Here is a 56,599-nt window from a genome sequence, read left to right on the forward strand (position 1 = left end):
AAGATACCAATGTGATGGTTCAAAAAAGCTGATATTTCAGGTGTCAGGGTCGGATGGCGACCGTGTTTGTGCCGATTACACTGGGCTAAATGATGAGCCTGTTGTGCATTGTATGGTTTAATTCGATTTAACTCGTAGGTAATAGTTGCAGGAGAACGCTTTAAGAAACGGGCTATTTCTCGAGTTGAATGATTAAGTTTGATCATTGTTTCAATGACAGAACGTTCGTGAGCTGATAAACTAGAAGACATAAGCTGCAGATCCTTTATGGTTGATTTTAGTCAATTACCATTAAAGTCTCTGCAGTTTTTTTATGCAAGGTGTTCGGTTTAATTTTACAATCTGCCATATAAAAGAATATAATATATACTATGATAATATGATTCAAAACAATATAGGGAGTTTTACGTATGAAGGGTCAAGACGTTATTCTAGGTTTGTTGATGAAAAAAAGCTTGTCTGGTTATGAAATTAGGGATTTTATTGAAAATAGATTAAGCCATTTTTTTGATAGCAGTTTTGGCATGATTTATCCAACATTGAAAAAACTCGAACAAAATGGCTTGGTGACAAAAAAAACCATTTTACAAAATGATCGACCTAACAAAAATATTTTTTCAATCACACAAAAAGGAAAAGATAGCTTTTTAGGTTCTCTTCAAAATGAGCCTAAACCCGATCAACTAAAATCAGATTATTTAATTCATTTTTATTTTGGGGAATATCTTGATAAAGAAACACTATATGTACTTACAAAAAAGCAAATCAAACAAGTAAAGGAAAAACTGAGTTCGCTAAACTATAATCTAAAGCATTGGCAAGAAAGTGGTATGACTGAAGAACAAAAAATGACATACGACTACGGTATAAAGTTTTACACCGGCTCTTTAGAAATCTTAGAAAACGAGGCAGAAAAATTAGAAAAAAACTTGTCTTGATTTATACAAAAAACGAACAATAAAAAGTCGGTTCCCATTAAAGTAATGGGAACCGACTTTTTGTTATGAATTTGTAACTCATTTTATATTAGCGACTACTTTCAATTTATATTAATGATGTTAATATAAACATAATTAATATAAATGGAGAAGTTACTATGTTTAAAAAATGTTCCCTTTCACTAGTATTTATTTTAGGCATTTTTATCTGTATGTTAGATACTACTGTGATGAATGTCGCACTCCCTCAAATTAGTAAAACAATTCATACGGATTTAGACACTTTATCTTGGGCGTTAAATGCTTACACAATAATTTTTGCGTCTTTCACAATCCCTTTGACGAGAGTTGCTGAATTCTTTAATAAAAAATATTTTTTCTTTTTTGGGGCTTTATTATTTGGAATTGGATCATTAGTTTCCGGATTCTCAGCAACTTTTGTGATTTTGCTATTTGGTAGAATTTTGCAAAGTTTTGGTGCCGCTATACTTTTCCCACTGTCGATGTCCATGGGAATTGAATTAATACCTGGTAAAAATCGTACAAATGTTATCGCCATTTTGGGTGTGACACAAGGATTAGCCTCCGCAATGGGTCCAACCTTTGGAGGCGTAATTACTGAATACTTGAATTGGCATTGGATCTTTTTCATTAACGTTCCTTTGGCTTTGCTAATTATTTTGTTAGGTGCTCTTACTCTAAATGAGGATGACATTATCCAAGAAGATCTACAAAGCATCGATTTTCTTGGCTCATTGTTAGGTATTATTATGTTGTCTTCTTTTACCTCAGTACTAATTGAAGGTAGAACTTGGGGGTGGTCATCCATCACTACTCTTTCTGTTATCGGTTTATCAATCGTATCTTTCATCATTTTTATGATTACGGAATCTAAGTCGCGTAACCCAATTGTTCCATTATCACTATTCAAAGACCGCAATTTTTCTGGAGCATCATTAGTCATTATTTTAAGTAATCTATTTTTAGTTGCAGTAACGGTCCTCTTGCCAAATTATTTTGTTAATGTCGAAAATCTAAGCACATTAAATGCTTCGTACATGATTACTCCTATCACCTTTAGTATCTTTATTGCATCACCATTTGCTGGTCTCTTGTTAAAAAAGGTCGGTGCACGCTGGCTAATTTTTAGTGGATTTATGTTTATGGCAATCGGTTATATTTTTTATGCCGACTTCAATGCTTTAAAGAGTGTTTTATTCTCTTGCATTAGCGGTGCCTTTGTTGGTATTGGATATGGACTAATTACTGGTCCAATAACCGTTATAGCTGCCTCTGACTTTAAGGGAGCACAATTAAGTAATGCACAAAGTGTAGTTAGTGTCTTACGACAAGTTGGAATTTCAATGTCAGTAGCTATTTTTGTCAGTGGACTTTATGTCAATTTATCATCAGCAGAAAAGAACACCGTTCAATACTCTAATAAAGCCATCCTGGCGATGAAGTTACCAAATAACATTACCCAAAAAATTCAAGAACAAACGACTCAATCAATTGCTTCTCAAAACCTAAATTCGAAAAGTCCCCTTAATCTTCCTGCTAATAGCATGATTAGTACTCAAATCAACGAAAACAAGAAAAAAATAGAAAAGTATGCGAAAAACGCATACACATTTGCCTTTAGCAACTTATATCAAAAAGCAGTTCCCTTTATCTTCTTAGGAACTACTACCATTCTGTTCTTTTCAAGAAGAAAAAAGTATTGAAATGACATTTAAAAAAGCTTACGATTTTAGATTGTAAGCTTTTTCTATTGTTCTTTAATACCTAAACTAGTTATTTTTCTTTTTTTCATATTGGTAGCCATCAATAAAATCGACAACTTCTTGCATTTTCCCAACAAATATTTTATTCAAGATTCGGATAATCGGAGCATAATACCAACTTTTGATATGACCATTGTTTTTGTCTTGTTGGTATTTTTCACATCCTCGTTTGAAATCTGATATTTTCTCATCATTTTCGCTATTGTTATGACTATAAGGGCCATGATAAGTATAGTCACGACTATATTGACCATTTTCATAATTTTTTTTGATATAGTTGTGTAAATTCTTATTCTCTTGGTAGTTCATAGTCCGCCTTCTTTCAATTAATTTTTTTGATTTTTTTTAGAAAAAAAACAGTAGGAACAAAAATAGCCATATTAATTAATATAAATAGTAAGACTGTTGTTAGTGTATTCTGATTATTCTGCATTCGTTCTAGCTGTTCGGAAATGTAATAGCCAGGGAAAAATTTTTGGATAAAAAAAGTAACTTTTAAAAACCAATTATTTCCCGAAATATATCCGCTCCATGGAAACATCAATAACGAAAATCCTGTACTCAGGGGCATTGATAATGCTGATATTGTTGCACTATCTAATCTTATTCCAATCCAAAATCTAATAATAGACAAATATATTCCTAAAATTAATACTAACAATAGCAGAACTAGAAAAGTAAAAGTAAAAGGAATCGCTTGATATATTTCTCCTAGTACAATTAAAACAATACAGATAATTGTATTTAACATAATCTGAACAACAAGCTGATCAATTAACCAACGGTTAAATGAATAATGAGATGTTAGTCTTTGTAGTTGATAAAAGGAACGAGTAGTTGATATTTTTTTTGAAAAAGTAACTATAGAATTTCCAGAAATTCCAATTAAAGCTGCGGTCAAGTACAATATATAGTTGATTGATTGCCCGTGTAGTTTAAACGAATCAGAGAATCCGAGCATAAATAAGTACCAAAAGGAAGGTAAAAGAAGAGTAAATAAAATAAAGCGTTTATTTCTGAAAGTGTTTTTAATTTCTAACCATTTAATCATGTATGTGCTCCTACTTATTTTTTAATCGATACCATTTCTCAATGGTTTGATTATTTGAATGAATGTTGCTGACCTGTTCATCAGAAATAATGACACCTTCTTTTAGTAATAGAACACGATCAAAGTATCTATCTATTTGATTAAAATCATGAGTTATAGTTAAAACACTTGTATTAACAAGTTCAAGTTTTTTCCAAAAGAAATCAATTGATTCCAAATCCATTCCTACGGTAGGCTCATCTAAAATTAAAAGTTTTATGGGTTTTAATAGAGCAATTAATAAAGAAAGTCTTCGTTTTTGACCCCCGGATAATTCACTAATAATAACCTTTTTTTGTTCAGTAAGATTATATTCTGATAGTAATTCTGATAAGAAATTTTTATTATATTCTTTTTGAATACTAGCTGATAAAGCAATTTGCTCTTCCACTTGATAAGAGTTAAGTAAGATATTATCCTGTGGCATAATACTTAAATCATTTCTTGGATTAAAATGTTGAACTAGGTAGCCACTACTACTTGACGTTTCACCAACAATAATCTTAGCAAGAGTTGATTTACCAGATCCGTTGCTCCCTAATAAAGCAATTCTTTCGTGACTATGGATTGATAGATTAATATCTTTCAATATTTCTTTATCAAATTTTTTACTAAGATGATGAATTTCAAGTAATATTTCTTTTGATTGCTTTTTCCCCGTTATTAAATAATCTAATTCCACATCGAAAATGTTAGATAAAGATATTAATTTATCAATATTTGGTTCCACTTCATTATTTTCCCATTTTGATATGGATTGCCGAGATACATATAATTTTTGGGCTAAATCTTGTTGAGAAAGATTTTTCTTTTGTCGAAGACGGGTTAATTGTTCCCCAAAGATATTTTTCATATTCACACTCCATCACTAATTAAATTATCATCTGCTTTTGAGTATAATGTAAGCCTTGTTTTTTTCAATATATTACTGTCCCGTTTATTGAGCAGAGGTTGCACTAGTCGTATTTATGCCTATTTGGTCAGTTTTATTTCTAGGAATAAAGCAGTAGTCATTTTATTAAGTATAAGAGTGTATTATTCACTATTTTTGCTGTGTAAGGCTTTATACTTTGAATCAATATTCCACTACTATCCTTCTCTTTATCTTCTTAGAAACTACTACCATCTTGTTCTTTTCACAAAGAAAAAGTATTGAAACAAAATTCAACAAAAAAGCTTACGATTTAAAGTCGTAAGCTTTTTCTGTCACTTGTCAGCAATTTTCTTTCTGAAAAAAGTACCAAAAAAGCACCATTTTCGTAAATTATTCTTGATCCCTCTTGATTTCTCTTGGTACTAAAGTAGTATTTTTAGCGGTTTTTGACCGTTAATGCCTGCCTCGTGGGCTTTGATGGAGAAGATAACGTTTTATCCCTCTAAAATTTCTAATTGGAGTTCTGCAAGATTTTCAGCTTTAATCTGAATCTGTCCTCCTAGCGGAAAAGTAAAAATCGGCTGTGTGTGCCCAAAGTCCACGTCATAAATAACCGGAATAGTCTGTAAAGCTGGATACTTATTTAAAATAGCAATCAATTGTTCTTCCGACATATCATTATCAACTGGAAAACGGCCAATTACTAATCCTTGAATATCGGGATGCATTTGTAAAATTTGCGCCAGTTCTCTTGAAAATTCAAGTCCAAAATTATTCCCATCGTTTTCGGATTCCTCAATAAAAAGGATTGGATTTTTTACTTGCGGAAAATAACCCGTTCCAGCTTGAAGATAGTAAGTTTGAATATTACCACCCGTAATCGTACCGGTAGATGAACCATGATGATAAATTTTCCATTTATTTGGCATTAAATGCCGTGGTTTGCTTTTATCAAACCATGGATCGCTAGTATAAACCTCACTCGCTTTTAAGAAATACGACTTTCTTTGTACTGATTTAAGCCATTGTTTTGTCTGAAATGTTTGCAGCTCATCCATTTTAAACGACGAATAACTCGGACCGTAATAAGTTACCATGTTTGTTTTGGCACAAATAGCATTATGCAGGCTAGTCGTGTCGGAATAACCAATAAAAACTTTAGGATTGTTACGAATAATTTCCCAGTCAATAAAAGGCAATAATTCATTAGCATTCCACCCGCCAACTGTTGTTAAGACTGCTTTAACATTGGAATCCAAAAATGCATCGTGTAAATCTGCTACCCGATTCTCAATATCACTTGAAAAGAAACAATCGTTCTCATTGATATGTTCACCAAAAGTTACTTTAAAATTCAAATGTTCAAGTCGTTGTTTTGCAACTAAATTTTCATTAAAGCCACCTATCCGTTCCATTGAAAAACTTGGTGAAATCACTCGAATTTCATCACCAGCTTTTAATTTTTTAGGAATTATTTTTACCATCGTTCTTCCCCTTTTTTATCACCTCAATCTGCTAGTATTGTACATCATGCTAACTTTCAACAAATATTTCATTCAATGTTTTGTGCAATAGCATAAGCAACAGGAGAAATATTTAATCCAATCCATGTTAAAACATAAATGATTATATTTGTATTATTTGTCTCGAATAATTCAGATATTTTTTGGAATTCATAGGAGAAGTCTTCCTTTGTTAAATTCAAAGGATTCTTGGAATTTATTATTAGTTTGAATGTTGCTTGAATAAGTTTCTCCTTTGCTTGAGGATCATCAATCCCCATTTTCCAAAGGTAGAAAGATAATGAAACAGGATTATCAGTATCATCTTTTAAGTAGTTAGTAATTTCTTCTATAGAGTTTAAAACTATTTTTTCATTGTCAGTTAATTCAAAATATCTTTTCTCACTATTCATTTAAACTAAAACCTCCAGAAGTTTTTTGCATACCTCTTCATACTTTTAGTTTTTAGATTAACAGACAGATAGTGGAATTATGAATAACAGCTCAATAACAAAATATTAGTCATTACTTATCATTTGGTAACAAATATTCTGTTATGGAGATTTTTATAGCGTTTAAAAAGTAAAATTAATTGAACTCATTTTTAGCAAAAACCGTTCTAATTCTTGGGAACAGTTTCCTACTTTAACTAATGTTTTTGGCGAAAACTGAGTAAGTGAAATTATAAAAAAAGCAGATTTCAAATACGAAATCTGCCTTTTTTGACTTTCCATAATCATTCTGCTAATAACAAAGTTTTCTATAATTTATATTGATATTCTTTTATATTTGAGTTAGATTATCTTTATACTTTGGTAGGAAGGTCTTTTGATGGATAACTTGAATAAAAAATTAAAAGCAAAAATGGCATTTTTTTTGATCACCTTCTTGTTACTCAAGGGTTCACCTAATTATTGGTTCATTAAACCAGTAATCATTTTAAACATGCTTATTCTAGCGATTATATGTGTAAAGCTCTATCACTACAAAAAATATAAACTCAATAAAAATTCTTAAATTTTTGATATCTCCTGATACTAAAAATAAACTTATCAAATAACATTGTTCAGAAAGTTCAAGAAGAAAAATCATTGAGAGAATGCACAAAAAAAGCTTACGATTCTATATCGTAAGCTTTTTTGTTGAACTTTTCTAGGCAATATAGCAATTCATCATCAAGTATATCTTCACCATTTTTGAAAGAATAACCCATCTTTTGATAAAGGCCCAAGCCAGTAATTGAAGAAGAGATTTCGATACGTTTTGCCACAGCTAACGTTTGATAGAACTTTCTAAGACAATGCTCCCGATATTTGTACCAGACTTTTTTGCGATTCTGACAATAAAAGAGACAAGAATTATAGAGAATTCTATGATAACAAGTGAGTAGAAGAAAGAATCATGTGGTTTCTTTTTCAATAACAAATTCAACGAATTTTTCTACATTTCCAGAGAAATGGTGAACATTAAGCAAAAAGTAAAATGTAGAAGTTATATCAAAATTTTGGATACTGTTCTCTAAGTCTAGAATATAGATTCTTTTTTTAACCCCGATGCAATGCCAAACTCGATGTTTGCACCCTTCCCGCCAGGAAAAATAAAAATTAAGAAGTCAGCTTCTTGAACCCCCTCAAATTCTAGTTTCGCAATATTTCGTAATTCTTGTAGTGAACTTGCTTTTGTATTATTTGTCCAATCATATGTTTGGATGTACCCCTGGTTGATAAGACCGTTAGATATGGAGTTGACAAGATTTTTATTTTTAAAGGCACTAGCTATATAAAAACGTTGTTTTTTGGATCCTGATATTTTCATACTTCTCCTTTGTCAGCAATTTTCTTTTCTGAAAAAAGTACCAAAAAAGTACCATTTTCGTCAAACTGTTTTGATTTTCCATCATTAAGATCAAATGAAGTACAGTATTTTTTAGAACTTCACTCTATAAAAAAAGCAGCCCATATGGCTGCTAACATCAGTTTTCTGACAATTATTTTCTCAGTACCACAGTGATACTTTTAATTGTCGCCATCTGTACTGTAGGCTTTGATGGAGAAGAAGGGACTCCCATAAACCCCACTGTATCAAGGGTTATAGATTTATCCGCTACTTTTTCCGCTACTTTACTAACTAATACGAACAATATTGTTCAAAATGTCGCCAGTTTGTTCCCTCGCTTTGTTAGTTATTTCTGCATAAATATTCAAAGTTATTTTTGCATCAGCATGGCCCAAGTATGTCTGTACCTGCTTCACGCTTGCACCCTGTTCCAGTGCTAAGGTTGCCCAAGTATGGCGGAGGCCGTGCATTGCAACGCCCTTTGCTACCTGGTATTGATCACTAACATCATGTAACCACTTATTAGGCCTTAGAGACTGGAGAGGCTTCCCGTTGTTGGTAAAAACAAAGTCAGTCGGTTCTTTGTGCTGGCTCAAGTTATACCAGTGTGAGAGAACCTTAGCCATATCAGTAGCAATCTTAATTGTTCTGGTACTAGTCACGCTCTTAGTACCCTTAATGTAAGTGCCACCATGCAAGCCACGGCCTAACGCTTGTTCTATGTTGATATAACCGCCATCAAAGGCAACGTGTTGCCACTGCAAGGCTAGAACCTCTTCCGTTCTCATCCCCGTGAAGGCAACTAATCTTAAAAGCGTGTATGCTTGCCGATTAACTTGGCAATATTGACTATCTAGCACCCTGATAAAGTTGCGAAACTCATCCTCATCCATGGCCTTCTTTTTGGGCTGGCTCTTTCGTTCCCGTGGCATATCAACCTTAGTAAACGGGTCAACCTCTATCATATCCATCTTTACTGCTAACTTAGTAAGCTGATTGAGGTAGCCAACCACTTTTTTATATTTTAGAAGTTTGGCCTGCATTGTGTTAAGATAGCCCTGTAATTTAATTGGCTCTATCTGATTAATAAGCTCATCCCCCCAAAAAGGTAAGATGTGTAAATCAAAATAGTTCAATACTTTGGCCAAGGTGCTTTCTTCTACCGTATTCTGATAGCCATCTAGCCAAATATCATACAGCTCCCGAACGGTTAGCACGTTCTTGGGGGCTTTTTGATTGTACTGGCTTTTTCCGTTCTCAAACAATATTTTTTCATTATTGAACCAAGCCCGTGCCGTCCGTTGGCTTGCAAAGCCTCTTTTTTGTACCTTCTTCCTTTTACCATCAGGCTGTAACCCAAGATAACCAACAACCTCCCAGGCCTTTCCCTTTTTTGTTTCCACTTCTTTTAATTGCATCAAACTACCTCCATAGCGGTCTATAGCTACGTACAAAAAGGAAATTTGTAGAGGAGTTTATAAAAGGCGTGATAGTCCTTGATATCATTGACCACCACGCCCCTTATTTTGCCACCGTTTCCGATTTTGTACAATTAAATTTAAATTACTCTACTGACTCGTATAACAATCTAGACTGTTCAAGTTCTTCATCAGACTTTTTTAATTGTTCTTCTTTTTTCTTCATTTCCTCAATAATTGCCGACTTTTCGGCCTCGCTCATTGGTTTTTGGCTTAAGTCACCCAAAGCCATCCGCTCGGAATCATAACCAACCATAAGAAGGAGACTATTTTGTAACTCTGCTTCATGTTCGGCATGGTCATAACCATTTTTATATAAATCACGGTGATAACGGAAAAAATAAATAGCTTTTCTCGCTCTCCTAATTTGCCAGTCTTGATAAAGGACACTGGCCACCAAAGTTGCCAGGATAATAGTTATAAACATGTTTCTGGTTCTCCCTTTATTGAGTGTTATTTTTTAGTTGATGTGTGCTTTTTTGTGTCAAAAATAAAATCGTTGTAACCCTTGTGGCTGTGGGTTTAAAGCCTATTTTTGTCGATTTGTGCCGTGTTTTCGCCACTTCTCTCCTACATATACATACGTATTTATATCTATTTCCTTTTATTTATACTCTTTGCAACTTTTACCAAGTACATAAACACTGACACTTTTAACACAAAATATATATAAACCTTAGAGTATCAAGGATTTTCAGGTTTTCAGTTTTGGCACTCAATTAGCACCGTGATGGCTCTTGATAGTTCTTGATACTTTGTCAATGACACAAAAAACTGTAAAAAGCGGTACTAAGTATACTTTTCAAGGTCCAACCCTTGCCAACTTGCCACAGCGTTTCCTGTGTCACCGTCTGGGTGTAACCGTGTTCTGGTCTCTAAAATGCCCTTTTGTGTCAAACTTGTGCCAAAACTTTTTTTGTTCATTTTTGACTCGATATGATTATCAGAGAGCCAATCTCGAAAACGTGCAAAGGCTACTTGTTTGGATATTCCACCCGTATAACCTTCTGGCGTTTCCTTCTGGGCTTCTAACAAGAATGTGGCCACTAAGTCTTGGCCAGTCGCCCAGTCTTTTGTAACTTTCTCAATTTCATCATTAACAGTTAGATGGCCTTGGGCTTTCGCTTGCTTAAAGGTTTCAATACACTCAATAGCAAAGCCACCAAGCTCCTTAACGGCCTCACCCTCGTCCCATAGATGTGCCCTCATATTGGCTTCTTGTGGGTTATCTCGTACCTTAGGGGCAACCACAGGCACAAGGTGCATACGCTGTAACAAGGCGGAGCTAACTGCTATTTTAGGTTTGTTATTACTAGCGAAAATCAAAAGAGCGTATAGCTTCACACTGACCGAGTTTGTCCCTTTTCCCTCAACCTCCACAACATCCCCACCCGATAACGTTTTAAGCGTGTCGGGCATGTCAATCCGTGTATCAGGAATATCTAAGTGGATATTTGCTAGCTTGTTGATGAGGTCAAAAGTGCCAAAGCGGTTACTTTTACCGTTGCTACCTGTCAGGGTATCAATGTCTTTAGCTGTGATATTATTTTGGCCAATCAAGGGCCTAACAATCTTTTCAACAAAGTAGCTTTTGCCACTGCCACCCGTCTCATCTAACAGAATTGTGATGGTGTTAAAGGTGGTCTGTTCAGGAATAAAAGCATACCCTAGCACCTCTTTAACATACTGCCATGACGGTCCAAACAAGTATGAACCCCAAGCATTAATATTGGGGGATGCTTTCCCTGGCTGTGCCTCAATCTGGTGGCCGTTTATTAAATAATCTTTTGGACTGTTTGGCATCCTTTCGCCACTATCAAACATATAAGTGCCATTCTTAAAAGCCACACGGTCAGTTTTTTGGTCAGTGAAGGGATTATGATCCCGTTGCCCATTTACCAGCACTGTTTTGGCCACATCTTGCATCCTTCTGGGTCTGTAAACGTCTGCTGATTTCAAATAGTCAAAAGCATACCGCTCCGCCTGTTCCTTTGCCCTGGTTTTTGTCACTTTGTCCCAGTTCACACCGTTATAACTGTAATAGGTTAGCTCATCCCCAAAGGGAACGGCCAAAAAAGGATGTTCTTTTATAATAAGGTCTGCTAACTCTACATATTTGACCCCAACAGCTTTCCCATCTTGGTTATATTGAACCCAGTCGACCTTTTGGGCCACAGTGTCAGCAAATACCTGTTCTAGCTGTTCTTTTTCAGTCACCAATTACTCGCCCCCTATTCTTGGCCCGCTTGATTTCACGCTTTAACACGCTCATATAGACCTTTTCAAGTTCGCCATAGCTGAGAGGTTCTGGGCTTTGTTGATTGACTGCCATGGCCACATTAAAGGCAACCGCTGGGGCAACATGAGAAGAGAGAACCCAACCAATCAGACTAGTAGCCTGGTCATTGCGTTGGCCTGTGGTAAAACCATTAGCCACCATGTTCCACCGTTCGGCTATGCTGTACTTAGCTTGTCTGTTTCCAAGGTGCTTACTGGTTTGAGTTTGACCAATCTTGTCCACCCAGTTCGGCCTTTCTTGTATCGTGTTTAAGTCCGTAACCGCTTTATAATCATTTCCATCAATAACAGAGGGCGAAACAATAACACCGCCACTATTTAACACGTCTAAACCGTCCACAGCGTTTATTTGTCTTGTTTTGGACTGATTGGCTGTGTCAGTATAAAAAACGTGCCAACCACCTCCTGCAGTCTTTTCTAAGTATGTTGCCGAGATAACCTCAGGGGAAACCTGCTGACGTTTTAAATAATCTTTTAAGCTCTGTAAACCGTTGGCACTGTGTTGGTCCACATCAACAACCACAAAGGGCGAACGATCCAAATCAATGCCGATATTTCCGCCCTCATATTGGGGATGCCATACCAGCCACTCTTCTAAATCTTCCCAGTGATTGAAGCTGTTTTTATGTCCTCCCTCTTCTTTGTTGTATTTGGTATTGGGTTGGGCAATGTAGATATAAGCGCCCATTTTCATAAGCTCCTTTATTTTGGTAGCTTGGTCTTCATTCATTCAAAACGCTCCCTGTGTTGTTCCAGCCCCCTAACTCGCCTTTCATAGCTCTTAGCATTGTTGCGGAGCATGTTCAGAGTATAAAAATATTCATCCTTATTTGTAATGCGGTAAACCCCACCCCTCTGATTACGGAAACTACCAACCAAATAGCTATGGCTAGAAAGGTGGTTTAAAATATCATATACACGCCTTTCGGGTATCCCTACTACTTTGGATAAATTGCGGACCTTAATAGCTTTTTCCTTACCAAAAGGCAAAGCCATGTATACTTTTTTCTCATCTCTGGTTAGTTGGTCCTGGTGTCTTACATCAATCATTGTCATTCCCCCGCTTTTCGATTTGTGTTAAGCCTCTGTCTAGTTCGCCTAGCTCTGTCTTCAAAAACTCGACTGTATTTGTAAGCTGGTTGCCCATTCCAATCAATACGCCATTTTTAGACCATTCAGCATGCTCATTCACATCCTGGGCTAGTTTCTCAAGAAAATCAGAAAGCACACCCAAGCGCTCAACCTTAAGCCCCACTGTGTCGGAAAGCTCTCCAAACTTCTGAGCCCGTTCCTGGTCCACTTTGTCCGACCCCATATCTGTTAGAAGGTGGTCAACGTGCTTAGACAAAATTGCTAAGCGATCGTGCTCGGTTTCTGTTTCCTTGATAACGTTGATCAATTCATTTTTGAAGGTGTTCTTATCCATGTTAAAATTAAGCCAAAGGCCAATTTAAAAGGCGTTTTATTCAAGTCATTCCCGTACTGTCGCCAAACTGTGAGGGGATGTCTTTTTTTGTGCCCTTTTCATGTCCTTGGCCACTCCTTTCTATTTCCTGTCTGTTCTTCCTAAGTAGTAACCAACTTCAACGCCACCTAGACCAATAAGGGCCACTGTGGCGAGTGTTATCAAGATGTTTAATATCTGCATATTCATCCCCTTAAACCCACTCTTTAATAGCTCGGTCAATCTCTTCCCTGTCATATCTTGGGACAAAGTCCGTCAGGTAAGTCTTAACTTTCCCAGTGGCCACAAGATGCCGTTTAAATGTGTTCAATGAACCTCCAGCATACTCGGCCGCCTGCTTTTGATTAAGCCACCGTGGTACGGCTACAATCTGTGTTACTGGTGTTTGTTCCATCGCTATGCCTCCTATACATGTTCAGATAACCAATCGTTTACCTTCAATACCGTAGGTTTTCTGATACGTGTAATAACCCTTTCGTTTAAGATGTTTGCCAGTGTAATCTCACTAATTCCAATTTCTTTCGCCATACTTCTGTAAGTTAAACGTAGTTCCCCCTTTTTTCGGTTCAACATTTTTACTTGGCTTTTCGTAAATTCTGCCATTCATAATCCTCCTATGCTTTAATAAAATAAAGTATAGCATATTTTTTTAATGAGTAAAGCAACTTTACTTTATTTATTTCCCCTTTACTTGTTTAAATGAATAAAATATAATTAAAGTGAAGTTTAATTAAAGGAGTGAGTATGCTTAAATCAAAATTATCTGTTTTACTTGCAGAACGTGGCATTAGGCAAGAATATTTATCAGAAAAAACAGGAATTAGTAAAACAACAATCTCGAATATTTCCAACAACAAAACCAACGGTTTAAAATACGAAACGTTAAACGAACTTTCAAAGTTTTTACAGGTCACGCCTGGAGAAATGTTTGATTATTACAGTAAAGATATAACGCTATCAATCAGAGAATACCCATTAGATATTAGAGATTTACGAATACCATTCTTAGATGATGAGCCAACGGACGTAACTATAGAAGGGTGTTTCTTTAATATTAGTGGTGCAAAGGGACTCACTAACAAAATTGGTTTTTTTATAACAATAAAAGACGCCTTTGAATTTCAAAATGAAAACTCTAATTATGTTGATGCTTGGGGTGATAGTGATTATTTAATCGAAATCAAAACTAATAAAATGAACGATTTAGCTCCTGACAGTTTAGATCCATTTTTAGAAGATTTACCTAAAACATTCCTATCTACTTTCGAACAGTCAGTTATAGACTTTTTTACCGATACACTCTATTCAGAATTAGAAGATAAAACAATTTTAAGAAAAGGGAAGTATACAATTCACATCAACACAAGAGAGCAAGATTTGTATATTCCTTTGAAAATAAAAAAATAAAAAAGCACGATTTTAATAAATAGATTCAATCCAAAAAGGGTGCAAAACTAAAACAAGCATAAATGCTCAAATATAGCTGTTTACTACTGCACCCCGTTTTGACTTTTTGGACAGAATGCAGGAGTTTATAGAGGTAGCAACTAATGCCAAATTGACCCAACCAACACCCTAATTTAGGGATATGGTTTGTAACTTTTTTGTGACCTTTTTAATTTTTGTGTGCACAACTTTTCGCCCCATTCATTGCCCTATATACGGGTAATAACACACTGGAAAATGCTAGGAATTGCTAGGATTATTTGGGTTTAAAATGCTAACATTTGCTAACATTTTTTAGACCTCAAAACCTAACAAAACCTAACATTTTTCAGCCTTCAAATACTAGTAATTACTAGCAATCATCCCCACAATGAGGGCGCTTGAAACCAGTCTTAACCTGTAACTATGTAACTTTTTAGGTGTAACTTTTTGTAACTTTTTTTATGCAACCTTTTGCAACCATCCCCCAAAAAGGTTGCAACACTTTCTGCAACGTTGCAACGCTTTAACGGCCTTCATATACTGCAATTACATGCTAAGAAATGCTAAGGTTCTCACTGGAAAATGCTGGAATAAATGTTAAGAATTGTTAAGGTTAAATGTTGGAAAATGTTGACATTTGTTGACATTAAATACTTGCTTTTGCTTACATAAATGATAGCTTTTGATAGCATTTTTTAATAACAGGTTTTCACAGGTTTTTATGTCATGTTTTGACATGTTTATAAGCACAAAAATAGCCCTACTCGATTGAGTAAGGCTTTTTCTTTTGGGGCGTGTTTACAAGCACACCCTGCCTTCTTATGTGGGGATGATCTCACAACCGCACCCCGATGTGATGTTGTAAAGCGCGCACCTATATGTGCAAGGTTAAATGTGCAGATTGGGCAGGCACTTAAAAGGCAGGTTTTGGCAGGCTTATTTTTTCTGATGTTTCATGTTAAGTTTTGTTAAGTCCAATAACAAGTTTTAACAAGTCGTGTTTTGTAAGGTTACTAATTTTTCAGCATAGTTTTTCACATCATTTTCATCGACCAGAGCCGACACATCAACAACTAAAAATCCCTTCATTTAGCTATTTTAGTCAATTGCCCCCCACCTTAAAAGTTTTGAAAATTGGTTTTTTTCACAAGATAACGATATGTGTGCGCTCTCTCGATTTGACATTCATGGGGGGGCGTTTCCAAATTGGGCAAACCTTAACTTTTACTATTCATTGTTTCCGTAACTTCATGACCGCCACTGTGTCGGGTATGGATTAGCTAACTCACTTTCATCTCATCCCCTCAAGATAACTATATACACGATTACCAGCGGTCTTACAGGTACGGAGATCCATAAGTGCCACATAGTAAGAGAAACGAACAGGCGTGTTTGTAAGCACGGTTGCCCACTTTTGGACAACCGTCCAAACGGGTACGGTTGTTACAATCATCTATTTTAGTTTTATACCGAAACTTCGACATTGGGTTTTTGACACACCAAAATAGTGCGCCCGCTCAACAAAAAATCCCGGAGGTTGTAAAAAATTAACTTAAACAAACATTTTCTGCAAGAGACCCTTCTTCTGTTCTTGTAGAAGTTTTAATTTACGCTGATGAAGGGTGATGAGATTGTCCAGTTTATCTATCCAAACGGATAGTTTTTCTTGCTCGCTTATTTTTGTAGGAATTTTAATCTTTATATCACTCATAACATTATTCATGAGTTTAGGATTTCCTACATGCGAAACATATTTCCAAGCAGATTTATTTAGTATTTCTGCTATGGATTTGTTTATATATCCATCATTGGATAATAAAACGCCATTAACGTTAGTACTATAAAACCTACCATTACGGTACTTTACCGTTCCTGCATTGGCACCATCGGTTGTCCATGTTATTCCGCCATCAAATAAATAGTCATGATAATAACCAAGTAAACCATTGTTTTTAGTTTGAGATGAATAAACAGGATATGGGTTCACTAATGTTTTAATACTACTAACTTCAGAAACTGCTAATACTTGACCACGAGTTACTGTGAACAGCTCACCGACTTTACGCTGTTCCCAATCATCAGTAAAATTTGAAAAACGTAATTTTGGTTTTACGTCCCCCGTTTTCGGAAACATTTTTTGCAGAAGCCCTTTTTTCTGTTCTTGCAGAAGTCTTAACTTACGCTGATGAAGGGTGATGAGATTATCTAATCCTCTGAAAAGGTTCCCGATTTTTTCTTGTTCATCTTTTTTGGGAAATAATATCTCTAGATTTTTGACAATAGATCCTGATAAATTTCCTTGGCCACCTTGTAAATATTTATCAATAATTTTATCTTTATTGCTTTTTAACCATTGATGCAAAAAGAGTGAACTATAATTTCCCTTTACTCGGATTGATAGAATAGCTTGATTAATGGCACCATTAATCCTTGATATGCCAACTTCACCACTAGTTGCACCGTACATGGCATATAAAATATCACCAAATTTAACAAGCTTTGCTGAAGAATTGTCTAACCCAGATTGTGTAATAAAAAGCTGAGTGCTATCACTATTAATTTCAGCAGATCTAATAAAGGGAATATTCCCACCATAGTATTCCTTTTTACTGGCCGAAGGGGTTCCGCCCGAAAAGGAAGAACTAACTTCACCCAACTTACGCTGTTCCCAATCATCAGTAAAGCCTTTAAATCTTATTACTGGTGTTCTTTCATCCATTTTGAAAGTTCTCCTATATAGCGAGTCTTATTATATTAAAATCTATTTAACTCCTTTTAGCAACAAAAAAAACAGCCCGAAGGCTGTGGTACTGCTAGACCGCTTTAATTTTTATCCTCTACTTTTTCCGCTACTTTAGATGATATCCCTTGATATCCCTTGATATTCGTAAAAAGTAAAATCGCTTAAGACTGGGATTTGTGACCCCTCTTGACTGCTCTTGATGAGCAAAATGGAGAAGAAGGGATTCGAACCCTCGCACGCTTTAACACGTCTACACCCTTAGCAAGGGCGCCTCTTCAGCCTCTTGAGTACTTCTCCATAACAGATAATATCATAACAGATTATTACTGCTACGGCAAGAAAATTAACGTGCGCCAATCTCCATTACAGCCAAATTGAAGTGATCCCACAGACCCTGGTCATCTTGCTTGAAATCTTCTACCAAAGAAGTCCCCTTTGGCGCGATTGTTCCAGCTAATTCATGGTAGACATCATAGATTTCCAGTTCCTTCTTATCGTTCCATTTGACGTTATAAAAAGTACCATCCATCCGGTAATCCAAGATTTGTTCTAGGCCTCGAAGCAAAGTTCGTTCAATAACTTGTTCTTCGGTCACATTTGCACCACGGGCATTCAAAATGGCGACCTGGTCTTTTACTTCTTGATAGTCATCTGCGACGTCCATACTATCCATTTTTGCCGCCTCCTATTACTATTTTTGCGTGTTCTATATTATAATTGACTATAACTATTATACTAAGGTGAATTGAATGAAACAACTCGTGACCACAGAAGAAATGCAAGCGCTTGACCAATACACCATGACCGAAGTTGGCATGGGCGAAGACGTTCTCATTGAACGTGCCGCTCTGGCTGCCCTTGAATCACTTGGGGCCGGTAACTTTGACTTATCCAACGTCTTAGTCTTGGTTGGCTTAGGGAACAACGGCGCCGATGGGATTGCCCTCGCCCGTCTCTTGCACCAATTAAATATCACAGTTGCTCTTCAATTTGTCGGAAACGTTTCCAAAGCAAAGCCGGCCGTTAAGCGGCAACTGAAGATTGCCGAAGCCTGCGGTGTGGTTCGGTCCGAAAAATCTGATTTCAAACAAGCCTCACTCATCATCGATGCGATCTTTGGGACTGGCCTAAATAACGACCTGCCAGATGGACTACAAAAGATGGTCAAAGCTGCAAACCACATTGAAAGTACTGTGGTTGCCCTGGATATTCCAACTGGAATTAACGGTACAACCGGCCAGGTAATGGGAGCGGCTTTGAAGGCCAAGACAACGATTGCTTTCGGCTATGAAAAAGCCGGCCTAACCAAGGGCGCCGGCAAGAAAACTGCCGGACAAGTTGTCGTCAAAGATATTGGTATCCTGGCACCGAAAGATTTCAAATTCTCAATCAAAGCAAAATAAAAAACGTTGGCAGTCGCCAGCGTTTTTTTATTTATGATAAGCCGACCCGGCCGAAATCATCATTGCTCGGTAGACTTGTTCCACCAAGACTAAACGCATTAGTTGGTGCGGTAGGGTTAAGAGACCAAATGATAACATCAGGTTCGCCCGCTTCTTAATAGCAGGGTCCAATCCTAAAGAACCACCAATAATAAAGGTCAGGGTCCCGTGACCGCTATTTTTTGCTTGCTCTAACTTCTTGGCGAAGTCTTCTGACGGCAGCTGCTTTCCTTCAATAGCCAAAACGACCACATAGTCACGGTCACCAATCTTGCCCTGCAAACGCTCGGCTTCCTTGGCCATAATTTGCTGATTTTCAACCTCTGACGCCTTTTCAGGCGTTTTTTCGTCAGCCACCTCAATCATTGCAACCGAGGCAAAACGGTGTAGCCGTTTTACGTACTCAGCAATGCCCTTTTTTAAATAATCTTCCTTTAATTTGCCCACAGTTAATATTTTAATTTTCATTTTAATTTCATCCTTAACTTTGGTCTAAACCAAAAGTTGTCCCCCATTTATGAACTTATCAACGGTTTTTTCCACATATTCACCAGTTATTCACCGGTTTAACCCCCAATTTAGAGAGATTCCTTCAGACTTTTCCCCATTTGCACGACTTATAAACAGCCTTCGTGGATAACTTTTCCAAAACAAGAAAGGTGATAATACTGGGATTTTTACTTTTTTATCCCAACTTTTCCCCATTATTATCCCAATTTAGAAAACAGTACATTTGTTCCCCTATTTATTTGGCCGATTATTCGTCTTTTTTCTTTTTAATTTTAATTTTATCTTGGAAAGGCTGATTTTCGCACTTTTTGGCTTTCATAAACCGAACCACTGAGGAATACTTTTCCCCTAATTCAATTTTACCTTAGTTAGACCGAACATGCATTCTGAAATTGGTATAGTCGCTTTTTTTGATTACAATATTTGACAGAACTTCTTGTCTTTGTTCTGACACTTTTGCCTAATTTGTGGACGCCTTCTGCACGATTTTACTCAAAGAAAAAAGGCAAATTAGTCAGCATGATTAGCTGATTAATTTGCCTCGAATTTTAGTCTTTACCTGCGGCCTTCAACGCCTTGAGATAGGCTTCTAAGGTCAAATCATGCTTGGTCATATACTTCGCATTTTTAACGCCCACATAGCGGAAATGCCAGGACTCATAATCGATGCCTGTTTCCTTGATTGACTTAGCATCCTTTTTGTAGCGCAAAACGAAACCATAGTCCGGCGCATGCTCGATTAGCCAGCGCTGAGAAGCAAACTGGTCCATCTTTCCATCCAAGCCTGGGTACTTTGCCAACGCATCATTTCCAGCTAAATCAATAGCTAGACCAGTTTCATGTTCAGAAGACCCTGGTGTTTGTACCACAGCCGCCGTTGCCTTTTCGGCATCGGCATCTGACATCCCCTCAGCCTTATTCGTTGCTAAGACACTGGCATAAACTTCTTTTTGGTACTGAATTGATCGGTAACCAGATACCAAAGTAGTTTGATAACCGGCCGCCTTGGCTCCATTCATGAAGTCTACAACCGCTTGTTGAATCTTTGCATTCACGACCTTATCACCAACTTTAGCTTGGTCAAAGGGAACCTCTGGATCTTCGGGGTGCTGTTTATTGACTAAGACTAAGTCCCAATCAGTTGTCTTCACCCCAGCCGGTAAGTCGCTTGTCTTAACCGTCTTTGTTGCACTAGATGAAGAGTGCCGCTGGTTGTGCTGTCCGACAGCCACAGCCCCTCCAACAGCAACCAAAACGATAGCAGCAATTGCGCCACCTAACCAATAAGTCCGTTTCATGAAAAAATCCTCCTTATATGTACAAAAAAAGGCTGGAATACCCAGTCTTCTCTTTTATGATGGTCAGTCAGGGGCTCGAACCCTGGACCCACGGATTAAGAGTCCGTTGCTCTACCAACTGAGCTAACTAACCATGGATGTCTTTCACAACAAAAGATATCATAACATAGATAGAGCCCGTCAGCAAGCCTTTTTCAATAATTTTTAGAAAGAAATTCAGCCTTACTCAGCCTGAGCCAAACCTTCTTGCGCAAGGTAGAAGCAACCAAGAATTCCGGCGTTATCACCAGTTGAAACTGGCACGATGTAATCCTCTACGTCTGGAATGGCCAAGTAGTTGCGAAACTTGTCTAAGAACGCCTTGCGAACCAGTGGCAACAAGATTTCGCGGTGAGGAACCCCACCACCAAAGATAATCTTGTCTGGGCGCAAAGTCATTGTAAAATCAACTGCGGCTTGGGCTAAGTAATCAGCCTCAATCTCCCAGGCAATATGATCATCTGGCAAATCCTTAGCAGTTTTACCCCAACGCTCCGCCATCGCCGGACCGGAAGCAAGTCCTTCTAAGCAATGGTCTTGGTGAAATGGGCAGTGACCCTTATAAGTATCTTTCGGGTGCTTTTGAATCATAATGTGGCCGGCTTCGGGATGTCCATAACCAATCAGGAATTCACCATGGTGAATAATACCCGCACCAACCCCAGTTCCAATTGTAAGATAAACCAGGGAATGATTTTCTTTCACCGCACCGGTCTTATACTCGGCCCAGGCTGATCCGTTGACATCGGTTGTCCAAAAGTATGGAATGTCACGCCAAGCTTTCATGCGGCCCAAAAAGTCGTAACCTGACCATCCCCGCTTTGGGGTATCCAACACGCGACCATAGGTTTTTGACTCTGGATTCACATCAATTGGACCAAACATCGCAATCCCAATTGCTGCCAAATCATCAAACTGATCAAAATACGCAATCACTGCATCAACGGTCTTTTGACCATCTTCTGTCGGAATTGATTGCCGGTCTAAAATATTCATCTTCTCATCACAGACAGCTAAAACAAACTTCGTACCGCCGCCTTCGATTGCTCCAAGTAGTGCCATGGCGAACTCCCTTTCAATATTTGCTTTCAACCGTAGCATGATTTCTCATTAGCCGGGTTTTTTATACCTTCATTGTAAACGCTTACAGCTCAACAAACAATAGTTTTTTCATTTTTCTGACAAATTTGTAATAAAAAAAGCCATTTACTGGCTTTTAGTTTATTATTTGCGGTCGTCATAACCGTTTGGATGCTTTTCTTTCCAATTCCAAGCAGTCTTGATGATGTCTTGGACATTGTCATACTTTGGTTGCCATCCCAAAACTTCTCGAGCTTGGCTTGAATCTGCGACCAAAATATCTGGGTCACCAGGACGACGGGGTCCAATTTTGGCTTCGATATTAACCCCCGTTGCTTCCCGGGCTGCTTCAACCATCTCCTTCACGGAGAAACCAGTGGCTGATCCCAAGTTGAACTGTGCTGATTTGTTACCCTTAGCCAAATAATCCAAGGCCAAGATGTGGGCATCGGCCAAATCAACAACGTGGACGTAATCACGGACGTTAAAGCCATCAGGGGTGTTGTAGTCATCCCCAAACATTTCAATATAGTCGCGTTGGCCAGCGGCTGCCTGCAAAATGATTGGTACAAGGTGGGTTTCGGGTCCGTGGTCTTCACCAATTGAACCGTCTTCCAAGGCACCGGCGACGTTAAAGTAACGTAAAGCGACCCATTTGATGTCGTATGCTGAATCGGCCCAAGCCATCATCTTTTCCATCATCAACTTTGATTCCCCATAGGGGTTGATTGGGTTTTGTGGGTCGGTTTCCTTAATTGGAATGTTGACCGGGTTACCGTATGTTGCGGCAGTTGATGAGAAGACAATCTTCTTAACATCGTAGTCCTTCATTACTTCCAGCAGAGTAACCATGCCGGCCGTGTTGTTATCGAAGTACTTCAAAGGTTCAGCCACTGATTCTGGCACGATTGAAAAGGCCGCAAAGTGAACGACGGCACCGATATCTTCTTTTTCAAAAACAGCTGACAAAGCTTCCTTGTCACGGATATCGACTTCATAGAACTTTGCTTCGGGGGCAACCGCTGCCCGGTGTCCCTTGACCAAATTATCAACAACAACAACATCTTGGCCTTGGTCTAACAAACGGCGCACCATGTGCGAACCAATGTAACCAGCACCACCTAATACTAATACAGACATTTATTTTTCCTCATTCTTTTGCTCGGGCTTTGCTTGCCAGGTGATCACCGCTTCTGCAGCAGTCCCATCTTCTTTGACAACCCGATGCCTTGATTTATTATCAGCTAAAATTACTTGCGATTCAACCCGGTGGCCATAGTGCACCTCATTTTCATAGCGAATCGTGAGTTCACTGGCCTCATGGTCGCGCAGGTAATCCAGCGGCAAAACATCCAACATCCATTCCAGGTACTTGGAATTATTCACGTGACGGTTCCCATCAATGTCCAGGAACCGGACTTGATAAGGGCGACTCATCTGCACATCATCGTCCTTAATTTTTTCCACCTTAACCATCTTGTCCAAACGGCGAACTTCATCCCCGCCATAAGGAATAACCAGGTCGGCCGGCAGCTTTTGCATCCGCCGACTTTCCAGGTCAATCAAGGCCCACAGCGAATCAATATCGATGATCACCTCACCATTAGCGTCCTTAAAATAAAAACCACGCATGGCAAAGTAAGAGGACCATTCCCCCGCTTTGGTTTCGATTGTAATTGTTTCCCCGAGTTTTGGTCGGCGGAATATCTTCAAATCATATTGTAAAATAACCCAACCTAAACCACGCTTGTCTGTTTCTGTATAACCAACATTCAGGTGTTCACCCTGCAATCGGGAACAGAGAATTGCCAAATTCAACACCATTGGCAACGACAATTTGCGCGTTAAATCGACTTGGTAATATTCGACTGGTCGAGTGATTGAAAAAATATCAGCCATGGTCTTCCTCAATTTGATGGTAAATTTTATAAACTTCTTGCCGGTTTAAGTCTCGTTCCTTGGCAACTTGTTTGATTGCTTGGTTGGGCTTTTGGCCGGCAGCCACGAGCTGTTGGACCGCCTGGTCGACGGGCAGGTCGGCAAGGCCATCCCCGATTTCGTTTGTCGCCCCAGCCACTGGCGTGAGCGTCTTCAGATCTTCCTGAGAGGCCCCAGCAAGCATCAGAACAAATTCGCCCCGAGCCTGGTTGTTATTGGCCCAATCAACCAATTCAGCAGCAGTTCCACGCAGAAACTCTTCATAGCGCTTGGTCAATTCTCGAGCCAACACCACCCGACGGTCAGGACCGCAAACCTCTAAGATATTGGTCAGCGTCGCTTTGAGTCGATGTGGTGCCTCGTAGAAGATTAACGTTTCTGGTCGGCGGACCAAATTAGCCAAGGCTTCCTGTTGCTCACCCTTCTTGCGGGGCAAAAAGCCATGGAAGTAAAACGGTTGTGGTACCAACCCTGAGGCAATCAAGGCCGTAATGCCGGCCGAGGCTCCCGGAACTGGCACAACTGGTATGCCAGCAGCAATTGCCTGAGCCACTAGTTCCTTACCCGGATCCGATATGGAGGGCAAACCAGCATCCGAAACCTGGGCAACTGACTGGCCCGCCAACAAATCTTGCACAATCAGTGGCGCTTTTTCCTGCCAGTTGTGTTCGTGCAGAGCCGTTTTCTTGGTATGAATATCAAAGTAGTTCAACAATAATTGCGTGTGCCGTGTATCCTCAGCAGCGATCACGTCAACCGTCGATAAGACTTCAATTGCCCGATTCGACATGTCCTGCAGGTTACCAATTGGTGTGGCAACTAGGAACAGCGTTCCTGTATTTTGTTGGGAAAAACTCTTCTGTATTTGCATAAAGTCCTATCCGAGTGCAATCGCCATTTCCAATGATAACTTTTCCAAACGACTTTGCCAGGAAATGTTCACTTGACGCAACTGATCCGTTTTTAAGATTAAACTACCCACCGCCAACAGCTGGTCTGGTCGATAATGACTGGCCATTTTCTTGTAAAAACCAAGTAATTGAGGATAGTGCAGCTGATCCTCCGCCACGTAGGCGTAAACCGTTAAATCCCGCCCCAATTCCTGTAACCAGGACAAGACACGGGCCTCTTGCTCACTTTCCTTCACCAACGGCAGGAGCTGACTTTGCAGGTAGGCCATCACCGCAATATCACGGGTCATCGCCTTTTCAAACCATTTAAAGACAACGGGCTGAACCTGATTGACAAATTCTTCCGCCGCTGCCAGCTCATCGACTTGGACTTGGTCCGTTGCTTGCAGGTGCACCAGCTGCGCCCGCGAGCGAATCGTGGGCAAAACATCCGCTTGCCGGTTGGCCAACAACAAAATCAACTGTGGACCAGCCGGTTCCTCGATAAATTTCAGCAAGGAGTTCGCTGCCGCAGTCGTTAACGTATCAACCTGGTCAATCACAAAGATTTTGCGGTCACCCTCGAGGGCAGTTGTTGTCAACTCCGGCACCAAGGCCCGAATTTGAGCAATCTTAATCGCAGCACCAGTTTTTTCGGCTAAGACCGTGACAAAGTCTGGGTGATCAAAGGCGGCAATCCGCTGCTTCGTTAATTCATCTTGTCCCAACACGAGGGCTGCCAGTGCCTGCGCCAAGGCCAACTTTTCTTCTTGGCCCGGCCCCGTTAATAAATACAGGTGCGACAAGCGCTTTTCAGCAACCACCTGTTCAAACTGGCCTAAATTATCGGGGTAGGCAGCCTGAGCGGTCGCCCAAAAATCGGTATCCTTTAAGACGGCGACCGGCGTCTCTTGAGCCCCTTGGCCCTTGTTTGCTGTCTTCTTAGCCATTAGAACTGGTAGAAGTCATCGATGGTCTGAGTGAAGACCGTCGCGCCACCGACCTCGATTTCAACCGGAAAGGCGCCAGTTCGTTCACCTTCAACACCAATTGGAGGAACCATGAATTGCTTGCGCTTTTGTGACACGTCTTTGATGATTTGCAAGACTTCTTCAACGCGTTCTTCATCAATCGCGATGATAAAAGTCGTATTTCCTGACCGTAAGAAGCCACCAGAAGTTGCTAAACGGGTAGCTTGAATCTTCGCCTTAACAAAGGCGTTGGCCAATTTCGTGGCATCTTTATCTTGTACAATTGCGTTCACTAACTTCATCTCTTACCTCCAATTGGCCTTTAAGACCTCTTTCACTTGCGCAATAACTGCTGCTAAGTCTTGGTTCGCGTCGACTAATTTGATGCGGTCGGTATTATCTTCCACGAGTTGCAAATAAGTTTGCCGAACTGCTTGATGAAAGGACAAGTCTTCCTCGTCCAATCGATCAATCTTATCCTGCCGATTAGCAAAAATCCGTTTCAGGCCGATTTCAACCGGCAGGTCTAAGTAGATGGTCAAATCAGGCAACCGCCCCTGAATCGCAAAATCATTCAAAGCAGCAACCCGGTCAACACCGAGTTTTCTTGCCCCACCCTGATAGGCCAAGGAAGAATCAAGGTAACGGTCTGATAAGACCAGCTTGTTTTCCCGCAAAGCCGGCTCGACCGTTTGCACTAGGTGCTCTCGTCTTGAGGCTGCTAAAAGCAAGGCTTCCGTCCAAGGGTCCATCGCGGGGTCCGTTTTTTCTTGTAACAGCGTCCGGATTCCTTCAGCGATTTGACTACCACCAGGTTCGCGGGTGACCAAGATTTCTCGTCCCGAGAGTTCTGCCAAGAATGGCACAACGGCCTGAATCACCGTACTCTTACCAGCCCCTTCCGGACCTTCAAATGATAAAAATTGCATTTTCGTCATTTTCGCTCCTATTCTTGGCTATCGTGGTAGAGTCGGGTTTCACGAGCCACCGTATTGCGACGGCGGGCCTCATTGTACAAGTAAGAAAACTTCGCCTTTTCCAAAGCAGTTTGGGCTTGAATCATGTGCGCGTTGACCCGTGAATCAACCAAAGCGGTTTCAGATTCTTGGGCCTGATGTAAGTCTAACCGCGCTTGATTAATTTGATCTAAAAGAATCTGATCATATTCTTCTTTTAGTTGTCCTGCGACAACTTTTTTCTTTTTATTAAACATTAGAGCTCATTTCTGCCCTCAATGGACTTAATCAAGGTCAACTGATCTGCATAATCAATGTCGGCGCCAACAGCTAAACCTGTAGCTAAGCGGGTTACCTTAATGTTGGCGGGCTTTAATAGCCGAGCCAAGTACATCGCAGTTGCTTCACCATCAGTGTTGGCGTTAGTGCCAACAATCACTTCTTGGATTTCTTCATCTTTTGACAAACGCTTAATCAAAGATGGCAGGTTAATATCTTCTGGACCAGTCCCAGCACTCGGAGAAATCACCCCATTGAGAACATGGTATAGGCCATGATATTCACCCGTTTGTTCCATCGCCATCACGTCTTTTGGATTTTGTAAGACCAAAACCGTCGATTGGTCACGACTTGGGTCCGAACAAATTGCACAAGGATTTTCATCCTTTGTAGTTATATTACCGCAAATATCACAAAAAGTAATCGCTTCTTTTGCAGTTGAAAGCGCTGCGGCAAAGGCTTTGACATCGTCATCGTCCATCCCCAATGTATAAAAAGCCAAACGACTGGCCGTTTTGGCGCCAATCCCCGGTAATTTGGAGTAGGAATCGATTAATTTAGCAATGGGTTCTGGATATTGCATACGTTATTAGTCCTCGTCTTTTGTCTCCGTCACCTGAACCAGGTCGTCACCAAACAAGTTCTTGGCTTCCTGGACTAAGTCAACTTCATCTGTTGGTTGTGCCGCCACATCCTTGGCTGCTGAGCTGGCACTCTTAGTTCGGTTATCGGCTAACATGGTTGGCGTTAAGTCCGCCAACGCGATGTCAATTTTTTGGCCAGATTTTAGGGCCGTGACATAATCGGCACGGTCATTTTGCCATTCGTCCTTCGTTCGTAAAATTAAAGTTTCTGGCAAATGAAGCTGGCCGAGTGCTGCTGCTAATTTGCTGAGCAAAGTAGTATTAGTCAAAGTGGTATCTAAAATGGCTGGGAAATCAAAGGCCAAAATCATGGCATCAGCTGAAGCTGCCATTGGTTCGACCGTCTGTAGGACCGCTTGGTCCTTGACAGCAAAGTCCTTCACCAAGTCAGGCCAACCGGTCTGGGCCTGAGTGAGGCTGTCTCGCTTGGCTTGTGACAAAACGGCCTGAACAGCTTCTTTTCCTGTATAAACAGTTGGTAATTTCCCGGCTGTTTCGGCTGATGATGCCGGCGTTGTCGGCTGCGTCTCCTGTGGCTGTGGCTTTGCCGTTTCACTCGCAGCAGACTCGGCCTGCTCAGCCACCGGTTCGGTTGGTTCGGCAACGGGCGCCGGTTCTAAGTCTGGTTCGACCAGTTCGGTTGGCGCATCCATTGCTGGCTCTTGGACCACTTCTTGTGGTTTTTCAGCTACCGGTGCAGCGGTCGGTGCTTCAACTGGCGCTGCCGTCTTTTGGCTGACAGCTGGGTTGGCCGGTTGGGCAGCACTTTGCTGCTGAGCCGGTGCCGCTGATTTTGCTTCGGTAGCCGGTTCTTGGACCGGCTGACTGCCCTGAGTCCCATCAACCAAACTGAGCTTAACTGTCAAAATTTCCAGGTAAATGTCACTTTGTAACGACTGGGCTAGCTGCGTTTTGACGTCATCAATCACAACGAGCATTTGCTGAATTTGGTCTTGGCCAACTCGCTGCTTAAATTCTTTGAGCTCGTTAATCTTACTGGTAGACTTCACCAAATCTGGTGCTAAATCAACCAACATGACGTCGCGTAATGTCGCCATTAGGTCCGCTAAGAAGCGGTTGGCATCTTTACCAGCTAATAGGATAGCTGACAGTGTTTCAAGCGCCTGAGCGGTATCGTGGGCCAAAACCTGGTTCAAATAGGTTAACAGTTGATCAATTTTAACCGATCCCGTCACCGTTAAGGCATTTTCCAAAGTAATCTTATCTGGACCAAAGGCAATCACCTGGTCCAAAATTGACAAAGCGTCCCGCATTCCACCTTCAGCGGCTGTTGCCACAACATCCAGCGCGGTGTCTTCAAAGTCCTGCTTTTCTTGGTTCAAAATTTCAATCATTCGATTTTTAATCGTCTGATTGGACAAGCGTTTGAATTCAAACCGCTGTGTCCGTGACAGGATGGTTGCCGGCATCTTTTGGACTTCCGTCGTGGCCAGGATAAACTTAACCTGGGCTGGTGGTTCTTCCAGCGTTTTCAAGAGAGCATTAAAAGCCCCGGTCGATAACATATGGGCTTCATCAATGATGTAAATTTTAAAGGGAGCTTCGATTGGTGCATAGTTAGCGGAATCCCTGATTGATCGGATTTCATCGACACCGTTGTTAGACGCCGCATCAATTTCAATGATGTCCGGGTGAGACTGATTGGCCTGGTCCGGCCCAATCCCGTTCACTTCTCTGGCAAAAATTTTCGCCGCTGAAGTTTTTCCAGTCCCACGAGGTCCCGAGAACAAATAAGCATGGCCAGTCTGCTTTGCTTCGATCGCATTTTCCAGCGTCTTCGTAATCACTTCTTGACCAACCATTTGCTCAAAAGTCTTTGGCCGGTATACCCGGTAAAGTGCTTGATATGCCATGGTCCCTCCCCTTACAAAAAAAGCCGCCACTAGGCGGTTTTGCTATGTACACAAGCACAAGGTCAATCAATCTTAGAGCTGCTACATTTCTGTCCTGACTCGGTTCGAAAGGCAACCCTTGCCTGCAATTGTTATTATAGCGAAAGATGCCCTGAAAGGCAAGCGTTTTTCAGATTCACTTCATCTCGAAAAATATCAGTGTTATCAGTCGTTTTCGGCATTTTCGGCAGCCTTTTTTGCCTGTTTTTCAGCCTTTTTCTTAGCACGAATCCCTTGAAAAAAATCCTTTAACAGCTGCTTTGATTCTTCTGCCCGAACACCAACATAGGTTTTGACCTGATGGTTTAACCGGTCATCATCAAAAACCGTGTACAAAGACGATACCGCCCCGGCCTTTTGATCCTTCGCTCCATAGTACACCAATGGAATCCGGGCGTTAATAATCGCCCCCGCGCACATCAAACAGGGTTCCAACGTCACAAAGAGCGCCGTGTTTTCTAGCCGCCAAGTCCCCAACTCTTCGTTGGCATGATTAATGGCAATTAGTTCGGCATGGCTACTGGTTTCTTGGTCCGTTTCGCGCCGGTTTGACCCAGTAGCGATGATTTGACCATTTTTAACAATCACCGCTCCGATTGGCACTTCGCCAATTTCTTCGGCTCGCTTCGCTTCTGCTAAAGCGATCCCCATGAAATACGCTACTTGTTCAGCAGTTAAATCTGGAACTTCAGCCATTCGTTGCCTCCAAGACAAAGTAGCCCTTCTTCTTACCGGCAACTTGAACCTGGTCAAAGACCGCCTCGAGGTTCTTTTGAGCCGATGGTGCGCCCTGCTTTTTTTGCAAAACCGCTAAAATTTTTCCTCCTGGGAGCAAATGATCTTTAGCGCCCTGAAGCATGGCGGTGACAACTGGTTTTCCAGCTCGAATTGGGGGATTAACCAAAATTAAAGCATATTTTTCATTAATTTGCCCGTAGATGCTTGATTGAAAGACCTTTACCTGGCTGCCAACCCCGTTCCGGTCAGCATTCTTGCGGGCCAAATCAAGGGCTCGCTCGTTCACATCCACCATGTCGATGTTTTTATTGAACGCCTTGGCCACAGCGACCCCAACCGGGCCATAACCAGTACCAAGGTCTAAAACTTTTCCCTCAGGAAAGTCAGTTTCGCCCGCAACTTCGAGCATGGTGCGAGTCCCAAAGTCGACGGTTTTCTTTGAGAAAACCCCCGCATCAGTTGTAAAATGCAAGTTATGTCCTAATAACTCAAAGTCGAACTCTTGATAATCATGGTCGGCGTCCGGGTTGGCCGTGAAATATTGTTCGCCAGCTTTTTTTTCAGTCATTGATGTCTTCCTCTAATCTCTATTTTACTAAATTTTATGTACAAAAAAAGGACCCGACGGGTCCTTTTTCTCTGATTACTTCAAAGTAACTGAAGCACCAGCAGCTTCCAAAGCTTCCTTCAATTCGTTAGCTTCGGCTTCTGCAACGCCTTCCTTAATAACAGAAGGTGCGTTGTCAACCATGTCCTTAGCTTCCTTCAAGCCAAGACCAGTAGCTTCACGAACTGCCTTGATAACCTTAACCTTAGCAGTACCTGCTGAAGTCAATTCTACGTCAAAGTCTGACTTAGCAGCTGCGCCTTCGGCACCAGCAGCACCAGCAGCGGCTACAGGAGCAGCAGCTGAAACGTCAAATTCTTCTTCGATAGCTGAAACCAAGTCAGCCAAGTCCAAAATTGTTGCATCCTTCAATGATGCGATAATCGCGTCTTTATCAAAAGCCATGATTAATTCCTCCAATTAGTTTATATGATAGTTTGTAATTTAAAATTGTGCTTATTCAGCAGCTGGGGCAGCTTCTTCAGCTTCCTTCTTTTCTTGCAAAGCCTTAACAGCATATGCAAATGAACGGATAGGGAACTGGAATTCTGCCATCAACTGACCAAGCAAACCTTCGTGTGAAGGCAATGAAGCATACTTGTTGATGTCAGCAACATCAGCAATGTTTCCGTCAACGACACCACCCTTAATAACGAGCTTTTCGTTTTCGTCAGCATACTTCTTCAAGATACGTGCTGGGGCAACAGCGTCGTCGTTTGAAAAGGCAACGGCTGAAGGTCCAGCAAACAAATCGTTAAGTTCTGCAAAACCAGCTTCTTCAGCAGCACGGACCAAAACCTTGTTCTTGATAACTTCCAAAACAACGCCTTCTTCACGCAACTGTGAACGCAATTCAGTTGATTCAGCAACAGTCAATCCACGGGGGTTAACCACAACGGCTGCAGCGGCTGACTTAAATTGATCAGCAACAACCGCAACTTTCTGTGCCTTAACGGCAATAGCTTGTTCACTCATGTGTAATTCTCCTTTCAAAGATTTTTTTGCAAAAGAAACCCGCCTGCCAGAAGACAGACGGGTAAAGTTAGTAATTTAACTTCCTCGGCAGGATATTAAGGTGCAAGCACCACCTGAGTCTTAGGCAAAAATGATTTAATTCACTTATTAATCTTAGCAGTTTTGAATACAGCTGTCAATTAAAGCGTAGCCAAATCCAAAGTAACTGCAGGACTCATTGTTGATGAAAGGGCAACGTTTGAGATATAAGTTCCCTTAACAGCAGCTGGACGAGCTTTCAAGACAGTTTCAGCAATTGCCTTGATGTTTTCAGCCAACTTGCCTTCATCAAATGATACACGACCAACAGTAACGGCAACGTTTCCGTCACGGTCAGTACGATAAGTCACTTGACCACCCTTAGCATCTGAAACAGCCTTGGTAACATCCATAGTTACAGTTCCAGTCTTAGGGTTTGGCATCAAGCCCTTAGGACCCAATGCACGACCAACACGACCAACTTGGGCCATCATGTCTGGCGTTGCAACAGCAACGTCAAAGTCCAACCAACCGTCTTGAATGCGCTGAACCAAGTCAGCAGCACCAACAACGTCAGCTCCAGCGGCTTCGGCTTCCTTAGCCTTGTCACCTTGGGCGAAGACAACAACAGTCTTGTCCTTACCAGAACCGTTTGGCAAAACAACAGCACCACGGAGTTGTTGGTCAGCCTGACGAGTGTCAACGTTCAACTTGAAAGTAACTTCAACTGAAGCGTCGAACTTTGCGTATGAAACTTCCTTCAACAAAGAAATTCCGTCTGCCAATGCGTAAGCCTTTTCAGCTTCAACCTTAGCAGCAGCTTCTAAATACTTCTTACCATGCTTTTGTGTCATTATTCTGCGTCCTCCTTGATTGCTGTTCCTTCAACAGTCAAGTCCACACCGTCGACGGTAACACCCATTGAGCGGGCAGTTCCTTCGATCATCTTCATGGCTGCTGTCACGTCGTTGGCATTCAAATCTGCCATCTTGTTTTCAGCAATTGCACGAATTTGGTCCAAGGTTACGTTTCCGACCTTAGTACGGTTTGGTTCACCAGAACCCTTACCAACAATCTTACGCAATTGGTCAGCTGCTGGTGGAGTCTTAGTCACGAATTCGAATGAACGATCATCGAAAACTGAGATTTCGACAGGGATTGTTGATCCAGCTTGATCAGCAGTCCGTGCGTTAAATTCCTTAGTGAACTGTGCGATGTTAATACCGGCTTGTCCCAAGGCAGGTCCAACTGGTGGAGCTGGAGTTGCTTTGGCAGCGGCAATTTGCAGTTTCACAACATTGATAACTTTTTTAGCCACGATATATTTCCTCCTCGTGTTGTGGTAGAACGTAGCTTTAGTGCTACTTCCACGCATGTCTTTGACATACCAGAATAGTATAACAAAAAAACCGCCCCGAGTAAAGGACGATTTTCCGATAAGCCTTTTTATACCAGGCTTTCACCTGATTTTAGACTCTTATTAAATATTTGTATCGATATCATTAAAGCCTAATTCTGTTGGTGTTTCACGACCAAAGACTTCAACCGTTGCTTCAACTTCTTGCTTTTCATGGTCGATGGCACGGACAATTCCTTCCATACCATTAAATGGACCAGCGACAATCTTAATTGTTTGCCCAACTTCAAGGTCCAAATCAACCTTCGCTTGACCAGTCATACCCATTCGCTTCATCAGCAAATCAACTTCTTCAGGCAACAATGAATTTGGCTTTGAACCGGCACCGTGAGAACCCAAGAATCCGGTAACACCAGGAGTGTTTCGCACAACATACCAAGCTTCATCCGTCATGTTGCCTTCTTGTGGTGTGGCCATTTCGACCAAGACATATCCTGGGAAATCGTTTTCAATCGAAGTCTTAACTTCCCCATCTTGCACCGTTGATACTTCTTGTTCTGGCACCAAAATGCGGAAAATTTGGTTAGCCATTCCCATTGTTTGTGTTCGTGATTCCAAGTTGGCTTGGACCTTGTGCTCATATCCTGAGTATGTGTGAACAACGAACCAAGCTTTTTCAATTTCTTCTGTCATGGCTTTATCGGGCATTCGCCCGTCCTCCTTGAATTGCAAATAAAAAAGAGTCGACTGACTCTTCTAACTGCCTTAAGTATACTATATGAAGACTTACTTCGACAAGAACAAATTAACTCCCTGTTGCAAGAGCCAATCTGATGCTCCAATAATGGCAGCAAAAATAATCGAAATACTAATCACCGCGATTGTTTCACGGGTTGTTTGTTCCATTGAAAGCCATGAAACCTTCCGCATTTCTGCGGCAACGTTTTTAAAATAAGTAATCATTGTTGCAATACCTCACTTTGTTTCCCGGTGAAGGGTGTGCTTTCCACAATGGGGACAAAACTTTTTAACACCCAAGCGCTCAACCCGGCCCTTAGAAAGAGTTACTGTATAATTTCTTGATCCACAGACCTCACAGGCCAATGATGCTTTTTGACTTGGCATAAAGTTACCTCACTAACTAGCTATGATAGCACCTTTATCTCCATTTTTCAACTTAGGGCTGCCGCAGGTGCGTAACGACTCGTTTCTTAAACCGGTATTGAACCTGGTTGACCATCCGGTATTGTTCGATTGTGAGCTTCGGCACTGGCTCTTGTCCTAAAATGAAGTTAACGGCCCGGTGGTAGTTGACCCCACCCTTATTGGCCATCGTCGCAATCGCCTCTTTTAGGAAGAAAACATCCTCCGGGTTGTCACCATTGGTCTGAAATTCGATCCGAACCGGGTCCGGATCGAGAAAAGGAATCATGCTTTCATAAAATTTCGCCTTATTTGTATAACGATGACGCAAATGGTCGTTTGCCTTGTTTTTCAGGGCCGCCATGTAATAAGTCGACAACTTTGCCTTGGCGTTAGCCTGCTGATAGCGTTTGATACAAGTAATCAATAAGACCAAGGCATCGGCGAACCAATCATCCAAGCGGTAAAAGTTACTAAGCTTTTCCCGATAGACTTGAATCATCATCCCCTTGAACTCATCAAAAAGTTCTTGGTACACCAAGTTCTCTTCTTCCGGTGAACTCGCCAACCGCCGTTGCATTACTTCTTGATTCATTTGAAAGACCTCCTCATTTGGGGCCCTTCAACCAAGAAAAGCCCAGTTTATAGAGGGTGTCTTGAACTAAATCCTTGATAGATTAATAAACTAGCAGCAACACTGGCATTCAGCGATTGCACGTGACCAATCATTGGAATCGTTAACATGCCGTCAACTTGTTTTTTCAACAACGGCGAGATGCCCTTCCCTTCATTACCGATGATCAGTGCCGTTGAACCCTTGGCATCCCATGACCGGTAATCTTGGCCATCCATGTCCGTCCCAAAGACCCAAACACCACGTTCCTTCAGTGTTTTAACCGTCTGCACCAGGTTGGTCACCCGGCAAACTGGCACGTGTTCAATCGCACCAGTTGAGCTTTTAGCCACCGTTCCAGTCAATTGAACAGCGCGGCGCTTTGGAATAATCACACCGTGAACACCAGCGGCATCAGCTGTTCGCAAGATTGACCCCAAGTTATGGGGATCTTCAATTTCATCCAAGATTAAGAAGAAGGGCTCTTCGTTTTGACTTTCTGCCTTAGCAAATAAGTCATCCAAAGTGGCGTAATCATAGGCCGCTACTGAAAGAACCATTCCTTGGTGATTCCCACCATCGGCTAGTTCATCCAACTTAGCCTTAGGGGCTTGTTGAATCACGATTCCCTGCTTCTTGGCTAATTGGCTAACCTCTCGTTCCACCCGTGGCTGCAAACCTGGCTGGAGCCAAAGCTTGTTAATTGCTGTTTCTTGCTTCAGCGCTTCGACAACGGCATGGTGACCGTAGATAAATGCAGGTGCTTTTTCTTTAGGCATTTTGTGTTCTCCCACTTTCAACTTGCTCATAAATCCAGTTCATTAATTCCGTTAAGCGCTCTTCTTGCTTTGACAAGTACAGGTAGCCAAACATCGCCTCCACTCCGGTCGAAATCCGGTAAGAAACAGCATTGGTATTTTTGGCCTTGGTATATGATTTTGCATTACGACCCCGCTTAAAATAAAGCATCTCTTGCTCATTTAAAATTTGGTCGGTTTGCATTAGATCAAAGAGAGCCGCATGCGCTTTCGCCGAAACATAATGCCGTGATTTTTTTTGCAGGTCATTTACTTTCGTCAATCCGAGTGACACTAAGTGGTTTCGCACTGCTAGTTCATAAATCGCATCGCCAATATAGGCCAATGACAACCCATTCATTTGTTCATAGTCCAGTTGTTCCATGGAGCTCCTCTTTTGATTGAACCAATTGGCTATTCACACCAGCATTTTATCAATCGTTCTCTTTTTCAACAGTTTCTTCATTTGCTTTTGGCATAAAACAACTAATTTTTGCCATAAAATGCAAAGCACTCGCGGCCGCTTCCCTGAAAAAACGGAAAGTTTTTGCGAGTGGCTTTTATTTATTCTTGCGTTCAGCTAACATTCCCTGCCCCATTCGAACAGTCCACATGATAACAAAGCCACCAATAATTGCAGCAATTAAGTGAATGGCAATTTCACCTTGTTTTTGGATTGGCCAAAAAAGTAAGGAGACAATCACCAACACAGCAGAAATAATCATTGCCTGTTTCCACTGACTCCAAGTGGTTACCTGATACTGGTTATGGGGAACCGACTTTGGAAAAAGACGGAACTGAATTTGTTCGCCTGCAGGACTAAAGGCCGCTGCGTAAAAAATCGTGAAGAAGTAAATAAACCAATTGGAATTATAAGCTTCATTACCCCGACTAACACGCCAGACAAATAGGATTAACAATACAGCAATTGGTACTAACAGCGTTGCCCATAGTTGTTTCTTGGTTAATTTTTGGACCCAATCAATCCATTCGATTTTTACTTTTTTCATAATTGCCTCGTTTTCAAACCTACTCCTAGTCTACCTTAATCGGGCTTTTTGGACAATAAAAAAACCAGCTTTCGCTGGTTTTCCAACAATTTTAGTCTTGGTTGTCAATTGTTTGAGCAACTTCGTCCAAAGATTGAATGTCTTCAGTATTTTCAGGTTGTGCAACCACTTCACCAACGACTTCAGGCTTAATCTTACGATATTCAGCCATTCCAGTACCGGCAGGGATAATCTTACCAATGATAACATTTTCCTTCAAACCGACAAGTGGGTCGTTCTTTCCGCGGATAGCAGCATCAGTCAAGACACGAGTTGTTTCTTGGAATGATGCGGCTGACAAGAATGAATTCGTTTCCAAAGCGGCCTTTGTAATACCAAGCAAAACTGGACGAGCAGTTGCCGGTACCTTACCAGCAAACAAGGCTGGTTCATTAGCACGCTTAAAGTCAGCAATATCCATCAATGTTCCTGGAAGCAAGTCAGTCTGACCTGGATCCATGACACGAACCTTACGCAACATTTGACGAATCATAACTTCGATGTGCTTGTCAGAAACTTCGATTCCCTGCAAACGGTAAACCTTTTGAATTTCTGAAAGCATGTATGATTCTGTCGTCAACGTATCAGTAACTGCCAACAATTCCTTTGGATCAACTGGTCCTTCGTTGATGGCATCACCACGGTTGATGATATCGCCTTCGCCAAAGCGCATCCGCGCAGTCAATGGCAAAGTATAAGTGCGAGTATCTGTTTCTCCTTCAATCGTCACTTCCTTCGTGCGTTCGGCAGGATTTTCTTCAATCGTTGTGATCTTTCCAGTTACTTCTGAAATTTCAGCACGTCCCTTAGGAATACGTGCTTCAACAATTTCTTGCACACGAGGCAAACCTTGCGTGATATCGTTTCCACCGGCAACACCACCCGTGTGGAAGTTACGCATGGTCAACTGTGTACCAGGTTCACCGATTGACTGAGCGGCAACAGTACCAACCGCTTCACCAACTTCAACTTCTTCACCCGTTGCCAAGTTTCGTCCGTAATCCAAGACAGAAACTCCGTGTTCAGTAGTTGAAGTAAAGACAGAGCGAATTGTTACTTCTTCGATGCCAGCTGCGTCAATCTTCTTAGCAGCAATTTCATCAATCATTTCGTTACGAGCAACAATCTTTTCACCAGTTTCTGGATCAAAGACTGACTTCATGGCGTAACGACCAAGAATTCGGTCATACAATGGTTCAACCACTGAGTTACCATCAAGGATTGCCTTAACAGCGACACCACGGTCAGAACCGTTGTCGTATTCACGAACAATAACATCTTGGGCAACATCAACCAAACGACGAGTCAAGTAACCTGAGTTGGCCGTCTTCAAGGCCGTATCAGACATACCCTTACGAGCACCGTGGGTTGAAATAAACATTTCCATAACAGTCAAACCATCACGGAAGTTTGATGTAACTGGCAATTCGATAATCTTACCACCAGGTCCGGCCATCAAGCCACGCATACCGGCCAACTGAACGAAGTTCGAGATGTTACCACGAGCCCCTGAATCCTGCATCATATAAATAGGGTTACGAGGGTCGAAGGTATCAATCAATTCGTCTTGGATAACGTCCTTGGCCTTTGACCAGATATCAATAACACGTTGGTAACGTTCTGAATCTGTAATCAAACCACGACGGAACTGCTTAGTAACCTGTTCCACTTCCTTGTGGGCGTCAGCCAAAATCTTTGGCTTATCAGCCAATTCAGTTACGTCAGTCATCGCAACAGTCAAACCAGATTGCGTTGAGATATCATAACCCAAGTCCTTCATCCGGTCCAACAACAATGACGTTTCAGTAACCTTGTAACGCTTGTAGACTTCGGCAATGATATCTGACAAGAAGCCCTTCTTAAAGGACTTAACAATGTCACGGTTTGCCAAGAAGTCATGAATATCTTCACCAGCATCCATAAAGAAGTCATCTGAGACGCCTTGGAAGTTGTCATCTGATGGTTCGTTAATGTATGGGAATTCAACTGGCAAGATTTCGTTGAAAATCAACTTTCCAACTGATGTCACCATAATCTTTGAACGTTGTTCATCAGTAAATGGCTTTTCGGCTGGGAAAGAAGAAGTTTGAATACCAACACGTGTTTGGTAGTGAACCAATTTGTTAGCAAAGGCAATCCGAGCTTCATCAACAGATGAGAAGATCATTCCTTCACCTTCACGGCCGGCTTCTTCAGTCGTCAAGTAGTAGTTACCAATCACCATATCCTGTGAAGGAGCAACGATTGGCTTACCATCCTTAGGTGCCAAGATGTGGCCAGCGGCCAACATCAGCAAACGAGCTTCCGCTTGCGCTTCATCAGACAATGGCACGTGAATGGCCATCTGATCACCATCGAAATCGGCGTTATAAGCTTCACAGATCAATGGGTGCAAACGCATTGCCTTACCTGAAACCAAGACCGGTTCAAAGGCCTGAATTCCAAGACGGTGCAATGTAGGTGCTCGGTTCAAAAGAACTGGGTGTTCCTTGATAACGTCTTCCAAAACGTCCATGACGTCTTCGTCGGCCTTATCAATCTTACGCTTAGCTGACTTCACGTTGCCGGCAAGGCCACGCTTAGTCAATTCGCGCATGATAAATGGACGGAACAATTCGATTGCCATTGGTCGTGGCAATCCCATTTGGTTCATCTTCAAGAATGGACCAACATCGATAACAGAACGACCTGAGTAATCAACACGCTTACCCAACAAGTTTTGACGGAAACGTCCTTGCTTTCCCTTCAACATGTGAGACAAAGACTTCAATGGACGGTTTCCAGGCCCTGAAACGGGACGGCCACGACGACCGTTATCCATCAAGGCATCAACGGCTTCTTGCAACATTCGCTTTTCGTTTTGAACAATGATGCCTGGGGCATGCAAGTCAAACAAACGCTTCAAACGGTTGTTACGGTTGATAACACGACGGTACAAATCGTTCAAATCAGAAGTGGCAAAACGGCCACCTTCCAACTGAACCATTGGACGCAAGTCAGGTGGGATAACTGGAATAACATCCATAACCATCCATTCTGGCTTGTTGTCTGATTGCAAGAAGGCTTCAATAATGTCCAAACGGCGAACCGAACGGACACGCTTTTGACCAGTTGCTTCTTGCAATTCATGCTTCAAAGCATCGGCTTCAGCGGCCAAATCAACGTCGGCCAACAATTCCTTAACGGCTTCGGCACCCATGCCGGCCTTAAAGTTTGCACCAAATTCCTTCTTGTAATCACGGTATTCGCGTTCTGTCAGCAATTGCTTCTTTTCAACAGGAGCATCACCGGGGTCAACTACGACGTAAGAAGCAAAGTAAATAACTTCTTCCAAAGAACGTGGTGACATGTCCAAGACCAATCCCATTCGTGAAGGGATTCCCTTGAAGTACCAGATGTGAGTTACTGGGGCTGCCAATTCAATGTGACCCATGCGTTCGCGACGAACCTTGGCTGAAGTAACTTCAACACCACAGCGGTCACAGACAATGCCCTTATAACGGATGCGCTTGTACTTTCCACAGGCACATTCGTAGTCCTTAGTTGGACCAAAGATTCGTTCATCGAACAAACCATCTTTTTCTGACTTAAGAGTACGATAGTTAATCGTTTCTGGCTTCTTGACTTCTCCATGAGACCAGTCATGGATTTGATCAGGTGAGGCCAGACCGATTTTCATACTCTCGAATTTATTAACATCGATTGCCATCTATTCGGTCACCTTTCTTTTAATTATTCTTGTTCATTATTGGCGGCTTGTTGACGGTCTTCATCATCGACCTTGTCAAAGGCAACCTTGACTTCTTCGTCATCGCGGTTCAACAAATCTGGGTTGGTCCGAGCCAACTTTTCCAAAGCATCAACTGGCAAGACTGAGTCGTCTTCGTCCATTTGCTTCAATTGAACAGCTTCACCTGTGTGGTCCAAGACACGCATATCAAGACCCAAGGCCTGCAATTCCTTCACCAAGACACGGAATGATTCCGGTACACCTGGCTTAGGGATTGCTTCACCCTTGATGATTGATTCGTAAACCTTCACACGACCAGCAACGTCATCTGACTTGTAAGTCAAAATTTCTTGCAAAGTATAGGCGGCACCATAAGCTTCCAGTGCCCAAACTTCCATTTCTCCGAAACGCTGTCCACCAAATTGAGCTTTTCCACCCAAAGGCTGTTGCGTAACAAGAGAGTAAGGACCGATTGAACGAGCGTGAATCTTATCGTCGACCATGTGGGCCAACTTCATATAGTGCATCACACCAACGGCAACACGCTTATCAAAGGCTTCACCAGTTTGTCCGTCATAGACAACAGACTTACCATCTTGTGGCAAACCAGCTTCGGCCAAAGCTTCTTCGATTTCATCATCAGAAGCACCATCAAAGACAGGAGAAGCAACGTGGATACCAAGCTTCTTAGCGGCAAATCCAAGGTGCAATTCCAAAACCTGTCCGATGTTCATACGAGAAGGCACACCCATGGGTGACAACAAGATGTCAATTGGGGTTCCATCTGGCATGTATGGCATGTCTTCTTCGGGAACAACGACTGAAACAGTACCCTTGTTTCCGTGACGACCGGCCATCTTATCACCGACTTGAATCTTACGCTTCTGAGCAATGTAAACACGAACCATCATGTTCACACCAGGAGCCAATTCATCCCCATTTTCAGGAGTGTAAATACGAACGGACTGAACAACCCCACCACCACCGTGTGGTACCTTCAAAGAGGTATCGCGAACTTCGCGAGCCTTTTCTCCAAAGATGGCGTGCAACAAACGTTCTTCGGCTGACAAATCAGTCACACCCTTTGGTGTTACCTTACCAACCAGGATGTCACCATCCTTGACTTCGGCTCCGACACGGATAATTCCGTTTTCGTCCAAGTCCTTCAACTGTTCTTCCCCAGTATTAGGGATTTCACGAGTGATTTCTTCAGGGCCAAGCTTTGTATCACGAGCCTCTGAATCATATTCTTCGATGTGAATTGATGTATAGACATCTTCACGGACCAAACGTTCGTTCAAAACGATGGCATCTTCGAAGTTATAACCGTGCCAAGTCATGAAGGCAATCAATGGGTTTTGTCCAAGGGCCAATTCACCCTTTTCCATTGATGGACCATCAGCCAAAACTTGGTCGGCATCGATTTGTTCCCCAACCTTAACGATTGGCTTTTGGTTATAGTTCTTACCACCGTTTGAACGACGGAACTTCATCAATTCGTAAGTATCCAATTGACCATCATCACGACGGACACGGATTTCCTTAGCATCAACGTATTCAACTTCACCAGCAGCGGTTGAAATAATGGCAGCACCTGAATCGTGGGCAGCCTTATATTCAACACCAGTACCAACGATTGGTGCGTGTGGGTCAAGCAAAGGAACGGCCTGACGTTGCATGTTGGCACCCATCAAAGCACGGTTCGAATCATCGTTTTCCAAGAAAGGAATAACTGATGTTCCAACAGAAACAACCTGCTTTGGCGAAACGTCGACATAGTCAATCTTTTCGATTGGCGTTTCGATGTTTTCTTCACCATAACGAGCCATGGCTGTCTTGTGAACAAATGATCCGTCGTCTTCCAACTCCGTGTTGGCTTGGGCAACGATGTAGTTATCTTCTTCATCGGCCGTCAAATAATCAATCTTTTCGGTAACCTTGTGAGTACCCCAATCAACACGACGGTATGGTGTTTCAATGAAACCATACTTGTTGATACGACCATAAGTGGCCAAAGAGTTGATCAAACCGATGTTAGGACCTTCGGGCGTTTCGATTGGGTCAATTCGACCATAGTGCGTGTAGTGAACATCTCGCACTTCAACACCGGCACGGTCACGCGTCAATCCACCAGGACCAAGGGCTGACAAACGACGCTTGTGGTTCATTTCACCCAATGGGTTCGTCTGATCCATGAACTGTGACAATTGTGAAGAACCAAAGAATTCCTTCACAGCAGCAACAACAGGACGAATGTTAATCAATTGTTGCGGTGTAACAGTTGCGGCGTCTTGGATTGACATCCGTTCGCGCACAACACGTTCCATCCGAGTCAAACCGATACGGAACTGGTTTTGCAACAATTCCCCAACCGAACGGATACGACGGTTACCCAAGTGATCGATATCATCAACTTGACCAACGCCTTCTTGTAGGTTCAAGAAGTAATTCATTCCAGCCAAGATATCAGCAGGGCGAACGTTGTGTTCGTCTTCTGGCAAATGACCGTTACCGATCAAAAGCAATGTCTTTTCTGGGTTTTCAGGTGATTCAATCTTAATCTTTTGCAAGATAACTTCGTCTTCTAAGACAGCGTCACCAGATGGTGTATAAGTAACCGTCTTGAAGTCTTCGCGGTCCAAGAATGGTGCCAACTTAGCCATGACAGCCTTATCAACGATCGTTCCCTTTTCAGCGATGATTTCACCAGAATCAGGATCAGCCAACGTTTCAGCCAAAGTCTGGTTTAACAAACGAGTCTTCAAAGAAAGCTTCTTGTTGATCTTGTAACGACCAACAGGAGCCAAGTCATAACGCTTTGGATCGAAGAAACGAGCAACCAAAAGTGCACGTGATGAATCAGCAGTCTTTGGTTCACCCGGACGCAAGCGTTCGTAGATGTCCTTCAAAGATTCTTCAACACGTGAATCAGACATGTTCTTGTGAACATCCTTTTCCAAGGTCATGTTCAAAGCTTCATAGTTGTCTGAGAAGATATCAATGATATCTGAATCTGATCCGAAACCAAGGGCACGAACCAATTCCGTCATCAACAACTTACGAGTCCGGTCGATTCGAACATTTGCAATACCCTTTGCATCCGTTTCGTATTCCAACCAAGCACCACGGTTAGGGATAACCGTTGTACCAAAGTGTGGGCGACCATTCTTATCAGCTTCCTGGTTGTAATAGATACCAGGGGAGCGAACTAACTGTGAAACGATTACTCGTTCTGCACCGTTAATAATGAACGTTCCCTGCTTGGTCATCAATGGGAAGTCACCAAAGAAGACATCTTGTGACTTGATTTCACCAGTTTCGTGGTTCGTCAAACGCAAGGTGACGTGCAATGGCGCAGAGTAGTTTGCATCGTGTTCACGAGCTTCATCAATGTTGTACTTTGGTTCCATCAATTGATAGTCCACGTACTCCAAAGACAAGTTACCCTGGAAGTCTTCGATTGGCATGATGTCGTTAAACATCTCCTTGATTCCTTCATCTAAGAACCATTGGTAGGATGCCAGTTGTACCTCGATCAAATTTGGAAGATCCAACACTTCTTTAATGCTGGCATATGATCGGCGGGTACGGTATTTACCATAATTTACTAAATGTCCTGCCACAGTATCACCTCATCTGTTATTCACTGTTTGCGCAAATTAAATATTACAATTTGATTACATTTTGCTAAATCCAGCCCTTTTGCCCTCCAAGAAGACACAAAAAAAGCAAGCCACGTTGTTTTAGTCAACAGCGGACGTTGCCTGATATAAGAGCTTTGGTGGACAAGAGATCACCAACTGCCATATTTATTTACAGTGTTACTGAGTATTATTCTACAGGCTTTTAACAAAAAAAGCAAGGGTTAACCGCTCTCTCACCGATCAATCCCTTGCTTGAAAAATGTTTGTTGTGACCATTTCTACTGCAATTATTTATTATGTACTGTGCATTCATTACATTAAGCTACTTGACTAATCCACTTCCATTACAAAAGGACCAGCCGATTTGTCATCATTTGGTCCTCTTTTCTCCCACCTAAGCGGATTAAAGAAGCAATCCATCGAACATCAAAAGAACAGTATCACCCTTTTTCGCAAAGTCTCTCCTTCTTTGCTACATTAAAAAAGATGAAATTATGTCACAACTATTACATTTTAACCGGATTTGCCCTCGTAAATCAACGTTTTTTGGTTAACCGCTGTTAACCATTAACGCTAGTTAGTAATTTTATTAACAAACTTTTATTTTAATGCTATACTAGAATCAGCTTACAATTTAGAATTGAAAGGATTGCCATGGAAAATTCGAGCCCCCTGACAACTGAACGTATTTTTTACGCTTATCTTCAAGTCGCCCGCTGTGCCGAAAGCCAAAAAAGATATTTCTCTAGCAAAAATTGCTGAAAAATTAGGAGTATCCCGCCAGGCAATTTTCAAAAATCACTTTCAAAATATCCCGGAGCTGACCCAATCGCTCCATTACTACGTGGATAACAAACCCTATCAATTAATCAAAGGCTTTGTTGACCAACAAGAAGGCTTCCATTTTCATGAGTTAATGAACTTCTTTGCCAAAACGGTGATTCCCGCCCTTTATGAAAAGCACGAATTCTTAGGGATCTTTTATTCAGAAGTTTCCGACCCAAGTTGGGCCCCCTACTTGAACCAGCGTTATGTCAAACTTCTTGCGCCATACTTTGACAACGCTGCCGGTAATCAGCACGGTCTGTCATCAACCACCCTATCGACTTTGTTAATTAGCCAGGTGATGGCAACCTTGAGCATCTGGCTGACAAAAGAAAAACCCGAAGTGCCCGACGTCTTCGCCGAACGCTTCGTCTATCTTTTTTCACATTCAATGCTCGACCTTTCTGCTAGCAAATAAAAAACAGTCACACTTGTGACTGTTTTTTTATTTTATTCAATAACCTTTGAATCAAGGTCAACTTGATCCAATGGAATCAACTTTGACTTCTTAACAATCTTATAAACAATGTATGGAATAACGACGATTGGCACTGACAAATAAGTCATGGCAATCTTTTCCCAATCAAAGTGAATGAAGGAAGTTGGGTCTTGCAAAACGATAACGACAATTGACAAGACGATGGCCAAAATTGGTCCAAATGGGAACCAGCGAGCCTTGTAAACCAACTTGTTCAAATCCTTTCCCTGACGGACGTAAGCCCGACGGAAACGGAGGTGAGCAAAGGCAATTCCAAGCCAAGCAATAAATCCTGACAATCCTGAGGCGGCAACCAACCAAGTATAGGCTTCACTTCCACCCTTAATGTCTGACAAAAAGGCAAACATTCCAACAAAGACTGTCAACAAGAGTGATGCCCAAGGAACACCAAACTTTGACAACTTAGAGAATACCTTTGGTGCCTGCCCCTTCTTGGCCAAGGCGTACAAAGTACGGTTAGCGGCATAAGTAGCTGAGTTAGCCGCTGAGATGATTGAAGTCAAGATAACCGCATTCATCAATGAAGCAGCAAAGGCAATTCCAGCATTCTTGAAGACAATGGTAAATGGTGAAACCGTGATGTCGTTGTTGTTAGCAGCTGACAACAAATTTGGATCCTTGTAGTATACCAAAGCTGAGATCACAAAGATGGCACCGATATAGAACAACAGGATTCGCCAAAAGACTGAGTTAATTGCCTTTGGCACTGACTTAGATGGATCTTTAGCTTCACCAGCCGTGATTCCAACCATTTCCGTTCCTTGGAAAGAGAAACCAGCAACTAAGAACACTGACAAGACACCCTGGAAGCCACCAACATAACCATGGTTTCCAACAGACAAGTTACGAAGAACATTTTCCTGTGAATGAATCACACCGAAAATGGTCAAAACACCGATTACCAAGAAGAAGATAATCGTGACAACCTTGATGGTTGACATCCAAAATTCCGCTTCACCAAAGGTTGAAACAGAGAACAAATTAATCAAGAAGATTAATGCCAAGACAATCGCTGAAAAAATCCAGGCTGGAACGTGGGGCAACCAGAATTGCGCCACCAAACCAACTGCAGAAACTTCCGCCGCGATTGTAATCGCCCAGTTAAACCAGTAATTCCATCCAAGGGCAAAACCCATGGCCGGTTCGATAAAGCGGTTACCATATTCTGAAAACGAACCGGTGGTTGGCATGTAGGTTGCCATTTCACCAAGGGAGGTCATCAGGAAGTAAACCATCACACCCATTACCAGGTATGCCGTAATGGCCCCCATTGGTCCGGCCGTTGATACTGTTGCACCAGAAGCTAAAAATAGCCCTGTTCCAATTGAACCACCCAAGGCAATCATCGACACGTGTCGCGTCTTTAATTCTTGTTGAATGGAATTTTCATTCTGTTCAGTCATTTGCATGACTCCTTTATTGATATTTCAAACAATAAAAAACCTGTTTTTGTCACAAAACAAAAACAGGCGGTAAATTCGTTCAATAATGATAGCAATGATTAGCAAAGCGCACCGTTAAAAACGACAGTCCAGCAAGTATTCCTCACTGTCCCAAGAATGATTAGAGCCACTACTCATTCTTTCGGCAACCGCACCTTTCTCACTTACTCGACACCTTGGCTAGATTCACAAGTGTTACTGATCTTGGTTGCAACCTCTTTGTTTGTTAACGTCATCTTAGCACAGTTAAATTTTACCGTCAACAGCAAATATAACTAACCAACTTTTAGCATTGCGCAAATAAAGCGCTGCCGCAAATCGGAAGAAGACATAGCCCAAAAGGGTTGAAGCCCAGGCAGTTGTGAAAGACAGGTCAATGCCGACAATCTTATTGCCGGCCACAATGACCCAGGTAATGATGTAAAAACCAGCAATTGTTTTTTTCACCCAGTTAGCAACCCGTAACCGTTGAATGAGAATGTTTTGCACCTGAAACAGCAAAAAAACCCACAATGTTAGGGATAGCTCTGGCATCGTTTGGTTAAACACCCAGCCCTGACGCCAGTTCAAAAAGACCACAGCCGACCAAACTAGCATCCCCAAAAACAACGCTGTCGCCGTCGCAATTGACCACCAAGAACCGACTTTATAACCCATACTACGAAGAAAAAAGGCCCAAATGATAATCGCCAACCAAACAAACCGGAGATTCCCCACGATATCGGCTGGAATTGCCAAAAATAAGAGGTGTTGTGCCACTGTTTGGGTAAAAATCGCCACCACCATGTCAACTACTTCCAAAATTGAGCTATTAAAGCGCAACATGGCAGATAGAATTAAAAATGTGAGAAACATGATTGTGACCCGTAGCGGTCTTTTTTTCATCGGAGAAATTAACAAGGTGATTCCTTTCAAAAACACAACTGACTGATACTCATAAGCAGTTTAAAATAACTTCAAATAAAAAGCAAAGCTAACGAACTATTAGCCAAAGTAATTAATACCCATTGCGGCGCGAACTTCCTGCATGGTTGCTTCGGCGCGGCGGTTAGCCTTCTCTGACCCATCCTTTAACATGGCCATCACTTGATCCATGTCCTTAGCATATTCGATTCGACGTTCTCGAATCGGTGCCAACTCAGCTTCCATCACGTCTAACAAGTGTTTCTTGAGCTTCATGTCACCCAAACCACCCACTTGATATTGTTCCTTTAACGATTGAACCCGTGCCTGATTAGGGTCAAAAATGTCCAAATACGTAAAGACAACATTGCCTTCTACGTGACCTGGATCTTCTACCCGAATATGAGTTGGGTCCGTATACATTGACTTTACCTTTTTGGCCAATGTATCCGCATCGTCTGACAGGAAAATTCCATTGTTTAACGATTTTGACATCTTAGCATTGCCATCAATTCCAGGCAAGCGGCCCTGCCCCTTTGGAGGATAAACCCCTTCTGGTTCAACAAAGACGTCCTTTTGGTAGGCGTTATTAAATGACCGAACTAATTCTCGGGTCTGTTCAATCATTGGCTTTTGATCATCACCGGCTGGCACTTTCTTCGCCTTAAAAATCGTAATATCAGCGGCTTCAGAAACTGGGTAAGTTAAAAATCCTGCCGGAATTCCCTCGCCAAAGCCCTTTTGCTGGATTTCAGCCTTAACCGTTGGGTTTCGTTCCAGCCGGCCCAAAGAAACCAAGTTCATGTAATACATGGTTAACTCAGCCAAACCAGGGATCTGAGATTGAACAAAGATTGTTGACTTCTTTGGGTCTAATCCTACAGCCAAATAATCCAAGGCCACTTCAGTCAATGAACGCCGAATTTTTTCTGGATCGCGTGCATTGTCAGTGAAAGCTTGGGTATCTGCAATCATAATATAGGGGTCAAATTCACCCGAATTTTGCATCGCCACTCGGTTCTTCAATGAACCAATGTAGTGGCCAATATGTAGTTTTCCTGTTGGGCGATCGCCCGTTAAGTAAATTTCTTTTTCCATGTCTCAATCTCTTTCTAGTATTAACTTCTCTATTATAGCGAAATCAAGATTAACTTGCAGGATTCTTAAATTATTGGTATATTATGAGAAAAAGATGAGTTTATTTTCATCAAGGAGGAGAACGATATGAAATATGCTGTTGTTGGAGCCGGTGCGATGGGGTTGCGTTATGGCTTGTTGCTGCAAGAAGAAGCAGGTCTTGATGTTGACTTTGTCGAGCCAACCCAGGCTTCAGTTGATATCATTCATGCACAAAATGATGTTGTTTACCGTTCTGTTGATCATCAGGACAAAACACCAATCAAGGTTAAAGTCTTTTCACCTGAAGAATATGAGGGTGATCCCGATGTTTGGATTTTCTTTGTCAAGCAGATGCAATTGGCAGACGCCTTGACTCGTCTGGCCCCTAAGTTCAAAGACCATCAAACGGCCTTGGGTGCAATGAACGGAATGGGCCACATCGAAAAGTTGCAAGCCTACTTTGATGACGAGCATATCATCGGTGGAACGGCCATGATTGCAACCATCTTGAATAACTTTGGTGACGTTGACTTTATCGGTGAGACTAGCTCTGTTTACGCTAATTTGACCGAAAAGCCATCCGCTGTAATGGATCAAGTCCAAAAGGATTTCCAAGCAGCAGGCCTAAATCCTTCTTACTCAGAAAACTTCATGGGAACACTGTTAACGAAGGTGGCCTTTAATTCCGTTGAAAACTCAATTGCGACGATGTTCCAAGCGCGGATGGGTCATTTGATTCAATACAAAGATTTCGTCTCAAAGATTGCCGCCCCTTTGGTTGCCGAGGTTTATGCTGGCACCAAGGCTGCAGGAATCGAACTAATCGAGACGGAAAAAGAAATGCTTGAACAGGTCGACTACGTTTCTCGTGTCGGTAACCCTTTGCACTTCCCTTCAATGTACCAGGACTTCGTTAAGGGACGCCCAACTGAGGTCGACTACATCAACGGCTATTTGGCTGATTTAGCTGAAAAGAATGGTGTTCCAGCGCCTAACCAACGCTTAATCACTAGCCTCGTTCACTTGGCGGAGGCAATGCGTGAATTTAACCCACCAGTCAACAAATTAGCCCAACCAGAAGATTAAAAATGGTGAACAAGCCGGTCAAATGACCGGCTTTTTTTATTTTTGGCCAACAAAAAAGCCGCAACCGAAGTTGCGACCTTTTTAGTAGCTCGTGAGAGAATCGAACTCTCGATTCCGCCGTGAAAGGGCAGCGTCTTAGCCACTTGACCAACGAGCCATGGTCAGTTGTTGCAAGAACTCTCGCTCAAACAACTATATTAGTATAGCAAGACTGGGTGCTGCCGTCAATAGCAAAATCAAAAAAAATTTAATACCAATTGTATTGCAAGTGATGGGCCAAGGCAGCCTGGGCGGAACCGTAACGATCTTGGATGTAAGCCTTCATAGCTTGCAACTGGTCTTGGTAATCGGTTGAGTTACCACCATAACGAGCTCGCAAAGTAGGAGACAATTGACCAATTCCAAAGTAGATTCCATTACGGGCATTCACATTGCCGCCAGACTCTTTCATAATGATTGTCTGCAAAGCTTGTTGCTCTGCTTGATCATAATCAAGGTTAGTAGTCTGGACAGACTGTGATGCAGCTGTACTTTGAACCTGAGTAGCCGCCTGCGAAGCGGGAGCCTGTGAAGCTGGTGCTTGACTAGTAGCTGCCTGGCTTTGTGAAGCCGACGCTTGGCTAGTGGCAGCTTGTGAGGCAGGTGCTTGACTCTGCGTCGCTGCCTGTGAACTAGCTTGGCTTTCGGCAGGTTGGGCAGTTGTTTGGCTAGCACCAGTCAACTGTAAGGATTGCCCAACAAAAATTTGGTTGGCATCCTTAATGTTGTTTTGCTGAGCTAATTGGTCAACACTAACCCCAAATTTTTTAGATAATGACCACAAAGTGTCACCACTTTGTACACGGTAATTACCTGATTGTGTTGCAGTTTGCGTCGTCTGACCTGAGGCTTGCTGATTGTTATTGGCAACTCCGATAATCAATTCTTGACCTTGATAAATTTGATCAACGTTTTGAATTTGATTGTCCTTGGCCAGCTGAGCCACAGTCGTATTAAAACGACTGGCTAAAGCTGATAGCGTTTCACCAGCTGCAACAGTGTGCTTTTGTACCTGGTCGGCGTTTGCCGCTTGTTGCCCAGCAACAACGGATCCAGCCAAACCAGCTGCAATCAGTAACTGTTTTTTGACGTTCATGTTCTACTCCTTTCTATTTTCAGCCTCAGACCCTTTTCAATTAAAAACGCCCAAGACTGCTATTGACCCTATCTTAACCCTTTTTACACCTTAAGTTTCTTAAAATAGTGATAAGAAAAAGGAGTTAGGCTAACCTAACTCCTCTTTTTGATCTTAATGACCTGAGCGAATCGAAGCAACATGGATTCGGTTGACCGCACGCATCAAGGCGACACGGGCCATATCCATTTCATGTTGGTTCTTAACCTCTTGTGCATGAGCAAGGCGTTCTTGCGCGCGTTGCTTAGCATTTTCGGCACGATTCACATCAATGTTATCGGCAATTTCAGCACTGTCAGCAATCACTGTTAACAGATTGTTTGAAAATTCCGCTACCCCACCGTTAACGGCAAGGGACTTTTCTTCCCCGTCTTTTTTGACGAGCAATTCATCAATGGCCATGGCGGCCATAATTGGTTCGTGGCCAGCCATAATTCCAAGTTGTCCTCCCTGTGTGTTAATCACAGCGATTTCAGCTTGATTTTGGTCGTAGACTAGGCCTTCGGGTGTCACGATTTTAACCGTGATCCCACGTTGGCTTGTTTCTTCATCAGCCATGGATTACCCCCTTATTGGGCCATCGTCTTGGCCTTATCAACCACTTGTTCGATAGCACCGACGTTACGGAAGGCATCTTCTGGCAAAGTATCATACTTACCGTCCAAGATTTCCTTGAATGAGCGAACAGTTTCTGAAACAGGAACATATTCACCCTTCACACCAGTAAAGGTTTCCGCAACTGAGAATGGTTGTGACAAGAAGAATTGGATTCGACGAGCACGGTTAACAGTAACCTTCTCTTCGTCTGACAATTCATCCATACCCAAGATGGCAATGATATCTTGCAATTCGCGATAGCGTTGCAATGTCCGTTGCACTTCAGTAGCAACTTCATAGTGGTCTTGACCAACAACTTGTGGGTCCAAGGCTGAAGAAGTTGATGCCAAAGGATCAACGGCAGGATAGATACCTTGTTGCGTCAATGAACGCTCCAAGTTAGTCGTTGCATCCAAGTGGGCGAAAGTCGTTGCAGGAGCCGGATCAGTATAATCATCGGCTGGCACATAAACGGCTTGAATTGAGGTAACGGCACCCTTCTTAGTAGAAGTGATTCGTTCCTGCAAACGTCCCATTTCAGAAGCCAAAGTTGGTTGGTAACCAACGGCTGAAGGAATACGACCCAAAAGGGCTGAAACTTCAGATCCGGCTTGCGTGAAACGATAGATGTTATCGATAAAGAGCAAAACGTCCTTACCTTCGTTATCACGGAATGATTCGGCCATTGTCAAACCAGTCAAAGCAACACGCATACGTGCACCAGGAGGTTCGTTCATTTGACCATAAACCATAGCAGTTTGCTTCAAAACGCCTGATTCCTTCATTTCGTGGTACATGTCATTACCTTCACGGGTACGTTCCCCAACTCCAGTAAAGACAGAAATACCATTGTGCCCTTGGGCGATGTTGTGAATCAATTCTTGAATCAGAACTGTCTTTCCAACACCGGCTCCACCGAAGAGCCCAATCTTTCCACCACGGATATATGGTGCCAGCAAATCAATAACCTTGATTCCTGTTTCCAAAATTTCCGTTGATGTTGCAAGTTCATCAAATTCAGGGGCGGTACGGTGAATAGGGTGGCGTTCAACTGAAGCGTCGACAGCACCTGCATTATCCACTGGTTCACCCAAGACGTTGAAAACTCGACCCAAAGTAGCTTCCCCAACAGGGACTTCAATGGGCTTACCGGTATCGGTCACGGCCATGCCGCGTTGCAATCCATCGGTTGAATCCATGGCAATCGTTCGGACAACTCCGTTTCCCAATGCCAAAGAAACTTCAACCGTTAATGTTTTGTCAGATCCCAAATCAACCAACAAAGCGTTGTTGATTTCAGGAACAACTTGCCCTTCTTCAAAGGCAACATCAACAACTGGACCGATCACTTGTACGACTTTTCCAGTAGTCATCGTTGTTTCCTTTCAAATTTAAACGTTTACTAAGCAAAGTTAGTAAAGACGCTGTTCTCACTTATTCCAAAGCAACCAAACCACCGGTAATTTCGGTGATTTCTGTCGTGATTTGTGCCTGACGTGCTCGGTTATATTGCAAATCGAGGGTGGCAATCAAATCGTCGGCTGAATCGGTTGCCGATGACATCGCCGTTGATGAAGCGGCATGCTCTGCAGTTTTGGCATCCAAAACGGCTTCAAAAACCAAAGATTGGATGTATTGTGGCAAAACCACATTCAAAACAGCAGTTGAGTCAGGTTCTGAATCGTAAGCTGCTTGGATTTGGAAATCCGAAGCGACTTCTTCATGGCTGTCATCTGAGTCAGCCAATGCTTCCTTCGTCAATGGTAGCAATTGCGTGTTTCGTTGATCAGATTCCAAACGGTTCACAAAGTGGTTGTAAACCAAGTGGAGTGAGTCAAACGCTTCCGCTTCATACAATGAAATCACTGTCTTTAACAACTGGCGAATTTCATTAAAGGTTGGGACATCGGAAATACCGCGGTGTTCCAAAGCAATGGAGAAGCCGCGCTGCTTATAAAAGTCAGCACCGTTCCCACCGATTGCAAGAATCACAGTATTATCTTTGTTTAAGTTGTGCTTTTCCATCAAGGCATTGGTTTCCTTGATGATGTTGGCGTTATAAGACCCAACCAAACCACGGTCAGAAGTTACAATCAAAATCCCCGTCTTCTTGATTGGTCGCTTAGCAACCATTGGCAAGTGAGCGGAATCCACGTTATCCAGCACGTGGGCCTCGATTAGGTGGCCAACGACTGCCTTCAAACGGTTAGCATATTCATGATAACCGTTTGATGAATTTTGGATTTTGCTCAGCTTAGCAGTTGAAACCAATTGCATCGCTGAGGTAATCTGCCGTGTGTTCTTTGTTGAGCTAATCCGGCGCTTAATATCTTGTAAAGAAGCCATGTTGCCTCCTTTTATTGATCAACAGAGCCAGCAAAGCCATCCTTAAAGCTCTTCACTGCAGCATCCATCTTAGATTCATCTGGCAAAGCCTTTGTTTGCACGATTTCGTCCAACAAAGCCTTTTGGCTTGCATCCAAGTATGAAACAAATTCTTCTTGGAAACGTTGCAAATCTTCGATTGCTACATCATCTAAGAATCCGTGCGTCAAAGCGTACAGAACAAAGACTTGGTGTTGAACGGACATTGGCGCATGCAATGGCTGCTTCAAGATTTCAACAGTGCGCTTACCACGATTCAACTTAGCTTGCGTTGCCGCATCCAAATCTGAACCGAACTGAGCGAAGGATTCCAATTCACGGAAGGAAGCTAAGTCCAAACGCAAAGTACCAGAAACCTTCTTCATTGCCTTAATCTGGGCGTCCCCTCCAACACGAGAAACAGAAGTTCCGGCATCAATGGCTGGACGAATTCCGGCATAGAATGAGTCGGAATCCAAGAAAATCTGTCCATCAGTAATCGAAATTACGTTGGTTGGGATATAAGCGGAAACATCTCCCGCTTGTGTTTCAATGATTGGCAAAGCCGTCATTGACCCACCACCGAGTTCGTCTGACAACTTGGCTGCACGTTCAAGCAAACGTGAGTGCAAGTAGAAGACATCCCCAGGGTAGGCTTCACGACCAGGCGGACGACGCAAGATCAAAGATATCTCACGGTATGCCGTTGCTTGCTTTGACAAGTCATCAAAGACAATCAAGACGTGCTTACCGTTGTACATGAATTCTTCACCCATGGCTGCACCGGCATAAGGAGCCAAGTACAACAAAGCGGCAGCTTCAGATGGACCAGCGTTAACAACAATGGTGTAATCCATTGCGCCCATCTTCTTCAAAGTTTCAACTTGTTCACGAACAGTTGAATCCTTTTGTCCAATGGCAACATAAACAACGATCATATCTTGATCTTTTTGGTTCAAGATTGTATCAATGGCGATTGAAGTCTTTCCAGTCTTACGATCACCAATGATCAATTCACGTTGTCCACGTCCAATTGGAACCAAGGCATCGATGGCCTTGATTCCAGTTTGCAAAGGTTCTGAAACGGACTTACGTTCCATAACTCCAGGAGCCTTCACTTCCACTGGTCGTGTCTTAGTAGTTTTCAAGTCGCCTAATCCGTCAATGGGTTGTCCCAAAGCGTTGACGACACGCCCAATCAATTCTTCACCAACTGGCACTTCCATGATGTGTCCAGTCCGATTAACTGTTTCACCTTGGCGAATTCCATCAGAACTACCCAAAACGATAATTCCAACTTCACTTTCTTCCAAGTTTTGGACCATACCGAATTCGCCGTTTTCAAATTCGACCAATTCACCAGACAAAGCGTTAGCCAAGCCAGTAGCTCGCGCAACACCATCTCCGATATAAGTAACGGTTCCAATTTCTTCAACAGTTAGCTTTGTGTCGAACTTTTCGAGCTGCTGCTTAATCAAAGCAGAAATTTCTTCAGCTTGAATCGCCATTTCTTTTCCTCACTAACCTAGTAATTCTGCCCGCATTTTGGCAATCTTTTTCTGCAATGAGCCGTCAATTAATACTGACTTAGATTGCATCACTACGCCACCAATGATGTCTTGGTCGACTTCAAAGGTAGGTTGGACTTCTTTTGCACCACTCTTCTTTTGAAAAGCGTTCTTCAAACGGTCTTTTTGATCATCATCAACAGCGACAGCTGTCGTAATCGTCACAGCTTCAATGCCGCGGCTTTGCTGGTAAAGGTCAAAAAATCGTTCAACGACATCTGGCAAAAATGAGAAGTGATGGTGAGCCAAAAGAACCTTCACCAAATTCACCACTGCATTATTTGCACCTTTTGTCAGTGCATCAACTAACCCATTTTGTTCAACTTCAGAAATTGTCTGAGCCATCAACAAAGCGGTCAATTCAGGTTCAGCGTTGACCACTGAACGAACGACCTGCAAGTCAGCTGCGATGTCTGTAAAGTCATCATGCTCGTCCGCGTAGGCCAAGATTGCTTGAGCGTATTGGTTAACAATTTTTTCTTTTTGCTTCGCCATACACCCTCCTTACTGCTGGTCTAGTTCTGCCAAGTAGGCATCAATCAAAGACCGTTGGTCATCTGCAGATAAGTTCTTTTGCATCAATTTGGAAGCGATTGTTACGGAAAGGTCCGCAACATCCTTCTTAGCTGTTGCCAACGCTTCACTTTTCAATTGATCAGCATCTGCCTCGGCTACCTTCTTCAAGCTCAAGGCTTGGTCGTTAGCAGTCTTCAAAAGTGCTTCGGATTGGTCCTTAGCTGACTTCTTGGCGTTGCTAATCACTTGGCTAGCCTGGTCTTTACCAGCAGCCAATTCTTGTTCACGTTGTGCAACCAATGCTGTTGCATCTTCGTTTGCCTTTTGGGCACTATCCAAATCGTTGTTAATTTTATCCGCACGTGCATCCAAAGCCTTCGTTAATGGGCCGTATGCAACGTACTTCAAGATAACCATCAGAGTAAGGAAAGCGACGATA

General features: G+C 42.2%; 60 protein-coding genes, 3 tRNA genes, 1 other RNA gene, 1 riboswitch and 1 other annotated feature (1 of these 66 cut by a window edge). Of the genes, 6 read left to right on the forward strand and 58 right to left on the reverse strand.

What is annotated here, in order from left to right; translation table 11 throughout:
* Positions 1-251: helix-turn-helix domain-containing protein (locus BLW39_RS04825; protein WP_143404254.1), on the reverse strand; the 251-nt coding region annotated here is incomplete at its 3' end.
* A 159-nt stretch (positions 252-410) separates the two neighbouring features.
* Between BLW39_RS04825 and BLW39_RS04830 the strand changes: the two genes are divergently transcribed.
* Both BLW39_RS04830 and BLW39_RS04835 read left to right on the forward strand, forming a co-directional pair.
* Positions 411-938 carry a PadR family transcriptional regulator gene (locus BLW39_RS04830; protein WP_059379117.1) on the forward strand — a complete coding sequence of 176 codons (528 nt, stop codon included), beginning with the start codon at positions 411-413 and terminating at the stop codon, positions 936-938.
* 158 nt (positions 939-1,096) lie between these two features.
* On the forward strand, positions 1,097-2,662 hold the full coding sequence (locus tag BLW39_RS04835) for a DHA2 family efflux MFS transporter permease subunit (RefSeq protein WP_074717804.1): 1,566 nt from the start codon (positions 1,097-1,099) through the stop codon (positions 2,660-2,662).
* A 66-nt stretch (positions 2,663-2,728) separates the two neighbouring features.
* On the opposite strand, the gene BLW39_RS04840 is transcribed toward BLW39_RS04835, so the two are convergent.
* The 14 genes from BLW39_RS04840 to BLW39_RS04910 form a co-directional block, all read right to left on the reverse strand.
* A complete protein-coding gene (locus tag BLW39_RS04840) occupies positions 2,729-3,031 on the reverse strand; it encodes a hypothetical protein (RefSeq protein WP_059379102.1) in 303 nt (100 codons plus the stop codon).
* Between the two features lie 13 nt (positions 3,032-3,044).
* Complete coding sequence (locus BLW39_RS04845) at positions 3,045-3,773, reverse strand: hypothetical protein (RefSeq protein ID WP_059379099.1); 729 nt, start codon at positions 3,771-3,773, stop codon at positions 3,045-3,047.
* A 10-nt stretch (positions 3,774-3,783) separates the two neighbouring features.
* Complete coding sequence (locus BLW39_RS04850) at positions 3,784-4,665, reverse strand: XRE family transcriptional regulator (protein WP_059379093.1); 882 nt, start codon at positions 4,663-4,665, stop codon at positions 3,784-3,786.
* A gap of 515 nt (positions 4,666-5,180) precedes the next feature.
* Positions 5,181-6,170: a S66 family peptidase gene (locus BLW39_RS04855; protein ID WP_059379091.1), complete on the reverse strand. Its 990-nt coding sequence runs from the start codon at positions 6,168-6,170 to the stop codon at positions 5,181-5,183.
* 68 nt (positions 6,171-6,238) lie between these two features.
* Positions 6,239-6,601 carry a hypothetical protein gene (locus BLW39_RS04860; protein ID WP_059379090.1) on the reverse strand — a complete coding sequence of 121 codons (363 nt, stop codon included), beginning with the start codon at positions 6,599-6,601 and terminating at the stop codon, positions 6,239-6,241.
* 1,111 nt (positions 6,602-7,712) lie between these two features.
* A complete protein-coding gene (locus BLW39_RS04870; RefSeq protein WP_242975645.1) occupies positions 7,713-8,003 on the reverse strand; it encodes a hypothetical protein in 291 nt (96 codons plus the stop codon).
* Between the two features lie 308 nt (positions 8,004-8,311).
* Entirely contained in the window at positions 8,312-9,442 is a 1,131-nt protein-coding gene (locus BLW39_RS04875) for a tyrosine-type recombinase/integrase (protein ID WP_059379087.1), read from the reverse strand.
* Between the two features lie 145 nt (positions 9,443-9,587).
* On the reverse strand, positions 9,588-9,929 hold the full coding sequence (locus tag BLW39_RS04880; RefSeq protein ID WP_059379084.1) for a hypothetical protein: 342 nt from the start codon (positions 9,927-9,929) through the stop codon (positions 9,588-9,590).
* Positions 9,930-10,291: 362 nt separating this feature from the next.
* A complete protein-coding gene (locus tag BLW39_RS04885) occupies positions 10,292-11,719 on the reverse strand; it encodes a DUF5906 domain-containing protein (protein WP_242975644.1) in 1,428 nt (475 codons plus the stop codon).
* Complete coding sequence (locus tag BLW39_RS04890; protein ID WP_059379081.1) at positions 11,712-12,530, reverse strand: bifunctional DNA primase/polymerase; 819 nt, start codon at positions 12,528-12,530, stop codon at positions 11,712-11,714. Before BLW39_RS04890 ends, BLW39_RS04885 begins: the two co-directional genes overlap by 8 nt.
* Entirely contained in the window at positions 12,527-12,850 is a 324-nt protein-coding gene (locus BLW39_RS04895) for a helix-turn-helix domain-containing protein (RefSeq protein WP_059379076.1), read from the reverse strand. The genes BLW39_RS04890 and BLW39_RS04895 overlap by 4 nt, the downstream gene beginning before the upstream one ends.
* The gene (locus BLW39_RS04900) at positions 12,843-13,226 is read right to left on the reverse strand and encodes a hypothetical protein (RefSeq protein WP_059379073.1); all 384 of its coding nucleotides are present in this window, start codon (positions 13,224-13,226) and stop codon (positions 12,843-12,845) included. The genes BLW39_RS04895 and BLW39_RS04900 overlap by 8 nt, the downstream gene beginning before the upstream one ends.
* A 232-nt stretch (positions 13,227-13,458) precedes the next feature.
* On the reverse strand, positions 13,459-13,659 hold the full coding sequence (locus BLW39_RS04905; RefSeq protein ID WP_059379071.1) for a hypothetical protein: 201 nt from the start codon (positions 13,657-13,659) through the stop codon (positions 13,459-13,461).
* 11 nt (positions 13,660-13,670) lie between these two features.
* Positions 13,671-13,868: a hypothetical protein gene (locus BLW39_RS04910; protein WP_059379068.1), complete on the reverse strand. Its 198-nt coding sequence runs from the start codon at positions 13,866-13,868 to the stop codon at positions 13,671-13,673.
* Positions 13,869-14,009: 141 nt separating this feature from the next.
* On the opposite strand from BLW39_RS04910, the gene BLW39_RS04915 reads away from it, so the two are divergent.
* Positions 14,010-14,672 carry a helix-turn-helix domain-containing protein gene (locus tag BLW39_RS04915; protein ID WP_059379065.1) on the forward strand — a complete coding sequence of 221 codons (663 nt, stop codon included), beginning with the start codon at positions 14,010-14,012 and terminating at the stop codon, positions 14,670-14,672.
* A 1,573-nt stretch (positions 14,673-16,245) separates the two neighbouring features.
* Here the strand turns inward: BLW39_RS04915 and BLW39_RS04920 are convergent.
* From BLW39_RS04920 to BLW39_RS04930, 3 genes are all read right to left on the reverse strand, one after another.
* Complete coding sequence (locus BLW39_RS04920) at positions 16,246-17,412, reverse strand: restriction endonuclease subunit S (protein WP_059379064.1); 1,167 nt, start codon at positions 17,410-17,412, stop codon at positions 16,246-16,248.
* A gap of 233 nt (positions 17,413-17,645) precedes the next feature.
* Positions 17,646-17,733: transfer RNA gene (locus tag BLW39_RS04925), tRNA-Ser, on the reverse strand.
* 46 nt (positions 17,734-17,779) lie between these two features.
* Positions 17,780-18,109 (reverse strand): hypothetical protein, encoded by a 330-nt coding sequence (locus BLW39_RS04930; RefSeq protein ID WP_059379063.1) that lies wholly within the window; start codon positions 18,107-18,109, stop codon positions 17,780-17,782.
* Positions 18,110-18,185: 76 nt separating this feature from the next.
* Here BLW39_RS04930 and BLW39_RS04935 point away from each other — a divergent pair, with 76 nt between their 5' ends.
* Positions 18,186-18,839 (forward strand): NAD(P)H-hydrate epimerase, encoded by a 654-nt coding sequence (locus BLW39_RS04935; protein ID WP_059379062.1) that lies wholly within the window; start codon positions 18,186-18,188, stop codon positions 18,837-18,839.
* A 27-nt stretch (positions 18,840-18,866) separates the two neighbouring features.
* Here BLW39_RS04935 and rlmH read toward each other — a convergent pair whose 3' ends face one another.
* The 29 genes from rlmH to rpoB form a co-directional block, all read right to left on the reverse strand.
* Complete coding sequence (gene rlmH, locus BLW39_RS04940; protein WP_059379060.1) at positions 18,867-19,346, reverse strand: 23S rRNA (pseudouridine(1915)-N(3))-methyltransferase RlmH; 480 nt, start codon at positions 19,344-19,346, stop codon at positions 18,867-18,869.
* Positions 19,347-19,936: 590 nt separating this feature from the next.
* The gene (locus BLW39_RS04945) at positions 19,937-20,686 is read right to left on the reverse strand and encodes a M15 family metallopeptidase (protein WP_059379056.1); all 750 of its coding nucleotides are present in this window, start codon (positions 20,684-20,686) and stop codon (positions 19,937-19,939) included.
* A 60-nt stretch (positions 20,687-20,746) separates the two neighbouring features.
* Positions 20,747-20,819: transfer RNA gene (locus BLW39_RS04950), tRNA-Lys, on the reverse strand.
* An 89-nt stretch (positions 20,820-20,908) separates the two neighbouring features.
* Complete coding sequence (locus tag BLW39_RS04955; RefSeq protein WP_059379051.1) at positions 20,909-21,787, reverse strand: ROK family protein; 879 nt, start codon at positions 21,785-21,787, stop codon at positions 20,909-20,911.
* Between the two features lie 162 nt (positions 21,788-21,949).
* Positions 21,950-22,945: a UDP-glucose 4-epimerase GalE gene (galE, locus tag BLW39_RS04960; protein WP_059379046.1), complete on the reverse strand. Its 996-nt coding sequence runs from the start codon at positions 22,943-22,945 to the stop codon at positions 21,950-21,952.
* Positions 22,946-23,704 (reverse strand): acyl-[acyl-carrier-protein] thioesterase, encoded by a 759-nt coding sequence (locus BLW39_RS04965; protein WP_059379041.1) that lies wholly within the window; start codon positions 23,702-23,704, stop codon positions 22,946-22,948.
* Positions 23,697-24,614, reverse strand: a complete 918-nt coding sequence (gene rsmI, locus BLW39_RS04970; protein ID WP_059379039.1) for a 16S rRNA (cytidine(1402)-2'-O)-methyltransferase — start codon at positions 24,612-24,614, stop codon at positions 23,697-23,699. Before rsmI ends, BLW39_RS04965 begins: the two co-directional genes overlap by 8 nt.
* Before the next feature lie 6 nt (positions 24,615-24,620).
* Entirely contained in the window at positions 24,621-25,583 is a 963-nt protein-coding gene (locus BLW39_RS04975; RefSeq protein ID WP_059379037.1) for a hypothetical protein, read from the reverse strand.
* On the reverse strand, positions 25,583-25,906 hold the full coding sequence (locus BLW39_RS04980; RefSeq protein WP_059379035.1) for a cyclic-di-AMP receptor: 324 nt from the start codon (positions 25,904-25,906) through the stop codon (positions 25,583-25,585). The genes BLW39_RS04975 and BLW39_RS04980 overlap by 1 nt, the downstream gene beginning before the upstream one ends.
* Before the next feature lie 3 nt (positions 25,907-25,909).
* The gene (gene tmk / locus BLW39_RS04985) at positions 25,910-26,542 is read right to left on the reverse strand and encodes a dTMP kinase (RefSeq protein ID WP_059379032.1); all 633 of its coding nucleotides are present in this window, start codon (positions 26,540-26,542) and stop codon (positions 25,910-25,912) included.
* Between the two features lie 8 nt (positions 26,543-26,550).
* A complete protein-coding gene (locus BLW39_RS04990) occupies positions 26,551-26,817 on the reverse strand; it encodes a YaaL family protein (RefSeq protein WP_059379029.1) in 267 nt (88 codons plus the stop codon).
* Entirely contained in the window at positions 26,817-27,422 is a 606-nt protein-coding gene (gene recR / locus BLW39_RS04995) for a recombination mediator RecR (protein WP_059379027.1), read from the reverse strand. The genes BLW39_RS04990 and recR overlap by 1 nt, the downstream gene beginning before the upstream one ends.
* Before the next feature lie 6 nt (positions 27,423-27,428).
* Positions 27,429-29,357: a DNA polymerase III subunit gamma/tau gene (gene dnaX, locus BLW39_RS05000; protein ID WP_059379026.1), complete on the reverse strand. Its 1,929-nt coding sequence runs from the start codon at positions 29,355-29,357 to the stop codon at positions 27,429-27,431.
* A 43-nt stretch (positions 29,358-29,400) separates the two neighbouring features.
* Positions 29,401-29,487, reverse strand: an RNA gene (ffs, locus tag BLW39_RS05005) — signal recognition particle sRNA small type.
* A 74-nt stretch (positions 29,488-29,561) separates the two neighbouring features.
* Positions 29,562-30,092 carry a tRNA adenosine(34) deaminase TadA gene (gene tadA / locus BLW39_RS05010; protein ID WP_059379024.1) on the reverse strand — a complete coding sequence of 177 codons (531 nt, stop codon included), beginning with the start codon at positions 30,090-30,092 and terminating at the stop codon, positions 29,562-29,564.
* Positions 30,085-30,702 carry a class I SAM-dependent methyltransferase gene (locus BLW39_RS05015; RefSeq protein WP_059379021.1) on the reverse strand — a complete coding sequence of 206 codons (618 nt, stop codon included), beginning with the start codon at positions 30,700-30,702 and terminating at the stop codon, positions 30,085-30,087. Before BLW39_RS05015 ends, tadA begins: the two co-directional genes overlap by 8 nt.
* Positions 30,703-30,777: 75 nt before the next feature.
* A complete protein-coding gene (rplL, locus tag BLW39_RS05020; RefSeq protein ID WP_059379020.1) occupies positions 30,778-31,146 on the reverse strand; it encodes a 50S ribosomal protein L7/L12 in 369 nt (122 codons plus the stop codon).
* Positions 31,147-31,197: 51 nt separating this feature from the next.
* Positions 31,198-31,716 carry a 50S ribosomal protein L10 gene (gene rplJ / locus BLW39_RS05025; RefSeq protein WP_059379018.1) on the reverse strand — a complete coding sequence of 173 codons (519 nt, stop codon included), beginning with the start codon at positions 31,714-31,716 and terminating at the stop codon, positions 31,198-31,200.
* Positions 31,717-31,739: 23 nt separating this feature from the next.
* Positions 31,740-31,859 (reverse strand) — a sequence feature (ribosomal protein L10 leader region).
* A gap of 36 nt (positions 31,860-31,895) precedes the next feature.
* Positions 31,896-32,588 carry a 50S ribosomal protein L1 gene (gene rplA / locus BLW39_RS05030; protein ID WP_059379016.1) on the reverse strand — a complete coding sequence of 231 codons (693 nt, stop codon included), beginning with the start codon at positions 32,586-32,588 and terminating at the stop codon, positions 31,896-31,898.
* Positions 32,588-33,052, reverse strand: a complete 465-nt coding sequence (rplK, locus tag BLW39_RS05035; RefSeq protein WP_059379014.1) for a 50S ribosomal protein L11 — start codon at positions 33,050-33,052, stop codon at positions 32,588-32,590. The genes rplA and rplK overlap by 1 nt, the downstream gene beginning before the upstream one ends.
* Positions 33,053-33,214: 162 nt before the next feature.
* A complete protein-coding gene (gene nusG, locus BLW39_RS05040) occupies positions 33,215-33,784 on the reverse strand; it encodes a transcription termination/antitermination protein NusG (RefSeq protein WP_059379107.1) in 570 nt (189 codons plus the stop codon).
* Between the two features lie 93 nt (positions 33,785-33,877).
* Complete coding sequence (gene secE, locus BLW39_RS05045) at positions 33,878-34,054, reverse strand: preprotein translocase subunit SecE (RefSeq protein WP_059379012.1); 177 nt, start codon at positions 34,052-34,054, stop codon at positions 33,878-33,880.
* 12 nt (positions 34,055-34,066) lie between these two features.
* On the reverse strand, positions 34,067-34,216 hold the full coding sequence (gene rpmG / locus BLW39_RS05050) for a 50S ribosomal protein L33 (protein WP_074717807.1): 150 nt from the start codon (positions 34,214-34,216) through the stop codon (positions 34,067-34,069).
* 52 nt (positions 34,217-34,268) lie between these two features.
* Positions 34,269-34,829, reverse strand: coding sequence for a sigma-70 RNA polymerase sigma factor region 4 domain-containing protein (locus tag BLW39_RS05055; RefSeq protein WP_059379011.1), 561 nt, complete (start codon positions 34,827-34,829; stop codon positions 34,269-34,271).
* A 47-nt stretch (positions 34,830-34,876) separates the two neighbouring features.
* On the reverse strand, positions 34,877-35,626 hold the full coding sequence (rlmB, locus tag BLW39_RS05060; protein ID WP_059379009.1) for a 23S rRNA (guanosine(2251)-2'-O)-methyltransferase RlmB: 750 nt from the start codon (positions 35,624-35,626) through the stop codon (positions 34,877-34,879).
* Positions 35,619-36,029: a Mini-ribonuclease 3 gene (locus BLW39_RS05065; protein WP_059379007.1), complete on the reverse strand. Its 411-nt coding sequence runs from the start codon at positions 36,027-36,029 to the stop codon at positions 35,619-35,621. Before BLW39_RS05065 ends, rlmB begins: the two co-directional genes overlap by 8 nt.
* Before the next feature lie 175 nt (positions 36,030-36,204).
* Entirely contained in the window at positions 36,205-36,654 is a 450-nt protein-coding gene (locus BLW39_RS05070) for a hypothetical protein (RefSeq protein WP_059379006.1), read from the reverse strand.
* A 91-nt stretch (positions 36,655-36,745) separates the two neighbouring features.
* Positions 36,746-40,402, reverse strand: a complete 3,657-nt coding sequence (gene rpoC / locus BLW39_RS05075) for a DNA-directed RNA polymerase subunit beta' (RefSeq protein ID WP_059379005.1) — start codon at positions 40,400-40,402, stop codon at positions 36,746-36,748.
* A 23-nt stretch (positions 40,403-40,425) separates the two neighbouring features.
* A complete protein-coding gene (rpoB, locus tag BLW39_RS05080; protein ID WP_059379003.1) occupies positions 40,426-44,046 on the reverse strand; it encodes a DNA-directed RNA polymerase subunit beta in 3,621 nt (1,206 codons plus the stop codon).
* Between the two features lie 739 nt (positions 44,047-44,785).
* Between rpoB and BLW39_RS05085 the strand changes: the two genes are divergently transcribed.
* Complete coding sequence (locus tag BLW39_RS05085; RefSeq protein ID WP_059379001.1) at positions 44,786-45,310, forward strand: hypothetical protein; 525 nt, start codon at positions 44,786-44,788, stop codon at positions 45,308-45,310.
* A 32-nt stretch (positions 45,311-45,342) separates the two neighbouring features.
* On the opposite strand, the gene BLW39_RS05090 is transcribed toward BLW39_RS05085, so the two are convergent.
* The 3 genes from BLW39_RS05090 to trpS all read right to left on the reverse strand — a co-directional run bounded on the left by BLW39_RS05090 (position 45,343) and on the right by trpS (position 48,834).
* Positions 45,343-46,794, reverse strand: coding sequence for an amino acid permease (locus BLW39_RS05090; RefSeq protein WP_059378999.1), 1,452 nt, complete (start codon positions 46,792-46,794; stop codon positions 45,343-45,345).
* Between the two features lie 96 nt (positions 46,795-46,890).
* A riboswitch (Lysine riboswitch) is annotated at positions 46,891-47,061 on the reverse strand.
* A gap of 18 nt (positions 47,062-47,079) precedes the next feature.
* A complete protein-coding gene (locus tag BLW39_RS05095) occupies positions 47,080-47,688 on the reverse strand; it encodes a hypothetical protein (RefSeq protein WP_143404255.1) in 609 nt (202 codons plus the stop codon).
* Between the two features lie 129 nt (positions 47,689-47,817).
* On the reverse strand, positions 47,818-48,834 hold the full coding sequence (trpS, locus tag BLW39_RS05100; RefSeq protein WP_059378997.1) for a tryptophan--tRNA ligase: 1,017 nt from the start codon (positions 48,832-48,834) through the stop codon (positions 47,818-47,820).
* A gap of 126 nt (positions 48,835-48,960) precedes the next feature.
* Here trpS and BLW39_RS05105 point away from each other — a divergent pair, with 126 nt between their 5' ends.
* The gene (locus tag BLW39_RS05105; protein WP_059378996.1) at positions 48,961-49,941 is read left to right on the forward strand and encodes a ketopantoate reductase family protein; all 981 of its coding nucleotides are present in this window, start codon (positions 48,961-48,963) and stop codon (positions 49,939-49,941) included.
* Positions 49,942-50,026: 85 nt separating this feature from the next.
* On the opposite strand, the gene BLW39_RS05110 is transcribed toward BLW39_RS05105, so the two are convergent.
* The 8 genes from BLW39_RS05110 to atpF form a co-directional block, all read right to left on the reverse strand.
* Positions 50,027-50,098: transfer RNA gene (locus BLW39_RS05110), tRNA-Glu, on the reverse strand.
* A 90-nt stretch (positions 50,099-50,188) separates the two neighbouring features.
* Positions 50,189-51,076, reverse strand: coding sequence for a LysM peptidoglycan-binding domain-containing protein (locus BLW39_RS05115; RefSeq protein WP_059378992.1), 888 nt, complete (start codon positions 51,074-51,076; stop codon positions 50,189-50,191).
* A gap of 153 nt (positions 51,077-51,229) precedes the next feature.
* A complete protein-coding gene (locus BLW39_RS05120) occupies positions 51,230-51,673 on the reverse strand; it encodes a F0F1 ATP synthase subunit epsilon (RefSeq protein WP_059378988.1) in 444 nt (147 codons plus the stop codon).
* Positions 51,674-51,684: 11 nt separating this feature from the next.
* Positions 51,685-53,085, reverse strand: coding sequence for a F0F1 ATP synthase subunit beta (gene atpD / locus BLW39_RS05125; protein ID WP_059378982.1), 1,401 nt, complete (start codon positions 53,083-53,085; stop codon positions 51,685-51,687).
* 61 nt (positions 53,086-53,146) lie between these two features.
* Positions 53,147-54,058, reverse strand: a complete 912-nt coding sequence (locus BLW39_RS05130; protein WP_059378976.1) for a F0F1 ATP synthase subunit gamma — start codon at positions 54,056-54,058, stop codon at positions 53,147-53,149.
* 11 nt (positions 54,059-54,069) lie between these two features.
* A complete protein-coding gene (gene atpA, locus BLW39_RS05135) occupies positions 54,070-55,584 on the reverse strand; it encodes a F0F1 ATP synthase subunit alpha (RefSeq protein ID WP_059378970.1) in 1,515 nt (504 codons plus the stop codon).
* 12 nt (positions 55,585-55,596) lie between these two features.
* Positions 55,597-56,139, reverse strand: coding sequence for an ATP synthase F1 subunit delta (gene atpH / locus BLW39_RS05140; RefSeq protein WP_059378966.1), 543 nt, complete (start codon positions 56,137-56,139; stop codon positions 55,597-55,599).
* A gap of 9 nt (positions 56,140-56,148) precedes the next feature.
* Positions 56,149-56,599: the 3' portion of a F0F1 ATP synthase subunit B gene (gene atpF / locus BLW39_RS05145; RefSeq protein ID WP_114666325.1), read on the reverse strand. The gene runs 56 nt beyond the window's last position; the window shows 451 of its 507 coding nt (coding positions 57-507); its start codon lies off the right edge, out of view — the gene reads right to left on this strand; it ends in the stop codon at positions 56,149-56,151.

Source organism: Fructobacillus pseudoficulneus (assembly GCF_900108455.1).
Taxonomy (GTDB): domain Bacteria; phylum Bacillota; class Bacilli; order Lactobacillales; family Lactobacillaceae; genus Fructobacillus; species Fructobacillus pseudoficulneus.

Bases quoted from the DNA above. Each gene is read 5' to 3' on its own strand.
- BLW39_RS04890 (WP_059379081.1), bottom strand. From the start codon at position 12,530: ATGAATGAAGACCAAGCTACCAAAATAAAGGAGCTTATGAAAATGGGC.
- BLW39_RS04835 (WP_074717804.1), top strand. From the start codon at position 1,097: ATGTTTAAAAAATGTTCCCTTTCACTAGTATTTATTTTAGGCATTTTT.
- BLW39_RS04855 (WP_059379091.1), bottom strand. From the start codon at position 6,170: ATGGTAAAAATAATTCCTAAAAAATTAAAAGCTGGTGATGAAATTCGA.
- recR (WP_059379027.1), bottom strand. From the start codon at position 27,422: ATGCAATATCCAGAACCCATTGCTAAATTAATCGATTCCTACTCCAAA.
- BLW39_RS04830 (WP_059379117.1), top strand. From the start codon at position 411: ATGAAGGGTCAAGACGTTATTCTAGGTTTGTTGATGAAAAAAAGCTTG.
- BLW39_RS05130 (WP_059378976.1), bottom strand. From the start codon at position 54,058: ATGGCTTCTTTACAAGATATTAAGCGCCGGATTAGCTCAACAAAGAAC.
- BLW39_RS04935 (WP_059379062.1), top strand. From the start codon at position 18,186: ATGAAACAACTCGTGACCACAGAAGAAATGCAAGCGCTTGACCAATAC.
- BLW39_RS05095 (WP_143404255.1), bottom strand. From the start codon at position 47,688: ATGTTTCTCACATTTTTAATTCTATCTGCCATGTTGCGCTTTAATAGC.
- atpA (WP_059378970.1), bottom strand. From the start codon at position 55,584: ATGGCGATTCAAGCTGAAGAAATTTCTGCTTTGATTAAGCAGCAGCTC.
- BLW39_RS04955 (WP_059379051.1), bottom strand. From the start codon at position 21,787: ATGGCACTACTTGGAGCAATCGAAGGCGGCGGTACGAAGTTTGTTTTA.
- BLW39_RS04875 (WP_059379087.1), bottom strand. From the start codon at position 9,442: ATGCAATTAAAAGAAGTGGAAACAAAAAAGGGAAAGGCCTGGGAGGTT.
- BLW39_RS05065 (WP_059379007.1), bottom strand. From the start codon at position 36,029: ATGGAACAACTGGACTATGAACAAATGAATGGGTTGTCATTGGCCTAT.
- BLW39_RS04990 (WP_059379029.1), bottom strand. From the start codon at position 26,817: ATGTTTAATAAAAAGAAAAAAGTTGTCGCAGGACAACTAAAAGAAGAA.
- atpD (WP_059378982.1), bottom strand. From the start codon at position 53,085: ATGACTACTGGAAAAGTCGTACAAGTGATCGGTCCAGTTGTTGATGTT.
- rplA (WP_059379016.1), bottom strand. From the start codon at position 32,588: ATGACACAAAAGCATGGTAAGAAGTATTTAGAAGCTGCTGCTAAGGTT.
- rsmI (WP_059379039.1), bottom strand. From the start codon at position 24,614: ATGCAAATACAGAAGAGTTTTTCCCAACAAAATACAGGAACGCTGTTC.
- BLW39_RS04880 (WP_059379084.1), bottom strand. From the start codon at position 9,929: ATGTTTATAACTATTATCCTGGCAACTTTGGTGGCCAGTGTCCTTTAT.
- BLW39_RS05015 (WP_059379021.1), bottom strand. From the start codon at position 30,702: ATGACTGAAAAAAAAGCTGGCGAACAATATTTCACGGCCAACCCGGAC.
- BLW39_RS04915 (WP_059379065.1), top strand. From the start codon at position 14,010: ATGCTTAAATCAAAATTATCTGTTTTACTTGCAGAACGTGGCATTAGG.
- rpmG (WP_074717807.1), bottom strand. From the start codon at position 34,216: ATGCCAAGTCAAAAAGCATCATTGGCCTGTGAGGTCTGTGGATCAAGA.
- tmk (WP_059379032.1), bottom strand. From the start codon at position 26,542: ATGACGAAAATGCAATTTTTATCATTTGAAGGTCCGGAAGGGGCTGGT.
- rplJ (WP_059379018.1), bottom strand. From the start codon at position 31,716: ATGAGTGAACAAGCTATTGCCGTTAAGGCACAGAAAGTTGCGGTTGTT.
- BLW39_RS04850 (WP_059379093.1), bottom strand. From the start codon at position 4,665: ATGAAAAATATCTTTGGGGAACAATTAACCCGTCTTCGACAAAAGAAA.
- rplL (WP_059379020.1), bottom strand. From the start codon at position 31,146: ATGGCTTTTGATAAAGACGCGATTATCGCATCATTGAAGGATGCAACA.
- BLW39_RS04900 (WP_059379073.1), bottom strand. From the start codon at position 13,226: ATGGATAAGAACACCTTCAAAAATGAATTGATCAACGTTATCAAGGAA.
- BLW39_RS04895 (WP_059379076.1), bottom strand. From the start codon at position 12,850: ATGATTGATGTAAGACACCAGGACCAACTAACCAGAGATGAGAAAAAA.
- BLW39_RS05055 (WP_059379011.1), bottom strand. From the start codon at position 34,829: ATGAATCAAGAAGTAATGCAACGGCGGTTGGCGAGTTCACCGGAAGAA.
- BLW39_RS05120 (WP_059378988.1), bottom strand. From the start codon at position 51,673: ATGGCTGATGAAGAAACAAGCCAACGTGGGATCACGGTTAAAATCGTG.
- rpoC (WP_059379005.1), bottom strand. From the start codon at position 40,402: ATGGCAATCGATGTTAATAAATTCGAGAGTATGAAAATCGGTCTGGCC.
- rlmH (WP_059379060.1), bottom strand. From the start codon at position 19,346: ATGAAAATTAAAATATTAACTGTGGGCAAATTAAAGGAAGATTATTTA.
- BLW39_RS04910 (WP_059379068.1), bottom strand. From the start codon at position 13,868: ATGGCAGAATTTACGAAAAGCCAAGTAAAAATGTTGAACCGAAAAAAG.
- BLW39_RS05070 (WP_059379006.1), bottom strand. From the start codon at position 36,654: ATGAAAAAAGTAAAAATCGAATGGATTGATTGGGTCCAAAAATTAACC.
- BLW39_RS04920 (WP_059379064.1), bottom strand. From the start codon at position 17,412: ATGGATGAAAGAACACCAGTAATAAGATTTAAAGGCTTTACTGATGAT.
- tadA (WP_059379024.1), bottom strand. From the start codon at position 30,092: ATGGCTGAAGTTCCAGATTTAACTGCTGAACAAGTAGCGTATTTCATG.
- rlmB (WP_059379009.1), bottom strand. From the start codon at position 35,626: ATGCCTAAAGAAAAAGCACCTGCATTTATCTACGGTCACCATGCCGTT.
- BLW39_RS05105 (WP_059378996.1), top strand. From the start codon at position 48,961: ATGAAATATGCTGTTGTTGGAGCCGGTGCGATGGGGTTGCGTTATGGC.
- BLW39_RS04870 (WP_242975645.1), bottom strand. From the start codon at position 8,003: ATGAAAATATCAGGATCCAAAAAACAACGTTTTTATATAGCTAGTGCC.
- BLW39_RS05090 (WP_059378999.1), bottom strand. From the start codon at position 46,794: ATGACTGAACAGAATGAAAATTCCATTCAACAAGAATTAAAGACGCGA.
- BLW39_RS04930 (WP_059379063.1), bottom strand. From the start codon at position 18,109: ATGGATAGTATGGACGTCGCAGATGACTATCAAGAAGTAAAAGACCAG.
- nusG (WP_059379107.1), bottom strand. From the start codon at position 33,784: ATGACAGAAGAAATTGAAAAAGCTTGGTTCGTTGTTCACACATACTCA.
- galE (WP_059379046.1), bottom strand. From the start codon at position 22,945: ATGTCTGTATTAGTATTAGGTGGTGCTGGTTACATTGGTTCGCACATG.
- BLW39_RS04905 (WP_059379071.1), bottom strand. From the start codon at position 13,659: ATGGAACAAACACCAGTAACACAGATTGTAGCCGTACCACGGTGGCTT.
- secE (WP_059379012.1), bottom strand. From the start codon at position 34,054: ATGATTACTTATTTTAAAAACGTTGCCGCAGAAATGCGGAAGGTTTCA.
- dnaX (WP_059379026.1), bottom strand. From the start codon at position 29,357: ATGGCATATCAAGCACTTTACCGGGTATACCGGCCAAAGACTTTTGAG.
- BLW39_RS04860 (WP_059379090.1), bottom strand. From the start codon at position 6,601: ATGAATAGTGAGAAAAGATATTTTGAATTAACTGACAATGAAAAAATA.
- trpS (WP_059378997.1), bottom strand. From the start codon at position 48,834: ATGGAAAAAGAAATTTACTTAACGGGCGATCGCCCAACAGGAAAACTA.
- BLW39_RS04980 (WP_059379035.1), bottom strand. From the start codon at position 25,906: ATGAAGTTAGTGAACGCAATTGTACAAGATAAAGATGCCACGAAATTG.
- BLW39_RS04975 (WP_059379037.1), bottom strand. From the start codon at position 25,583: ATGGCTAAGAAGACAGCAAACAAGGGCCAAGGGGCTCAAGAGACGCCG.
- atpH (WP_059378966.1), bottom strand. From the start codon at position 56,139: ATGGCGAAGCAAAAAGAAAAAATTGTTAACCAATACGCTCAAGCAATC.
- BLW39_RS04840 (WP_059379102.1), bottom strand. From the start codon at position 3,031: ATGAACTACCAAGAGAATAAGAATTTACACAACTATATCAAAAAAAAT.
- BLW39_RS04845 (WP_059379099.1), bottom strand. From the start codon at position 3,773: ATGATTAAATGGTTAGAAATTAAAAACACTTTCAGAAATAAACGCTTT.
- BLW39_RS05115 (WP_059378992.1), bottom strand. From the start codon at position 51,076: ATGAACGTCAAAAAACAGTTACTGATTGCAGCTGGTTTGGCTGGATCC.
- BLW39_RS04965 (WP_059379041.1), bottom strand. From the start codon at position 23,704: ATGGCTGATATTTTTTCAATCACTCGACCAGTCGAATATTACCAAGTC.
- BLW39_RS04945 (WP_059379056.1), bottom strand. From the start codon at position 20,686: ATGAAACGGACTTATTGGTTAGGTGGCGCAATTGCTGCTATCGTTTTG.